Source organism: Actinomadura luzonensis (genome assembly GCF_022664455.2).
Classification (GTDB): domain Bacteria; phylum Actinomycetota; class Actinomycetes; order Streptosporangiales; family Streptosporangiaceae; genus Nonomuraea; species Nonomuraea luzonensis.
Genome location: NZ_JAKRKC020000001.1, coordinates 2,342,094 through 2,396,206 on the forward strand (window position 1 = coordinate 2,342,094; position 54,113 = coordinate 2,396,206).

Sequence of the window (54,113 nt, forward strand, 5' to 3'; positions counted from 1 at the left end):
GTCCTCGGACAGCTCCAGCGTGCCGACGATCAGCCCGGCGGCCTCGAGCTTGCGCAGGTGCATGTGGAGGAGCGGGCGGCTGATGCCGATCTCGCGCGCCAGGTGGCTGACGTAGTCACGGCCCTCGACGGCCAGCCGCGCGACGATGCGCAGCCGCAGCGGGTTGGCCAGCGCCGCCAGCATCTCCAGCAGGTCGTCGCCGGTCGGCCCTGCCGCGTTCATGGCATCCCGTCACCTGTAAGAAATTATTGACAGGACGGAACGGTAGCACCGGCCAGGCGCGGACGGCAACGCCGGCTCAGCGGGTGGCCACGGGCTCCTGCCCGGCGGCGGCGTGGCGGCCGGGACGCCCCGCCCCGGCGGCGGGCCCGGCCAAGGTCAGGCCCAGCGCCAGGAAGATCAGCGGGATCGCGGGGATCACGTACCGGATGTCGTAGGCGGCGAGGAAGGGCGGCGCGACGACGAGCGCGAGCGCGGCCGTCGCCGGGAGCAGCGCGTCCCAGCGCCGCCGCCACGCCATCAGCCCGAACGCGGCCGCCAGCGCCGCCATCAGCAGCGGGAACGGCACGTACCCGAAGCGCTGGTAGGCCCGCAGCCAGCCGGCGTACGGCTCGACCACCCGGGTGGCCGCCGGCCCCGCCTCGTACGCCTCCGCGACGCCGCGCACCGACTCGCTGATCGGCCGTTCGGCGGCGGGCAGCTTGTACGGCGTCTTCTCGTCCACGGCCGTGCGCTCCCAGCGCAGGAGCTGCCTCAGGTCGGCGCCGACGGCGGCGAGGTAGTCGAGGGGCTGGGCGAGGATGGCCTGGCGGGCGAACTCCCCGGCGAGCTGGTTGCGGTTGGCCGTCCCCGGCACCTTGAGCAGCGGCGAGAAGTCCTCCCACAACCAGTGCGGCGGGTAGGGGCGCTGCTCGACGGGCATGCCGGGGCAGAGCACGGCGAGGCGCGCGGGCGGGTCGATCACCGCGCAGTCGGCGAAGCTCATGGTGCGCGACCACAGGAAGTTGCCGTCGGCCTCGGTGAGGGCGAACCTGCCCTTCTCGGCCTTGGTCCAGGTCGCGTACGCGCCGAGCGGGATCGCCCCGGCCACCACGAGCGCCAGCAGCGGGCGCCAGCCGTAGCGGCGGACCAGCAGGTACGCGGCCGTGAGCACGAGCAGCGGCAGGCCGACCGTCCTGGTGATGCCGGCCAGCCCGAGCAGCAGCCCGGCGGCCGCCGCCGTGGCCGGGGTGACCCGCCACACGACGAGTGCGACCGCCGCGGCGACGAGCACGGTGAAGACCGCGTCCGCCATGATCATGTGTTCCAGCAGGATCAGGAACTCGTCGTACAGCAGGGGCACGACCAGCAGCGTCGCCCCCCAGCCGGGCAGGCCGCGCCGCCTGAGCAGGGCGTACACGCCGATCGCGAGGGCGAGCCCGAGCAGGTGCTGCAGGACGGTCACGAGCGTGAGGCTGTGGGCCGGGCGCAGCAGCGCGAGCAGCAGCGAGTAGCCCGACGGCCGGGTGGTGCCGGGCTTCAGCTCCTCGCTGAGGAAGGCGAAGGAGTCGCCGTAGAACAGCAGCGAGGGCGGGTACCCGAGCACGGCGAGCACGCGCAGCCCGACGGCGGGCAGCAGGGCGGCGACCAGTGCGCGATGAGCCAAGGCGGTGAAGCTTCCTCGTGTTCCGGGCTTATCACCTTATCGGGGCCGGCTCGGTGGAAGCCCTTGCCGCCGTGCTTACCGAATGTGATTCTGGAATCTCCTCGGAAACCGTCCCGGAGGACGCATGACAGCCGTCATCGACAAAGAGGCCCTGCGCAGGAAGTACCGCGAGGAGCGCGACAAGCGGCTCCGGCCGGACGGCAACGACCAGTACCTCCGCCTGCCCGGCGAGTACCTGGGCGACCCCTACACCCCGCGGACCGGACGCGCGCCCAAGACCGACCACGTCACGGTCGCGGTCGTCGGCGGCGGCTTCGCCGGGCTGCTCACCGCGGCCCGGCTCAAGGAGGCCGGCGTCCACGACGTCCGCATCCTGGACAAGGCGGGCGACTTCGGCGGCACCTGGTACTGGAACCGCTATCCCGGAGCGCAGTGCGACACCGCGTCGTACGTCTACATGCCGCTCCTGGAGGAGACCGGCCACATGCCGACCGAGAAGTACGCGCACGCGCCCGAGATCCTCGAGCACTGCCGCCGCATCGGCAAGCACTACGGCCTCTACGACGACGTCCTGTTCCACACCGAGGTCGTGGGCCTGGAGTGGCAGGACGGGCGGTGGCTGGTCCGCACCGACCGCGGCGACGCCTTCACCGCCCAGTTCGTCGCCATGGGCATCGGCCCGCTGCACGTGCCGAAGCTGCCCGGCATCCCCGGCATCGGCGACTTCCGCGGCCACGCCTTCCACACCAGCCGCTGGGACTACGCCTACACCGGCGGCGACCCGTCCGGCGCGCCCATGGACCGGCTGGCGGACCAGCGCGTGGCGATCATCGGCACCGGCGCGACCGCCGTCCAGTGCGTCCCGCACCTGGCCAGGGCCTGCGCCGAGCTGTACGTCTTCCAGCGCACCCCGTCCAGCGTGGACGTGCGCGGCAACCGCCCCACCGACCCCGAATGGTTCGCCGGCATCGCCACGCCCGGCTGGCAGCGGCGCTGGCTGGAGAACTTCACCGCCATGCAGACCGGCGGCCAGGCGGCCGAGGACCTGGTCATGGACGGCTGGACGGACCTCGCCCGCCGGGTCCGCGCCAGGGTCGCCGAGCTGACCGAGATCACCCCGCAGACCCTGCTGGCCGCCTTCGAGGACTCCGACTTCGAGAAGATGGAGGAGATCCGCGCCCGGGTGGACGCCGTCGTCCGCGACCCGGAGACCGCGCACCGGCTCAAGGCCTGGTACCGCCAGCTCTGCAAGCGCCCCTGCTTCCACGACGAGTACCTCCAGGCGTTCAACGTCCCCGGCGTCCACCTGGTCGACACCGACGGCAAGGGCGTCGAGCGCATCACGCCGGCGGGCGTCGTCGCCGCCGGCCGCGAGTACGAGGTGGACTGCGTCATCTACGCCTCCGGCTTCGAGGTCGGCACCGACTGGACCCGCCGCGCCGGCTACGACCTGACCGGCCGCGACGGCCGCCGTCTGTCCGAGCACTGGGCGGACGGCATGCGCTCGCTGCACGGCATCCACGTGCACGGCTTCCCCAACGCCTTCCTCATCGGCCACACCCAGGGCGCGAACCTGCTCTCCAACATCCCCCACAACCTCACCGAGGCCGGCCGCACGGTCGCCGCCGTCGTCGCGCACGCGCTCGAACACGGCCACACCGAGGTCGAGGCCACCAAGGAGGCCGAGGACGGCTGGGTGGACCTGCTGCTGTCCGGGGCGGGCCCGCTGCTCGGCTCGCCCGACTGCACGCCCGGCTACTACAACAACGAGGGCCGCGACCTCGGCGTGCGCGGGCGGCTGAACGGCGGGTATCCCCAGGGCGCGATGGCTTTCTTCGCCTATATTGACCGGTGGCGGTCCTCCGGGGCGTTCGAAGGGCTCCGGTTCCACCCTTGAGCTGAGGGAGTCGCATGCACCGCGTCACGGCGAAAGACGGCACGTCCATCGCGTACGACCGGCTGGGGTCCGGCCCGGCGGTCGTCCTGGTCGGGGGCGCGGCGGTCGACCGCTCGCACCACGCGCCGCTCGCCGAGGAACTGGCCGCGCACTTCACGGTCCACAACTACGACCGGCGCGGGCGGGGCGACAGCGACGACACGCCGCCGTACGCGGTCGAGCGCGAGATCGAGGACCTCGCGGCGCTGATGGAGGCCGCGGGCGGGGCCGCCCACCTCTTCGGCGTCTCCTCCGGCGGCGCGCTCGCCCTGGAGGCGGCCGCGGCCGGGCTGCCGGTGGCCAGGCTCGCCGTGTACGAGGTCCCGTACGACCTGGCGGAGGACGCCGGGCAGCGCCAGAAGGAGTACGCCGAGCGCCTGCACGCGCTGCTCGCCGAGGGCCGCCGCGGCGAGGCGTTCGCCCTGTTCATGCGGCTGGCCGGCACGCCCGAGGAGATGGTCGAGCAGGCCCAGGCGTCGCCGGCGTGGGCCTCCTGCGAGGCGCTGGCCCCCACGCTCGCCTACGACGCCGCCGTCATGGGCGACGGCCGCCCGCCCCTCGACCGGCTCGCCAGGATCCCCTGCCCGACGCTGGTGGCCACGGGCGGCGCGAGCCCCGACTCCGCCGGGGCCTTCTTCGACCGGGCCGCCGACGCCGTCGCGGCGGCGTTGCCGCTGGCCGAGCGGGTGGTCGTCGAGGGCCAGACCCACCTGGCCGACCCCAAGGCCCTCGCCCCGGTCCTGGCGCGGTTCTTCAGCCCGTGACCTGACCGGGGAGTTCGATCGCGGTGTCCGGAGGGTGCGCCTTGCGTGGGCGCGGCGACGGGCCGGGGTAGGACCAGGCATGTGACTGATGGAAACGGTCTCTACGTGCGCTTCCAGGTCCGCTACTGCGGGCGTCTGGGCGTGCCGGTGGGCATCTTCGCCGCCTGTCACCACCTCCGCCGGGACGGCCGCCTGAGCGTGGCGGACGACGAGCTCTTCATGAGGGTCGACACCTGGTTCATCACTCGTCTGCCCCACCCGCCGTTCTACGCCGACGGCAACACCATCCGCGCCGTCCCCTGGTTCAAGCCGGCGGCCACGTCCTTCATGGCCGCCCTCGCGCCCCTGGAGGACCTGCTGCGCCGCTATCAGGTGCCGTACGACGTGGTGCGCTCCCCCGATCCCGGCACCCTCGTCTACGAGGACGACTTCCAGATCGGCGTGCTGCCGTACGTGCGGCCGGCCGACGCGGTCGCGGACGGGCGCGGCCGGGAAAGCTACACCCAGCACTACTGACCGGCCCGACCGGCCGTCGGTAGCGTCACCAGGGTGCTCAACAGGACCGCGCTGGAGGCGCTCACCCGCAGGCCGTTGCCGTTCCTGGGGTCCGCGTGGCCGTGGCGGTGCGTGGCGTACCTGGTGGCGAGCGTCGTGCCGGGCGCAGCGGCCGGGCTGGTCGCGGCGGCGGTGCTGCTGCTGCCCAAGCCGCAGGGCGTGCTGGCCGGGCTGGCGCTGCTGGCGGTGATCCCGCTGCCGCTCGCCAGGTTCGAGCGGTGGCGGCTGCGGCTGGTGGACGGCGTGCCCCTGCCGCCCGCGCCCGACCGGCGGCGGCGCGAGCTGGGGCTCGCGGTCATGACGTTGCTGGCCCTGTGGTGGATCGACCTGGTCATGGTGGCGGCCGTGGTGGCGGGGCCGGTGCTGCTCATGCTCACGCCCGTGGTGCAGCCGACCGTGGCGGCCGAGCCGGGCGTGGCGGCGAGCGTCGTGGGCGTGCTGCTGCTGCCGGTCGCGGCGTACACGGTGACGGCCTGGGGCGGCGGGCGGGGCGCGATGGCGCGGGCCGTGCTCGCGCCGCAGCGGTCGGAGCTGAGCGAGGTGCTGCGCTCGCGGGCCCGCCTGGTGGACGCGTTCGAGGTGGAGCGCCACAGGATCGAGCGGGACCTGCACGACGGCGCCCAGCAGCGGCTGGTCGCGCTGTCCATGACGCTCGGCATGGCCCGGCTGGACCTGCCGGAGGATTCGGAGGTGTCCCGGCTGATCGGGCTCGCCCACGACGAGGCCAAGCAGGCGCTGGCCGAGCTGCGCGAGCTGATCCGCGGCGTGCACGCGCCGATCCTCACCGACCGGGGGCTGGTGGCGGCGGTGCGCGACGTGGCCGGGCGTTCGCCGGTGCCCGTGGACGTGGCGCTGGACGTGCCGGTCCGGCTGCCCGCGCCGGTCGAGGTCACCGCGTACTACGTGGTCAGTGAGGCGCTGGCGAACATGGCCAAGCACAGCGGGGCCGCGCGGGCGGCGGTCAGCGGGCGGGTGGAGCGCGGCACGCTGGTCGTGGAGGTCCGCGACGACGGCAGAGGCGGGGCCGACCCGGCCGGGGGCACCGGGCTGACCGGCCTGGCCGACCGGTTGTCGGTGGTGGAGGGCAGACTGTCGTTGTCGAGCCCGGCGGGCGGGCCGACCCTGGTGCGAGTGGAGATCCCGTGCGCGTAGTGATCGCCGAGGATGTCGTCCTGCTCCGTGAGGGCCTGGCCGGCCTGCTCGAACGCTTCGGCCACACCGTGGCGGCCGCGGTGGGCGACGCGCCCGGCCTGCTGGCCGCCGTGGCCGAGCACCGTCCCGACGCGGTCGTGACCGACGTGCGGATGCCGCCCGGCTTCAGCGACGAGGGCCTGCGGGCGGCGCTGGAGCTGCGCGAACGCGACCCGGGGCTGGCGGTGCTGGTGCTCAGCCAGTACGTCGAGCAGACCTACGCGGCCGAGCTGCTCGACTCAGGCGCCGGGGCGGGCGTCGGCTACCTGCTGAAGGACCGCGTCGGCGACGTGCGCGAGTTCGTGGCCGCGCTCGACCGGGTGGCGGCGGGCGGCACGGTCGTGGACCCCGAGGTGGTGCGGCAGCTCCTGCGCAGGCGGCGCGACCCGCTCGACCGGCTCACCGCGCGCGAGCAGGAGGTGCTGGGGCTGATCGCGGAGGGGCGGACGAACGCCTCGATCGCGAAGGAGCTGTTCGTCACGGAGGCGGCCGTGGCCAAGCACATCGCGAACATCTTCGCCAAGCTCGACCTGCCGCCGGCCGCCGACGGGCACCGCCGGGTGCTGGCGGTGCTGGCGTACTTGCGGCAGGGCTGACAAGCGGGGCAAATGCGTAGAGTTCGGTGGCATGAACGAGAAGTGGCAGGAGATCGGCGACCGGGTGTACGTCCGCCGGCACCGGTCGTACGACCTCAACACGGGCCTGGTGGTGGGCGACGACGGGCACTGCCTGGTGCTCGACACGCGCTCCTCGCACCGGGAGGCGGCCGACCTCGTCGAGGCGGTCAGGACGATCGCCTCCGGCCCGTGGACGGTCGTCAACAGCCACGCGCACTTCGACCACTGCTTCGGCAACGCGCTGTTCCGCCCGGCCGAGATCTGGGGCCACCTCCGCTGCGCGGAGGAGATGGAACGCGACGGTGAGCGGCAGCGCGCGATCCTGGCCGAGCGCAGCCCCGAGCGGCGCGAGGAGTTCGAGGAGGTGACGATCGTGCCGCCCGACTGCACGTTCACCAGCGCCGCGAGCCTCGACATCGGCGGCCGCATGGTGCACCTGCGGTACTTCGGGCTCGGGCACAGCAGCAACGACGTCGTGGTGCAGGTGCCGGACGCCGGGGTGGTGTTCGCCGGCGACCTGGTGGAGGAGGGGGCGCCGCCGGCGTTCGGCGACTCGTACCCGCTGGACTGGCCGGGCACGCTGGCCGCGATGCTGCGCGAGATGCCCGAGCCGGTGGTGGTTCCGGGGCACGGCGCGGTGGTGGACCGGGCGTACGCGGTGGCGCAGCAGGCGGAGCTGGCGCTGGTGGCCGACCTGGCGCGGCGGGCGCACGCCGAGGGGCTGCGCGACCTCATCACCCGCTTCCCGTACCCGGAGGAGGCCAGCAGGGAGGCGATCGGGCGGGCCTTCCTCCAGCTCGACGCCTGACGGTGCTGCTCCATGCTCGACGCTCGGCGATGCGTCTGGCTATAGTGCAAAATGCACTATGGAAGGGGGCATCATGGCGCGACGCCACGACCTGGTCGGCCTGACCGTGCTGGCCTTGCTCACGCTGCGCGCCGCCCATCCGTACGAGCTGCACCGGCTCATCGTCGACTGGCACAAGGACTACGTCACCGGCCTGCCGCGCAGCCTCTACCACGCGGTCGAGCGGCTGGCCCGCGACGAGTTCATCGTGCCCGCGAAGACCGACCGCGAGGGCCGCAGGCCGGAGCGCACGGTCTACGAGATCACCGACGAGGGCCGGGAAGAGCTGGCCGCCCGGCTGCGCCTGCTCCTGGAGCGGCCCGACCCCGACCGGCGCGCGTTCGTCGCCGCGGTCTCGCTCATGGGCTGCCTGCCGCTGCCCGAGGCCCGCCGGGCACTGCGCGCCCGCGCGGCGACGATCGAGGGCGTCCTCGCCGGGATGGACGCCCACCAGCGGGCGATGGCCGACAACGGCCTGCCCGCGGTGCTCGGGCTGGAGCTGGAGTACGAGCAGGCGCTGCACCGGGCCGAGCTGGCCTGGCTCGGCGACCTGCTCGACCGGCTGGAGCGGGGCGAGCTCGACTGGAGCCCGCCCACCTGAGAAGAAACGGCCGCCGGGGTGCGCCAACACCCCGGCGGCCGGCATCCGAACAAGGCGCCTGCCCTGCCCGAACTCGCCTTCACAGGATAGGCGCCGCGACCGAGGGAGCTGTGCCATGTCCGCAGAAGAGATCCACCGCCTGCTCGCCCGCCTGACCGAGACCTGGAACGCCGGGGACTCCGCCGGCTACGCCGGGCTGTTCACCGAGGACGCCGACTACGTCACGTTCTTCGGCCTGCACCTGAAGGGCCGCCAGGCCATCGAGGAGACGCACCGCGGGCTGTTCGCGAGGGCGATCAAGCTCGGCGAGAGCGACACCGCGCCGAGCATCAGGTTCCTGACCGGCGACGTCGCCCTGATCGTCGCGGGCGGCACGTCGTCCGTGGACGGCGTGCCAGACCCGGGCCGGACCTCGACCGTCACCCTCACGGCCCTCCGCACGCCCGAGGGCTGGCGCTTCGCCTCCTTCCAGAACTCGCGGGTGGCCAGGCCGTGACCCGCCGGCTGATCGCCGAGGTCGCCGGGGTGGTGACCGCGCCCGTCGAGCGGGTGTGGCCGCTGCTGCGGCGGCAGGTGCCCGCCGAGGAGGTGGGCGAGCACTTCCTGGCCTACCAGGGCGGCTGGTGGTACCGGGGCGAGTGGCGGGTCGCCCCCCATCCGGACGGCACGCGGGTGGAGCACCGCGTCTACAGCGTGGCCGGGCCGTTCTGGGCGGTCGCGCTCGCCAACCGGCTGTTCGTCGGGTACGCGGGACGCACCCGCCGCTCGTTCGCGGCGGGCCTGGCGGGGATCGCCGAGCAGTTGGGAGGCACCGCCCGGCTCACCTAGGCTCCCATGTCATGGAATGGGGACCTTTGACCCGGGAGGACGCCCGGCCCTTGGCCGAGCTGCTGCACGCGATGGAGGCCGCGGACCGCACCGGCGTCGTCCACGGCGTGGACGAGGTGGCCGGCCACCTCGACAGCCCGCTGCTCGACCTGGCCGCGGGAACGCTCGCGGCCAGGGACGGCGACCGGATCGTCGCCTTCGGCCACCTCCCGGTCATGCAGTCGGCCGCGGAGACGCACACGATGCGGTTCTGGGGCGGCGTGCACCCGGCGCACCGCCGCCGCGGCCTCGGCCGGCGCGTCGTGGACTGGAGCCTCGGGGCCGCCCCGGGGCTCAGCGCGCGGGCCTTTCCAGGGGTGCCGGCGGAGGTCCACCTCAGCGCGGACGAGAGCGACCCGGGAGCGGTGGCGCTGGCCGAGGCCGCCGGGTTCGTCCCGGTACGCACCTTCGCCCGGATGACCCGCCCGCTCGCCGGCGACCTGCCTCCGGTCCGGCCGCCGGCGGGCGTGTCGCTCGTCCCCTGGTCGCCCGAGGTGGACGACGGCGCCCGCGAGGTGCGCAACCAGTCCTTCCGCGACCATTGGGGCAGCGTGCCGCACACCCCGCAGAGCTGGCGGTCGGCCATCACCGGCTCGCCCAGCTTCCTGCCGGACGCGTCCTTCGTGGCGCTGGCCGGCGAGCAGGCCGTCGGCGCGCTCCTCACCCACCGGCGGGACACCCCGGACGGCGAGCGCGTCGCCTGGATCCAGATCGTCGGCACGCTGAAGGAGTGGCGCGGCAAGGGCGTGGCCGGGTCGCTGCTCGCGCACGCGCTCGCCGCCTTCGCCGCCCAGGGCTACGACTCGGCCGGGCTCGGCGTGGACGCCGACAACCCGACCGGCGCGGTCGCGGTCTATCAGCGGGCCGGCTTCTCGATCGCGCGGCGCAGCACGGCGTACGCCTACAAGGTCGCGTGACAGCGGGCCGCGGGGAACCGGGCGACGAACCCGCCGCCCGCGTAGACCAGCGTGCCCTCGTGCAGGGTCGCGATGTCCCGCGCGATGGGCAGGCCGAGGCCCGCGCCGCCCGCGTCCCTGGCCCGCGCCTCGTCCAGCCGGGTGAAGCGGTCGAAGACCGCCTCCCGCTGCTCGAACGGGATGCCCGGCCCGTCGTCCAGCACCTCCAGGACGGCCTCCTCGCCGTCGGCGCGCACCCGCACCCGCACGGTCGAGGCGGCGTGCCGGACCGCGTTGTCGACCAGGTTCGTGACCAGCCGGTCGAGGTGGGCGCGTGAGCCCTTCAGCACCACGTCGGGCTCGACGTCCAGCTCCACCCGCACGTCGGGCCGCCGCCCGGCGCGCAGCGCCTCCTCGGCCGCCACCTGGCCGAGGTCCAGTTCGGCGGTGCGCAGCGGCTCGCCCGCGTCCAGCTTGGCCAGCATGAGCAGGTCGGCGGCCAGCGACTGCAGGCGCTCGACGTCGGCCAGCGCCTCCCGCGTCAGCTCGCTGGGCTCGGCCAGCTCCAGGCGGGCCCGCAGGGTCGCGATGGGGCTGCGCAGCTCGTGCGCCGCGTCCGCGACGAACCGCTTGTGCCGCTCCACGGCCGTCTCCAGGCGGTCGAGGGTGCCGTTGACGGTGGTGGCGAGGGCCGCGATCTCGTCCCGCGAGCGGGGGACGGGCACCCGCTGGTGCAGGTCGCGGGCGGTGATGTGGGCGACCTTGGCGCGGATGGCGGCGACCGGGGCGAGCGCGCGGTTCACCGCGAGCCACGTCATCACCGCCACCACCAGCAGCACGGCGGGCACGCCGGGCAGCAACGTGCCGTAGAGCGTGCGGAGGGCCTGTCCGACGCCCTCCAGCGAGACGCGGGACCACACCATGCCGGGGCCCGAGGCGGTGCTCACCTTCGCTCCGGCGACGGCGTACCGGCCGGCCGCGGCCCACGGGCCCGGGTCGTCCCTGGCGGCGGTCAGCACGACGTCGGGGTCCACGGCGGTGACCGTCCGGCCGTCCTGGAGGCGTACGACGCCTTCCTTGCCCGGCCGCCCCGGCGGCCGGTCCCCGGCGCCGGGCAGCGGCTCGGCGGCTTTCTTGAGCGCCTCCGCCGGCTCGGCCGGCCCTTCGCGCTGCTCGGCCGGCCCTTCGAGCTGGTCGGCGGGGGCCACGCTCAGCGTCGCCGCGTACGGGACCGCCGCCACCGCCTTGCGCGCGGCCTCGGCGCCCGCGCTGCTCTCCAGGCTGCCCCGCAGCACCAGGACCAGCACCAGGGCGACGATCCCGAGGGCGAGCGCCACGACCAGCGTCGCCGCCGCGGTCGCCCGCACCCGCACCGACGCCACCCCGGCCCCCATCCGCCGCACCCCGGCCCCCACGTGCCGCACCCCGGTCCCCGTGCGCCGCACCCCGGACAGCAGTCGCCGCGGCGGACCGCCCATCACTCCGCTCCAGCTCCTCACGCCGCCTCCAGCCGGTACCCCGCGCCGCGGACCGTCATGAGCGTCGTCCGCCCGAACGGCACGTCGATCTTCCGCCGCAGCGCGCTGATGTAGACCTCCACGATGTTGGGGTCGCCGTCGTAGGAGAAGTCCCACGCCTGCGCCAGCAGCTCGCTCTTGGACACCACCTCGCCCGCCCGCCGGGCCAGCGCGTGCAGCACCGCGAACTCCTTGGGCGTGAGCGCGACGTCCACCTCGCCGCGGCGGCAGCGCAGCCCGGCCGGGTCGATCACCAGGTCCCCCACGCTGATCGACACCGGCCGCTCCCGCCCGCCGCGCCGCACCAAGGCCCGCAGGCGGGCCAGCAGCACGACGTACGAGAAGGGCTTGGACAGGTAGTCGTCGGCGCCGTTGTCGAGCGCCTCGGCCTCGTCGTAGATGCCGTCCTTGGCGGTCAGCATCATGATCGGCGTCCAGTCGCCCGCCTCGCGCAGCCGCGAGCAGACCGCGTACCCGCTCATCCTGGGCAGCATCACGTCCAGGACGATCACGTCGTAGTCGTTCTCGGTGGCCATCCACAGGCCGTCGCGGCCGTCGTGGGCCACGTCCACGGCGAAGCCCTCGCCCGCCAGGCCGCCCTTGATGAGGCCGGCCAGCCGCTCCTCGTCCTCCACCAGCAGCACGCGCACGGCCACCAGCCTGCCTCAGGCCACCTAAAGCCAACCTGAAGATCGTTCAGGTGCTCTTCAGGCTCCTTTCAGCTTGGCCGCGCCACTGTCGGGACGTCCCGATCAAGCTCAGCGAAGAGGAGCGACCATGTTCAAGCGGCCCCTGGCCCAGTGGAGTCCGGCCAAGCGGCGTCTGGCGGTGCTCGGCGCGGTGTGCGCGCTCGCCGTCGCCGGCCTGTCCGGCTCGGCCCTCGCCGACCAGCCCGCGTCCCCCGCGCCCGGCGGCAAGGTCACCTGCACCACCGTCGACGGGGGGACGATCGAGCTGACCGCGCCGAAGCCCGGCGAGCGGGTGAAGGCGCGCGTCCACCTGGCGGACGAGCTCCCCGAGGGCGCCGAGCCGCCCGCCGGGGTCGAGCCCGGCGAGCGCATCGAAGCGCACACCACCGAAGCCGCGGAAGCGGACGCCCCCGACGCGGTGCACGCGGTTCCCGCCCTGCCCGCGGTCCCCGACGACGGGAGCGCGCCGCCCAAGGTGGCGCTGAAGGCCCCCGCCGGCAAGCCGGGCAAGGCCGTCGGCATCATCTGCAAGAAGCCCGAGTAGCCGGGAGGAGCCCTCACCCCTCCTCGAACGACGGGTGCGGGCCGAGCGCCCAGTACTCGAACAGGCCGTGCCCCACGTGCCCGTCGTACTCGAACCGGCCGACCGCGTCCACCAGGCCCCACATGCGGCCCGCGTCCTGCGGCAGCCGGTACGTCACCCCCTGCACCACCGGCTCCGGGCCCTGGTACATGCCGTGCCGCCAGTCCGGCTCCAGCCCGTAGCCGGTGCCCGCCATCAGGTGGACCGGCAGGACCGGGGTGCAGTGGACGTCGAAGGGCTTGCCCGTGGGCGGGGTGAAGGTGATCGTGGCCTCCACGACGTCCCGGGTGCCGGGGGCGTAGACGGGCCGGTAGTCGGGGCGGCCCAGGTACTCCTCGCGCCCGTCGGCCCACACCCGGACCGCCTCCTCCAGCAGGCGGCGGCCCCGCTCGTCCTCCTGGACGATGCACAGGACGGCGTGGTCGGCGAAGCTCATGGGGGCGTAGAGCCAGTAGAAGGTGCCGGCGTTCCTGGACTGGATGCCCGGCGGCTCGGCCTCGCCGACCGGGCGGATGCCCCAGGAGCGGTCCCTGGTGCCGAGCCAGCGGTCCGGGGTGACGGGGATCTCCTCCTCGCCGATCCTGACGTGCCCGGACCAGCGGCCGGTCTGGGCGAGGCGGACGGAGTCGAACATCACCCGCTCCTGCCACCGCAGGAAGTGCCGGGGCTCCAGGGTGGCCGGGATCGTGCCCTCCCAGCTCAGGTCGAACGACAGGCCGTGCTCGTTCGGCTCCAGGACCACGCGCAGCCGTTTGAGCCCTTCGAGGACCTCGACCCGGAACGGGCCGACGGCGGTGTCCATCCGGTCGGTCCCGAGCTCACGGGAGGCCCGCACGACCCGGTGCAGGCCGCCCCGGCGGGCCAGGGCGAAGGCGTCGGTGACGCCCAGGTTGGGGTACTGGCCGAGGCCGACGATCAGCATGAGCTCGTCGGTGCCGGCGTGGCAGTTGAAGTAGTAGCGGTCGTAGAAGTTGCGGTCGGACGTGGTCACGTGCCGCATGACCTGGGCCGCCTGGTGGACCGGGTAGTCGTCGAGGGGTGACAGCGCCATGCCCGGGTTGTAGCAAGCGCTTGGTATGCCGGTCAATGCGCCGGGACGGGAAAGCGCCCCCGTGCCGCAGCACGAGGGCGCTTCGCCGTACCGAATCAGGACATCTTGCGAGATGCCTCGTCGGCCTTGTCGGATGCCTGGGTCGCCATCCGGTCGGTGGACTCGGCGGTCCGATCCGCCTTCTCGTTGACCCAACGTGAGGCATCGGACGCGGAATCCTTCATGTGCTCGGTCCACTGCTGGGCATTGCGGCGGTAGGCCAGGTAGCCCATCGCGCCCACCGCGAGTCCGGTCATCAGAACGAGCATCGGCCAGCGGCGCGACCGGGTCGGAGCCGGATCGATCTTCCGGGCCGCCGCCGTCAGCATGCTGCTGACGGCCGGCGCGACCTGGTCCTCGATGCCGTGCGCCGCGGACTCCAGCCGCGGCGCCGCCCAGGAGCGGGCGCCTTCGATCCGTTGTACGGCCGCCGTCTTGGCCTGGTCGGCCATCGGCGCCATGCGTTGGCCGGTGGTCACGGCCCGGGTCTTCATGCGACCCATCCACGTGGCAGGTACTTCTATGACCACGCGGCGCTTTCTCAGTGTCAGGGACACGACAACCTCCCCTGTCGTTGGGGTCCCGAGCCTGACCTTCCCTGGGCGAGGCGGTCCATTCATCGTCGTCCGTGGGAGGATGGCTACGGCGGCCATAAGGCCATAGTCCTCAAAACACCACAAATCTAACCCTGTGCATAGAGGGGGGCAGCTGTCTCGTGGCTGAGAAGCTGATCGCAAACCTGCAGACCAACCGCGGCCTGATCAAGGTCGAGCTCTTTCCGACCAAGGCTCCGAAGACCGTACGCAACTTCGTGGAGCTGGCGGAAGGCACCCGCGAGTGGACCCATCCGGGCACCGAGAAGAAGAGCAGGGACCGGTTCTACGACGGCACCATCTTCCACCGCGTCATCTCCGGCTTCATGATCCAGGGCGGCGACCCGCTCGGCCAGGGCATCGGCGGCCCCGGCTACGAGTTCGACGACGAGATCCACCCCGACCTCTGGTTCAACCGCCCCTACCTGCTGGCCATGGCCAACGCCGGCATCCGCTTCGGCAAGGGCACCAACGGCTCGCAGTTCTTCATCACGGTCGTGCCGACGCCGCACCTCAACGGCAAGCACACCATCTTCGGCGAGGTCATCGAGGGCCAGGACGTCGTCGACGCGATCGCCAAGACCAAGACCGGCGAACGCGACCGGCCCGTCGAGGACGTCGTCCTGGAGTCGGTCACCATCGACCGCGTCCAGGGCTGACCCGGGAGCCCGTGGGGCGGGCGAAACGCGGCGGGCGTGCGCAGGCCATAGGCTTTCGGACATGACCAGCCAGCCGCCCAGCCCGCCCCCTCAGCCGGAGCAGCCGGCCGAGGCCGTGCCCACGTGCTACCGGCATCCCGACAAGGAGACCTGGGTCCGCTGCCAGCGCTGCGAGCGCCCGATCTGCCCCGACTGCATGCGCGACGCGGCGGTCGGCTTCCAGTGCCCGGAGTGCGTGGCCGAGGGCAACCGCGGCATCCGGCAGGCACGCTCCACGTTCGGCGGGAACGTCGTGCGCACGCCGATCGTGACGTACGCCATCCTGGTCATCAACGTCCTGGTCTTCGGCGCGCAGTACGTCACCGGCGACCGGATCACCGGCGAGCTCGCCATGTGGCCCGCGGGCGTGGCCCTCGGCGACCAGTACTACCGGCTCATCACCGCCGCCTTCGTGCACGGCGGCGTGATGCACATCCTGTTCAACTCCTGGGCGCTCTACGTCGTCGGCCCCTATCTGGAGCGCGCCTTCGGCCACGCCCGCTACGTCGCCCTCTATCTGATCAGCGCGCTCGGCGGCAGCGTGCTCGGGCTCTGGCTCGACCCGCTCACGCAGCCCACGGTCGGCGCGTCCGGGGCCATCTTCGGCCTGTTCGGGGCGGTGTTCGTGGTCGGGCGGCGGCTCAACCTCGACGTCCGCGGCATCGCCGTGCTGATCGTGATCAACCTGGTGCTCACGTTCGTGGTGTCGGGGATCAGCTGGACCGGGCACGTCGGCGGGCTGATCACCGGCTCGCTGCTGGCGGCGGCGCTGGCCTACGCCCCCAGCAGGAACCGGGCCCTGTGGCAGATCGCGATCATCGCCGGCGCGCTGGTCGTGCTGATCGCGCTCGTGCTGGTACGCGTGTCAGCCATCCAGGGCGTCGCGTGAGATGCCCACAGGGTGTGGAAAAAACTGTGGAAAGAACTAACGCCAGCGGGTGGAAAGCACCACACCGAAGATGATGAACACGAACCCGATCAGCAGGTTCCAGTTGTGCAGGTCGCCGATGAAGGGCGTCGACGGCGCGACGTAATAGATCGCGATCCAGAGGATGCCGATGATCCACGCGACGACCATCGTCGGCGCCAGCCACCGCGGGCTGACCTTGACCTGCTGCGACCGCTGCGGCGGGGTGTAGACCGCCTTCTTACGAGCCTTGGACTTGGGCACTGGGTAACTCCTGCTGAGGGCCTGGGGCATCCGGATCGTCCGCAGGCTGCTCGATTAGCCTAATTGAAGTGTGGCCCAGGATAGTCGCCACGCGCACGTCCTGGCGATCCCCCGCCGCCGCCGCTCCCCCGCTTACCCTGATCGGATGCGGGCTGCGCTCCGGGCCCTGGGGGAGACGAGCATCACCGCGGGCCTCATCCTCATGCTGTTCTGCGCCTATCTGCTCTGGGGCACCGGCGCCTACACGCAGAGCCAGCAGCTGCTGCTCCAGCGCGAGCTGGCGGCGGCCAAGGCGGCCCGTGACCGCGGCCGCCTCGACCGGGTGGACCTGGGCCGGGCGGTCGCCCTGCTCAGCATCCCGCGGCTCGGCCCCGACCACCGCTACGCCGTCATCGAGGGCGTCGGCGCCGAGCAGCTCAAGAAGGGCCCAGGACACTACCCGGGCAGCGCCATGCCCGGCCAGGTGGGCAACTTCGTGGTCTCGGGGCACCGCACCACGTACGCGGCCCCGTTCAACCGGCTGGACGAGCTGGAGCGCGGCGACGAGATCGTCGTGGACGCCCGCGAGGCCCGCTACACCTACCGGGTCACCTCCCAGGACGTCGTGGAGCCCGACGAGGTGGACGTGCTCGCCCCCGTGCCCGGCAAGCCGGACATCCGGCCCATCCGCGCCTTCATCACGTTGTCCACCTGCCATCCCGAGTACTCGGCCGCCCAGCGGCTCATCGTCTACGGCGTGCTCAAGGAGACGCTGCTCAGGAAGGAGTGAACGCGCGATGTACGCCTGGCTGTGGCGCAGGCTGCCCGGGCCGCTGCCCCGCCGCCTGCTGACGGCGGCCGTGCTGGTCGGCGCCGTGGTCGCCGTACTCTGGTATGTCGTCTTTCCGCTACTGGAGCCACTGGTGACGCTCGACGAGGTGACGGTGAGAGAGTGAGCGAGCCACTGGTGACGCTCGACGAGGTGACGGTGAGGGAATGAGCCGCGTGCTGGTCGTGGACAACCACGACAGCTTCGTCCACACGATCGTGCAGTACCTGCGCGTCCTCGGCGCCGACTGCGAGGTCCGGCCGCGCGACGAGGTGCGCCCGGCCGACGCCGACGGCTTCGACGCCGTCCTGGTCAGCCCGGGCCCGGGCACGCCCGAGGCGGCCGGCGTGAGCGTCCCGCTGGTACGCCACGCGGCGGCGCGGCGGCAGCCGCTGCTCGGCGTCTGCCTCGGCCACCAGGCCATCGCCGTCGCCTTCGGCGCGACCGTCGCCCGCGCGCCCGAGCTGTTCCACGGCCGAACCAGCGACATCCTGCACGACGGCAAGGGCGTGTTCGAGACGCTGCCCTCGCCGGTGCGCATGACCCGCTACCACTCGCTGGCGGTGCTGCCCGAGACCGTGCCCGAGGCGCTCGACGTGACCGCGCGGACCGCCGACGGGGTCGTCATGGGCCTGCGCCACCGGCGGGCGCCGGTCGAGGGCATCCAGTTCCACCCCGAGTCGGTGCTGTCCGAGCACGGCTACACGCTGCTCGGGAACTGGCTCAGGGAGACCGTGCGGCGGACGCCGGAAAATGGCTCAGGGGAAGCGTGTAACAAACCCCGCGCGGCCACCGACTAACAAGTGAGCGTCCCCGCCGTTGCCCCCGAGCGGCGGGGGCGTTCTCTGCGTGCGGCAGGGCCCGCCACGGCGGGCAAGAGCGAGGGCCGCCTCCCGTCCGGGAGAGGCGGCCCTCGTCGTCGCTGGGGCCCGTCAGAGCCCGTGAGGGCCCGTCAGAACCCGTCGCCGGGGTTGTCGTCGATCGGGTTGTCGTCCGAGGGCGGCTCGTCGATCGGGTTGTCGCTGGTCGGCGTGTCGGAGGGCTGCTCGGACGTCGGGTTGTCGCTCGGCTGCTCCGTCGGCTGCTGCGGCCCGGTGGACACCACGATCGTGATCGTCGTGTTGGGCGCCAGCTTGGCCCCCTCGCCGGGGTTCTGCTGGATGACGGTGCCCTGCGGCGCGTCGTTCGGCTGCTGGACGACCTTGACCCGGAAGCCGGCCGCCTTGATCTGCGACGAGGCGTCCTCCTGGGTGAGGCCGATGACGCCCGGCACCTCGCCGAGCTCCTTCGGCACGAAGAGGGTGACGGTGCCGCCCTCCTCGATCTCCTCTCCGGAGCGCGGCTTGGTGTCGATGACCGTGCCCTGCTGCTTGCTCGACACCTTGGTCTTGACCGTGCCCTGCAGCCCTTCCTTCTCCAGGGCGGCCATGGCGTCCTCCTGGCTCATGCCGATGAGGCCGTCCGGCACCTTCTTCTTGGCCGGGCCCTTCGAGACGTAGAGCTTGACCGCCGAGCCCTTGTCGACCTTGGTGTTCTCCGGCGGGTCGGTCTTGATGACGCTGCCCTTGTCGACGTCGGAGCTGTTCTCCTGGACCACCTGGACGGTCAGCCCGAGCGTCTTGAGCTGCTCCTCGGCGTACGCCCGCTCCTGCGAGACGAGCGACGGGATGGTGACCTGGGTGTCGGAGCCGGCGTTGTTGCCGTTGCCGAAGACCATGTAGCCGACCGTGACGAACGCGCCGATGATCAGCAGCGGGATGATGATCCACAATGCGGTCTTGAGCCCGTTGCCGCCGCCGCCGGAGGCCCGGCGCCGCCCGCCCCGGCCGCCGCCGCCGTCGCCCTCGCCGTAGTCGTAGGGCGGGATGGCGCTGGTGCGCTGCGTGGCCGGGCCGGTGGCCGCGTGCGTGGCGGTCATCATGCGGGTGCCCTGGCCGTAGCCGCCGGCGTTCATCGCCATCGTCTGGGCGTCGGTCGGCATGCCGGACATCGCCCGCTGGATGTCGGCCCGCATCTCGCCCGCGCTCTGGTAGCGCTGGGCCGGGTCCTTGGCCATGGCCTTGAGCACGATGGCGTCGGCCCACGCCGGGATCTCGGGATCGATCTGCGACGGCGGGATCGGCTCCTCGCGCACGTGCTGGTAGGCGATCGCGACCGGGGAGTCGCCGGTGAACGGCGGCTGGCCGGTCAGCAGCTCGTACAGCACGCAGCCGGTGGAGTAGATGTCGCTGCGCGCGTCGACCCGCTCGCCCCGCGCCTGCTCCGGCGAGAGGTACTGGGCGGTGCCGATGACCTGCGCGGTCTGCGTCATCGTGGCGGCGGAGTCGGCCATCGCGCGGGCGATGCCGAAGTCCATCACCTTGACGTCGCCGGCCCGCGTGATCATCACGTTGGCCGGCTTGATGTCGCGGTGCACGATGCCGCCGCGGTGGCTGTAGTCGAGCGCCCGCAGAATGCCGTCGACCAGCTCGATCGCGCGCTCCGGCAGCAGCCGGCGGTCCTGGCGCAGCAGGTCGCGCAGCGTGCGGCCGTCGACGTACTCCATCACGATGTACGGCACGGGCGTGCCGTCGGTGACGTCTTCGCCGGTGTCGTAGACCGCGACGACGGCAGGATGGTTCAGGGAGGCCGCCGACTGCGCCTCACGGCGGAAGCGGGCCTGGAAGGTGTGGTCTCGCGCCAGGTCGGACCGGAGGGTCTTGATCGCGACTATGCGGTCCAGCCGGATGTCTCGGGCGCGATACACCTCGGCCATGCCGCCGCGCCCGACGACACCGTCGAGCTCGTAACGACCTCCGAGTAGCCGAGGCTGAGTCATTTCCTGCACTGTCCCTTACCGTTCATCTTGGGTACCGGCCTGCTCGGGGGGCCGCCGGTGTCCATCATCGACCCCCTGGCGCGTCACGTCTCCTCCTTGGTCGGGTTTGTAACACCCGGGTCCGGCGAAGCGGTCGGTGTCGGAGTTGTCGGAGTGGTGCTGGGCTTCGGGGTGGTGGGCGTGGGCGTCGGGGTCCGCGTCGTCGGGGTCGGTCTCGGTGTCGGCTTCTTGGTTGGAGTAGCCGACTTGATTACCGTAGCCGACCGCGAGGGTATCGGCCGCGACGACCTGACCGGAACCACGGGCGGCCGGTGCGTGCGCGTCTTGGTCTTGCCCGGCCGCGGCTGCGGGGAGGCCGGCGTCGGCGGGAGCGGCGGCTCCGACGTGCCGGGCGTCGCCGACTGCAGCGGCTGGCGGGCGGCCAGCGTCATGGCGCTGAGCCCCACGGCGGCCACGCAGCCGGCCGTGGCGACCACGGCGAACGTGCGCGCCCCGCGCCGCCGGCGGGCCGGCTGCCCACCCGGTGGCCGGCCCGGCTGCTCGGGGGCGGTGGCCGGGGCGAGGTCGTCGGTCGCGCGCTCGTCCTCGGGCGACGGCTCACGCACCCGGAAGCCCCCGGGGTCGGTGAGCATGCTCAGGTCGGAGCCGTGCTCGGCGCCGGCCAGCGACTCGCGCAGCACGTACGCCCGGTCGGCCACCGTCAGCGCGGTGCGCGGCCGCTGCGCGGGGTCCTTGGCCAGCAGCCTCGCGACCAGGTCGCGCACCGGCGCGGGCACGTCGACGCCGAGCGGCGGCGGCGTCTCGTTGAGGTGCTGCAGCGCGATCGCCACATGGTTGTCACCCCGGAACGGGGTGCGCCCGGCCAGGCACTCGTAGGCGACCACGCCGAGCGAGTAGAGGTCGGTCGCCGGCGTGAGCGGGAAGCCCTGCGCCTGCTCGGGGCTGACGTACTGGGCGGTGCCGAGCACCGTGCCGGTCTGCGTGACCGGCGCGGCCTCCAGCGCCCGCGCGATGCCGAAGTCGGTGACCTTGATCACGCCCTCGGGCGTGACGAGCAGGTTGCCCGGCTTGACGTCGCGGTGGATGACGCCCGCCGCGTGGGCCACGTGCAGCGCCCTGGCGGTCTGGTGCACCACGTCGAGGGTCACCTCGGCCCCGATGGCGCCGTTGCGGGCCAGGATGGCCGACAGCGGCTCCCCGTGGACCAGCTCCATCACGAGGTAGGCCAGGTCGCTCTGTTCGCCGTAGTCGAAGACCTGGGCGATCCCGGGGTCGGCGAGCGAGGCGGTGATCCTGGCCTCGTTGCGGAAGCGTTCGCGGAAGGTGGGATCGACGTGGATGTGACTACGGAGGATCTTGACGGCCACCTCGCGGCCCAGGAGCTCGTCCCGGGCACGCCACACCTCTCCCATACCGCCCGTGGCGATGCGGGAGACCAGGAGGTAGCGGTTACGGAGCCGCATGATCCAGCAGGTTACCGTCACTCACTTGTTCAGCACCGCCTCCAGCACGGCCTTCGCGATCGGGGCGGCCGTGTGGCCGCCGGTCGCCTCCGCGCCGACGTTGGCCGCTCCGGACTCGACGATGACCGCGAGCGCGATCTTCGGGTCGTTCGCGGGCGCGAAGGAGATGAACCAGGCGTGCGGCGGCTGCCCGTCGGCGGTCTCCGCGGTGCCCGTCTTTCCCGCTACTTGGACGCCTGGAACCTGCGCGAGGTTGGCGGTGCCGTTCTGGACGACGCTGACCATCATCGTGCGCAGCTTGTCGGCGGTCTCGGAGCTGATCGCCTCCGACAGCTCCTCGGGGTCGGCCTCGTCGATCGCGTCGCCCTTGGCATCAGTGATCTTGCTCACCAGGTACGGCTTCATCACCGACCCGCCGTTGGCGATGCCGGACGCGATCATGGCCATCTGCAGCGGCGTCATCCGGTTGCTGCGCTGCCCGATGGAGGCCATGGCGAGCGCCGCCTTGTCCTCCTCCTTGCCGAAGTCGCTGCCCGCCACCGACATCGGCACGCCGAGCTGGGTGCCCATGCCGAACTTCTCGGTCTGCTCCTTCATCTTGTCGTAGCCCAGCTCCATGCCGATCTTGCCGAACGGCGTGTTGCAGGACTTCTCCAGGGCGTACTGGAGCGTGACCTGGCCGGAGCCGCAGGCCGCGCCGCCGTAGTTGGGCAGGCTGATGTTCGTGTTGGGCAGCGGCAGGTTCTGCGGCGCGTCCACCTGCGTGTCGGGGCCGCGCGAGGAGTCGTCCTCCAGGTACGCCGCCGCCGTCACGACCTTGAACGTCGAGCCCGGCGGGTAGGTCTGCGCGATCGTGCGGTTGAGCAGCGGCTGGCTCTTGTCCTTGGCCAGCTCCTCGTAGCGGGTGAACACCTTGCTCTTGTCGGTGCCCGACAGCTCCGTCGGGTCGTACGTCGGCAGCGACACCATGGCGAGGATCGCCCCGGTCTTGGGCTCCAGCGCGACCACCGCGCCCCGCTTGCCGCTCGCGCGCAGCGCGTCGTAGGCGGCCTTCTGCGCCTTGGGGTTGATCGTGACCTCGACGTTGGCGCCCTTGGTGGGCTCGCCGGTGAACAGGTCGATGCTGCGGCGCAGCAGCAGGTCGGCGCTGGAGCCGTCGAGCAGCTTGTTCTCGCTGGCCTCGACGGCGTCGGCGCTCTCCGGCGAGAAGAAGCCGGTGACGTGCGCGTACAGCTTGGCGTCGGGGTACTGCCTGATGAACCTGAACCGCTTGCTGTCGGTCTCGACGGACTGCGCGATCACCTTGCCGCCGGCCGTGATGCGGCCGCGCTCGATGGCGTAGCGCTCGTAGAAGTTGCGGGTGTTGCGCGCGTCGGAGCGGAGGTTCTCGGCGCGCACCGCCTGCAGCCAGTTCACGTTGAGCATCAGCAGCGCGATCATGGCCAGGCAGGCCACGGCCACGCGCTTCAGTGTGCCGTTCATCGCTGGAACACCTGCGTCAATCCTTCGTTCTGGATCGCCTGGGGTGGGGGGCGTCTCGCGGCGTCTGACGTTCTTACCAGGAGCGCGATAAGGATCCAGTTAGCGAGCAGGGCGGAGCCGCCCTGGGACATGAACGGGGTGACCAGACCGGTCAGCGGGATGAGGTTGGTCACGCCGCCGACGATGATGAAGACCTGCCACGCCAGCAGGAACGCCAGGCCGCCGCTGAGCAGCTTGCTGAAGGGGTCGCGGGCCGCCAGCGAGGAGCGCAGGCCGCGCTCCACCAGCAGCGCGTAGAGCATGAGCAGCGCCATCAGCCCGGTCAGGCCCAGCTCCTCGCCCGTGGCGGCGAAGATGAAGTCGGAGAACGACAGCGGGATCAGCTCGGGGTGCCCCTGGCCGAGCCCGGTGCCGAGGATGCCGCCCGCGCCGAAGCCGAACAGCCCCTGCATGATCTGGTAGCTCTTGCCGCACATCGCGTCGCCTGGCGGGTCTTCGAGGCAGACGTCGGCGTTGCCGTAGTAGACGTCGTTGCTGGGGTCGAGCCAGGCGTCGAACCGGGCCCCGACGTGGTCGAAGGCCAGCCCCGCCAGGTACGCGCCGCCGACGAAGAGCAGGATGCCGATCAGCACCCACGAGGTGCGCTGGGTGGCGATGTAGAGCATCGCGATGAACGTGCCGAACAGCAGCAGCGAGGTGCCGAGGTCCTTCTCGAAGACCAGCACGAGCAGGCTGAGCCCCCACGTCACGAGGACGGGGCCGAGGTCGCGGGCCCGGGGCAGGTCGATGAACAGCAGCCGGCGGCCCGCCAGCGCCAGCACGTCGCGCTTGGCCACCAGGTAGCCGGCGAAGAAGACCACCAGCGCCAGCTTGGCGAACTCGCCCGGCTGGATGGAGAAGCCGCCGATGCGGATCCAGATCTTGGCGCCCTGCACCTCGCTCAGCGAGCCGGGCAGGAGCGCGGGGATGGCGAGCAGCACGAGGCCGACCGCGCCCGCGGTGTAGGTGAGCCGCTGCAGCATGCGATGGTCGCGCAGCACGACGAGCGTGGCGGTGAACATCAGGACGCCGATGCCGGTCCACATGATCTGGTTGGCGGCGGACGCGCCGGCCATCTTGGCCGACTCGAGCCGGTAGATCATCACCAGCCCGAGGCCGTTGATCAGCGTCACCAGCGGCAGGATCAGGGGGTCGGCCCAGGGCGCGAACTTGGCCAGCACGAGGTAGGCGACCAGCATGATGCCGCCCAGGCCGAGGCCGTAGGCCAGCATGCCCGCGGGCACCCGGCCGTCGACGGCGAGGCCCACGTTGGCGTAGGCGCCCATGACGATCAGCACCGCGAGCGCCAGCATCACGAGCTGGGCCACCCGGCGCTTGGCCGGCATCGGTACGGGGGAAGCTGCGACTTCGCTCATCTATTGCTGTTTCGTCTTGGTCTTGGTCGCGGACGCCGAAGGCGTGGGGGACGCGGACGCCTCGGGGGTGGTGTCGTCGGTCTTGCCCGCGGGGGCCTTCAAGCTGTTGATCTTCGCCACGCCCGCGTCGGCGTTGGTCACCGGTATGCCGCTCCTGACCAGCGCCTGGTTCTCCTCCGACAGCTGCGAGAGCTGCAACCCGGTCGCCTTCGAGACTTCGAAGAGCTGGAAGGGGCCCACCTCCTTCTGGACGCCTTGGTACACGACCACTTCGTCGCCCCTAGCACCGACGAAGAACTGGTCCTGGGTCCACTGGTACCCGAAGTAGCCGCCGACGCCGACGGCCACGATGCCTATGCCGAGCACGGTGACCAGCACGGGCCACAGGCGGCGACGCCGGCGGCCGGTCGCCTGCGCGACCGGCTCGTCGAAGTCGTCGTCACTGAGGACCGGCTGGGGCGCGGTCACCGCCTCGGCTCGCCCCGGCTGGGTGTCCTGGGGGGCGCCCCGCAGCCGGGTCATGCCCGCGGCGCCGACCACGGCGGCCTCGGCGGGCACCGGCTGCCCATCGGTGATCTCCAGGACGTCGGCCAGCACGCAGGTGATGTTGTCCGGCCCGCCGCCGCGGTTCGCCAGGTCGATGAGCTGGCGGACCACCTCTTCTGGGTCGTCGATGTTGGTGAGCGTGGCGTGCAGTGTCTCCGCGCTCACCACCCCGGACAACCCGTCGGAGCACAGCAGGTAGCGGTCGCCCACCTGGGCCTCGCGCAGCGTGAGGTCGGGGTCGACCTCGCCGCTGCCGTCGAGCGCGCGCAGCAGGATCGAGCGCTGCGGGTGGGTGGCCGCCTCTTCCGGCGTGATGCGCCCGTCGTCGACGAGCTGCTGGACGAGGGTGTGGTCATGGGTGATCTGGTACAGCTCCCCGCGTCTCAGGAGATACGCGCGCGAGTCGCCCACGTGTACGAGGGCGACCTGGGTGCCGTTCCACAGCATGGCCGTGAGTGTCGTGCCCATGCCCTTGAGGCTGGGATCCCGCCCCACCATCTCGTGCAGCTTGCGGTTGGCATCGCGTACCGCTGCCTCAATGGCGTTGAGCAGGTCACCCCCCTTGGGGACCTCTTCGAGAGAGGCCATGGCGGCGATGGCGACTGAGCTCGCCACCTCGCCGTGTGCGTGCCCGCCCATGCCGTCGGCGACGGCGAGCAGGCGGCCGCTAGCGTACGCCGAGTCCTCGTTCCCTTCGCGGAGGAGGCCGACGTCCGAGCGGGCGGCGTAGCGGAGTGCGATGGTCATTTGCGCAATTCAATGACTGTTTTGCCGACGCGGATCGGAACACCGAGCGGCACCGGGGTCGGGCGGGTGACTTTCGAGCGGTCGAGGTACGTGCCGTTGGTGGACCCGAGATCCTCCACGATCCACTGGCCGTCCTGGGGGAAGAGCCGGGCGTGCCGGCTGGATGCGTAATCGTCGCTGACTACCAGCGTGGCGTCGTTCGCCCGGCCAATGGTGATGGGCGTCTCCGTGAGGTCGATGGTGGTGCCTTGCAGCGGGCCACCGGTGACGATGAGCTGGCGTGGCTCGCCCTTCTTGCTCTTGGGCTTCGCCGGGGCCTTGACGGGCCGTGCGGTCTTGCGCGGGCCCGCCGGAGCCGTGCGTGAACCGAACAAGTCAGTCCGGATCACGCCGACTGCGGCAATGACGAAGAACCACAGCACCGCCAGGAAGGCTAGCCGGATCAGCAGCAGCGTGAGCTCGGACATGGACCGTCTGTTTACCTCTAATCGCGCCGGAAAACCAGAGTCGTGCGTCCGAGCGTCACTCGCGTGCCGTTCTGGAGCTCGATCCTGCGTACCGGCTGGCCGTTGACGAAGGTGCCGTTCGTCGATCCGAGATCCACGAGGACCACGAGCTGGCCCTCGACGCGCAGCTCCGCGTGGTGCCGCGAGACGCCCGGATCGACGAGACGAAGATCGCAGTCGGTGCCCCTGCCGAGCAAGGTCACCGGGGTGGTGAGCTCGTAGGAGCGGTCGCCCTGCGGGTCGTCCTGGGTGGACACGAGCAGCCTGGGCCGCCCGTTGAACGCGTGGGGCCTGGACGGTGGCAGGTCGCTCGCCGGCTGGCGGATCTCGTCCTGCTCGACCGTCGCGCCGCGGATGACACCCGACCTGATGCGGAAAAGCCCCACGGCCAGGTCGCCGGCGGTCTCGAAACGCACCCGGACCGGTCCCACGAAGGAGTAGCCCTGTTCCTTGGCGTACTCCCTGGCGAGGTTCGCCAGCTCGTGGCTGATGCTGTCGGCGTAGACCTCAAGCCGTTCGCTGTCGGTCGTGGACAGCTCCACCACGAAGTCGTTGGGCACGAGCGTCCGACCCTGGGCCACGATCGCCGCGCGCTCGTCCATCTCCCGCTGGACCGCGCTCGCGACCTCGACCGGCTGGAGATCGGATTTGAACGCCCGTGCAAAGGCTCCCTCAACCAAGCCTTCGAGCCTTCGCTCGAAGCGCTGAAGGACTCCCACCGGGTACCTCCCTTCCTCCGTGCATATGATCGCGGCCCCCGGACGCTTGGGCGCCCGGTTTCCGCTTGTTCCACGTGGCGGCGTTCCTCGGCGCCCGTCGGCCTCCGCGCCCAGCTCCTCCGCTCCCGTGTCTTATGCGATCGTATCCGGGTTCAGTACCAGTGGCTGTTCCGTGCTAGTGTTCTTTCCGCACCCACAAGGGCGGGTGGCGGAACGGCAGACGCGCACGGTTCAGGTCCGTGTGTCCGAAAGGACGTGAGGGTTCAAATCCCTCCTCGCCCACCTCGGGTCACCGATGAAAATCGGCAGACCCACAGTGACGAAACAAGCCCCGGTTCGCAAGAGCCGGGGCTTTTTCTTTGTCCGGCCCTGGTGGTGCGCGGCTGTGCTCCGCAGGGAGGACGGTAGATGCCTCCGCTTGCAGATCGCTTTCGGGTGGCTTGCGTGATTTAGCTCACATTTGCCGGTGGTGCGGTCACGTCCCGAGGTAACGCAGCACCGCCAGCACCCGGCGGCTGTAACCGCTCGCGTGCGACAGCGCGAGCTTGTCGAACAACGCGTTGACGTGCTTCTCGACCGCGCTCTGCGACACGTGCAGGGCCTGCGCGATCGAGGCGTTGGTCAGGCCCTGGGCCATCAGCTCCAGGACCTGGCGCTCCCGGGCGGTCAGTTTGGCCAGCGGATCGGCGTGCGTGGTGCGGGCGAGAAGCTGGCGGACAACTTCCGGATCGAAGGCCGTGCCGCCCGCGCCGACCCGCTCCAGCGCGTCCAGGAAGTCGCCGACCTGGGCCACGCGGTCCTTCAGCAGGTAGCCGACGCCGTCGATGCTGCCGCTCATCAGCTCGGTCGCGTACTTCTTCTCGACGTACTGCGACAGCACCAGCACCTTGACCTCCGGCCAGCGCCGCCGGATCTCCAGCGCGGCCCGCAGGCCCTCGTCGGTGTGGGTGGGCGGCATGCGCACGTCCACCACCACCGCGTCCGGCCGCTCGCCGGCCACCGCCTCCAGCAGGGCGGCGGCGTCGCCGACGGCGGCCGTGACGTCGTGGCCCTCCTCCTTCAGCAGCCGCACCAGGCCCTCGCGCAGCAGCGCGGAGTCCTCGGCCAGCATCACCCGCACGCCCGCACCTCCGCCGCCCCATCGTTCCCGACTCGCACGACGACCATGGTGCCCTCCCGCCGCGCCGGGCGCGCCGGGAGGGGGTCGCTACGTGGCGGCCACGCCCGCGGCCCTGGTGTCCAGGAGCTGGCCCAGCAGGTCGGTCAGGCTCACCATGCCGATGACGGCGCCCGCGGCGTTCGTCACCAGGGCCAGGTGCGCCCTGGCGTCCTGGAGGGCCGTCACGGCCTCCGGCACCTGCGTGACGCACGCCAGGCGCGGCAGCGGCCGTTTCAGGCTCTCCGCGGTGGCCTCCGGGCGCAGCAGGGCGTCACGGGCGTGCAGCGCGCCCTCCACGCCGGACGGGCCCTCCACGAGGAGCCGCAGGTGCCCGCTGCCGGCCGCCGCCTTCCTGATCTCCTGCGCGGTCGCGCCGGCGCCCACCTTGACCGCCCGGTCGATCGGCACCATCAGGCGCTCGATGCCCTCGGCCTCCAGGCGGAGCGCCCGGGTGAGCAGGTCGTGCTCCTCGCGGTCGAGCAGGCCCATCCGGCCCGACTCGCCCACCAGCATGGCGAGCTGGCGCGGGGTGCGGGTGGTGGCCAGCTCGTTCCTCGGCTGCACGCCGAAGACCCGCAGGATGGCGTTGGTCAGCGCGTTGAGCGCCTTCAGCAGCGGGCTCATCGCGGTGGTGAAGGCGCGGAACGGCAGGGTCAGCAGCAGCGCCGCCCGCTCGGGGTGCGTCAGCGCCCACGACTTCGGGGCCATCTCGCCGATCACCATGTGCAGGAACGTCACCAGCGCCAGGGCGATGGTGAGCGAGATCGGCAGCCGCAGCCCCTCAGGGACGCCGAGCGCGGCGAACAGCGGCTCCATCGTGTGCTCCAGGGCCGGCTCGGTGACCTGGCCCAGGCCCAGCGTGCACAGGGTGATGCCGAGCTGGGCGCCGGCCAGCATCAGCGAGAGCTGCCTGCCGCCGCCGACCGCGGACTTCGCGGCCACCCTGACCAGCCGGTTGCCGCCCGCGGCCATCTCCTCCAGCCGGTGGCGGCGGGCCGAGACGAAGGCGAACTCCGCCGCCACGAACAGCGCGTTGAACGCGAGCAGGGCCACGCTCAGGACGAGCAGCGTCATCGGGCCGCCTCCGCGGGCGCGGGCTGCTGCTCGGGGACCAGGCGGACCCACTCGGGCACTCTTCTGTTCAGGGACATCACCGTCAGGCGGGCGGTGCGGCCGCCCTCCTCCTCCTCGAAGGGATCGTCGCTCGCCCGCGTGACGGGCACGGACACCGCGTCGCCCGGGTCGGGCAGCCGGCCCAGGCGGGCCAGCACCAGGCCGGCGAGCGTGTCGTAGTCGTCGCTCTCCGGCAGGCCGAGGCCGGTGGCGCGCTCGACCTCGTCCAGGCGCAGCCGGCCCGGCACCTCCCACACGCCGTCGGGCCGGCGCACCGCGCCCAGCGGCTCGGGGTCGTTCTCGTCCAGCAGCTCGCCGACCAGCTCCTCGGCCAGGTCCTCGACGGTGATGACGCCGGCCAGGCCGCCGTACTCGTCGATGACGCAGGCGATGTCGTCGCCCGCGGCGCGCATCCGGTCGAGCACCGCGGGCAGCGGCAGGCTGTCGGGCACCAGCAGCGCCGGGCGGGTGACCGCGCCGACGCGGCCCTCGTTCAGATCGGCGGCCAGCAGCTCGCGGACGCCGGTCACGCCCACCACGTCGCCGTCCTCGGCGATCACCGGGTAGCGGGAGTGGCCGCGCTCGCGCATGACGCCGAGCAGGTCGGAGATGGGCTGCGCCTCGCGCAGCACGACCACGCGGGGTCGCGGCACCATGATCTCCTCGGCCGTGCGGTCGCCGAACTCCAGCGCCCGCTCCAGCAGGTCGGACAGCCGCGGGGGCAGCTCGCCCGCGCGGGTCGACTCCTCGATGATGCGCGACAGCTCCTCCGGGGTCGCCCCGTGCTCCACCTCCTCCACCGGCTCGATGCCGACCAGCCGCAGCAGGCCCGTGGCGGCCGAGTCGAACAGCCGCACCACCGGGCCGACCACCGCCAGGTACGCGAGCGTCGGCCGGGCCAGGAACTTGGCCACCGGCTCGGGCCGGGCGATGCCGAGGTTCTTGGGCGCCAGCTCGCCGAGCACCATCTGCACCACGGTCGCCACGAGCACGCCCGCGGCGACGGACAGGCCGGAGATCATGGCGTCGGGCAGGCCCGCGCCCTCCAGCCAGGGGCGCACGATCACCGAGATCGCCGGCTCGGCCAGGAAGCCGACCAGCAGCGCCGTGACCGTGATGCCGAGCTGCGCGCCGGAGAGCATGAACGACAGGCGCGAGGTGACCTGGAGCGCCTTGCCGGCGGCGGTGTCACCGGCGGCGGCCTGCTCGCGCAGGACGCCCCGGTCGGCGGCGACGAAGGCGAACTCCTGGGCGACGAAGAAACCGGTCGCCGCGGTGAGGAGGAACAGGGCCAGCAGCCCGAGATAGGCGCTCACCGCGATGAGCCTTCAGAGGGACCCGTGCCGTGGCACGGGCGAAGACTCCAAGGGTCCGGAGCGGACACGATCATCCTTTCGACAGAGGTCGTCCTCTACGTAACGACACAGGTGGCGTCTATGTTTCCGCCGCCGCTCCGGTAACACCAGGCCCTGGCGCCGGGCGGGGATCGGGTGTGGAGTGGTGCGCATGGGGAAGGCCAGGGCCGGCGTGCGGGACGGGGGCGCGCGGTGAGCGGGCGGGTGGCGGGGCGGCGGTGGAAGGCCAAGGTCTGCGTGCAGGCGGCGACGGCGTACTGGGCGGAGCGGGCGGTGCGCGAGACGTTCCTCGCGCATCCGGCGGCCGGCGCGCCGGGAGCCGTGGTGGGGGTGAACACGCCCGGCGCGCTACTGCGCTTCCCCTGGCTGGAGCTGCCGCCGCCGGGCGTGGCCACCGGCGGGGAGGCCGTGGACCTCGTGTGGTCGTCGCTGCTGCGGATGTTCGCCGACGCCGGGATCCCCGCCGGCGACCTGCTCATGTGCTCGGTGCGGCGGGTGGCTGCCGATCCCGTGCCCCTGCCGGTGGAGCCGCTGCGCGTGGTGCGCCGGGACACCGTGTGGGCGGTCTCCGTCGTGGCGGACGTCCGTGGCGGAGGCCCGGGGATCTGGCCGGCGCTGCGCCGGGAATTGGTTCTTGCCGAGCGGCCGGAGGACGTGCCCGGGGTGGAGATGGAAATCGCCGAGAACACGCCCGGCCGGGCTTTCGACGCCGGTCTCGCGCGGATCCGCCGGGCGTGTTCCGGGCTTTCCGCGGAACTGGACGAGGAAAGCGTGCGGGGAGCGGTCGACGCGGTGCCCCGCGCGATCGGTTAATCGCCCCTGGCGTCCAGGAAAGGACAACTGCGGCTGCGCTTCGTCCCCCAGGTGACGCGCAGGTCGTACTTGTACCACCAGGAGGCGTTGACGCACCACAGCCCCCTGCCCGAGCGGGAGAAGAGCTCGGTCTCGCCGGCCGCGGTGCCCCGCAGCCGGGGCTTCATGTCGTCCTTCTTCTGCGCGACCCTGCAGTACCAGACGCCGGCGGGCTTGCGCACCGCGCGGGTGCTGCACAGCCAGAGATCGGCGATGAACTGCCCGTCGGTGACGTCGAGGCAGTTCCATCTCACCACCGACTCGACCTGGCGGCGCGGTTGCAGGACGAGTTTCGGCGTGCCGATGCTGAACTCGCAGCGGTCGTTCGCGGCGCGGGCGGGAGGGGCGGCGGCGAAGGGCGCCAGGAAAACGCCCGCCGCGGCGAGGCCGTGCGCGAATCTTCGATGAACTCGCATGACGGTCCCCCGTTTCTCGTGAATAGGATCCGTCCCCCGCCATGAAAGGCGGGTGAAAATGCGCGGTCAATGAAAGGGCGCCGGTTTGGTATGTCAGGTATTTCCGGTAATGGCGTCGGATTCTGGCGGTTGCGTACGGTCAGTGGCCAGATGTGGAGATCCCGGGGTGTGACCTCCCTTACGATCTCTTGGTTCCGGGTACTTTTCCGTGGAGCAACCTTGGTGACACTCCGCACAGTCGGGGGGATCGACGTACCGTCTATGGCATACCGAAGGGAAGAGGGCGAAGTGTCTGAGGACGACCGGACGCGGGCCATGCGCTCGCCGGGCGACGGGCGCCCGCTGCCGCCGAGGCCCGACGACGGCCTGCGCTCGGGCGGCGCCCCCGCGCACCAGACGCCGCCCATGAGGGGCGCGAACGCGCCCACCGCCAAGCTCCCCGCCGCCCCGCCATCGCCTGGGCCGTCGCCTGGGCCGTCGCCTGGGCCGTTGCCTGGGCAGCAGCCGCCCCAGGGGCGCTCGCGCGTGTACGGCCGGGAACGTTCCGGCAGCAGCCCGGTCCGGCCGCTGCGGGCGCCCGGCGGCGGTGGCGAACCGCCGCAGCGGGGCCAGGGCGGGCCCCCGCGCGCGCCGCGCAGGCGGCCGTCCGGCCGGCTGATCGTGAAGATCGTCGCCGCGTTGCTGGTCGCGCTGCTGGTGACGGCCGTGGGCATGCTGTTCTGGATCGACTCGCGGCTCACCGGCATCGACGGCGTGCTCGACGACTACGAGGGCCGCCCCGGCGACACCCCCGGCACCAACTGGCTGCTGGTCGGCTCCGACAGCCGCAAGGGCCTGTCGGCCGCCGAGCGCAAGAAGCTGGCCACCGGGCGGGCCGTCGGCCAGCGCACGGACTCGATGATGTTGCTGCACATCCCCGACACCGGCGACAAGCCCACGCTGGTCAGCCTGCCCCGCGACTCCGCCGTCACCATCCCCGGCAAGGGCCGCGACAAGCTCAACTCCGCCTACGCGCTCGGCGGCCCGAAGCTGCTGGTCCGCACTGTCGAGACGGTCACCGGCGTGCACATCGACAACTACATGGAGATCGGCTTCGCCGGGTTCGTGGACATCGTGGACGCCGTCGGCGGCGTCGAGATCAACGTCCGCGCCGACGTCGACGACCCCAAGGCCGGCCTCAAGCTGAAGAAGGGCACCCAGGTGCTCAACGGCGCCCAGGCCCTCGGCTACGTGCGCACCAGGAAGGGCGGCGCGCTGCCCGACTTCGAGCGCACCAAGCGGCAGCGGCAGTTCCTCGGCGCGGTCGTGAAGAAGGCGGCGAGCCCCGGCGTGCTGATCAACCCGTTCACCTCGATCCCGCTGGCCATGAGCGCCACGGACGCGGTCGCGGTCGACGGCGGCACCGGCGTGTTCGACATGCTCTCGCTCGGCCTGTCGATGGGCGACAGCCCGGTGACGACCGTGGTGCCGTTCGGCGGCAACGAGATCGTGCCGAGCGGCGGCACCGCGATCAAGTGGGACCGCACCAAGGCGACGGCCCTGTTCAACGCGCTCAAGGAGGACAAGCCGGTGCCGAAGGACGTCGCGGACGCGAGCTGAGGCCCCCGGCCGGGGTCAGCCCGAGGAGGCCGGGGTCAGCCCGAGGAGGAGGTCGTCGTCGCGGCGACGGTGGCGGCCGTGATCGCGGCCATCGCGGCGGCGTTGATGGCCGCGATGGTCTTCGCCACCGCGTCGGCCGCCCACGCGCCCTCGGCGATCTCCTTGATCCGCTCCTTGCTCGCCCCGGGGAACGCCTTGCGGTCGAGCTTGGCCGCGTGCATGATCGCGATCAGGACGGCGGTGCGGGCGTCGGGGTCGGCCCCGCCGAGCACGCTCGCCACCCGCTCCCTGACCTCGGCCTCCACCCCCGGGTCGGCCTCCGGCCAGCGCGTGACGGGGAAGAGGCCGAGCACCTTGCCGCGCTGCTCGCTCAGCACCCCGGCCTGGGCGAGCCTGGTGAGCAGCCGGTTGCGCAGCTTGGCCGACTGCAGGCGCTGCACCCACCAGGCGGGCTTGCGCTCCTTGCCGTCCTCGGCGACGCGGGCGAGCACGGCGTCCAGCTCGTCGTCGCCGAGCGGCTCGGCGCCGGACAGGACGAGCTTCTTGTCCGACAGCTCCACGCGCCCTTCGACGGCGAGCTCGGCCAGCAGCGCGCCCGCCAGCGCCGGGTCGAGCTGGACGGCGCCGACGAGCGGCTTGCCTTCGTCCTCGCTGTAGGCCAGCAGCAGGAGTTCCTCGGCGATCGTGACCTTCATGCCTCGACACTAACCTCCCAGTCATGAGCATCTCGGAAAAGTTGCACGCCCTCGGCGAACCGCTGCTGCGGGCGCAGCTCGACCACCCCACCGTGGCCGGGATCGCCCGCGGCGACCTGCCCGAGCCGGTGTTCCGGTCGTGGCTGGAGCAGGACTACCTGTTCCTGCTCGACTACGTGCGGGTCTTCTCCCGGCTGGCCTGGCAGGCGCCGGACGCGCACCTCGGCGACCTGGTGGACCTGGCGCACGCCACGTACCACGACGAGCTGAGCCTGCACCGCTCGCTGTCGGCCGGGTTCGGCGCCGACCTGGACGGGGCGGTCAAGGGGCCGGCGTGCGCGGCGTACACGTCGTTCCTGCTGGAGTCGGCGGCCGACTACGGGGAGGGGCTGGCGGCGCTGTACCCGTGCATGTGGGGCTATTCGCGCCTCGGCCGGCTCCTGGCGCAGGACCCGCCGGCCGAGCCCCGCTACCGCGCCTGGGTGGACACCTACGCCGACCCCGGTTTCGCCGCGCTGGCCGCGCGCATCGCGCAGCTCGTCGACGAGGCGGACCCGGATCCGGCGCGGGCGGAGGCGCTGTTCGTCCAGGGGATGGCCCACGAGCTGGCCTTCTGGGACGTGCCGTAGTTTCCACAGGCTGTGGACGGTCCGGCGGGCACCGTACCCTGGGAGCATGCCGGAACTTCCCGAGGTGGAGTCTCTGGCCCACTTCCTGCGCGAACGGGCGGTGGGCCGATCGATCATGGCCGTCGACGTCGTCGGCATCCAGGCGCTGAAGACGTTCGACCCGCCGGTCAGCGCGCTCGGCGGGCTGAGCGTCACCGGGGTGGCGAGGCACGGCAAGTTCCTCGACCTCGACTGCGATGGGCTGCACCTGGTCATCCATCTGGCCCGGGCCGGGTGGCTGCGCTGGCGCGACGACCTGTCGAACGCCAAGCCGGTGCGGCCGGGGAAGGGCCCGCTCGCGGTGCGGGTGCGCTTCGCGCCCGACGACGAGGGGCAGGCGCCGGGGTTCGAGCTGACGGAGGCGGGGACGCAGAAGCGGCTCGCCGTCTATGTCACGAAAAATCCGGACGAGGTGCCGGGCGTTGCCGCCCTCGGCCCCGACCCCCTCGACCCGTCCTTCACCGTCGCCGCGCTCAAGCGCATCATCGGCGGCAACCGCACCCAGATCAAGGGCCTGCTCCGCGACCAGAAGGTCATCGCCGGCATCGGCAACGCCTACTCCGACGAGGTGCTGCACGCCGCGAAGATGTCCCCGTTCAAGATCGCCGCGACCCTCACCGACGCCCAGATCGCCGACCTGCACGAGGCCATCGTCACCACGCTGGCCGAGGCGGTCGAGCGGGCGCAGGGCCTCGCGGCCAAGGACCTCAAGGCGGAGAAGAAGTCGGGCCTGCGCGTGCACAACCGGGCGGGGCAGCCCTGCGACGTGTGCGGCGACACGATCCGCGAGGTCTCCTTCGCCGACTCCTCGCTGCAGTACTGCCCCACCTGCCAGACGGGCGGCAAGCCGCTGGCCGACCGCCGCCTGTCCAAGCTGCTGAAGTAGCGCCTAGGGCACCGGCAGCGGCTGCCCGGCGCGCGGCCGGGCCGCCGCCCGCAGGCCGATCACCGCGATCACCGCGGCCACCAGCGTGGCCGTCACCGGCACGGCGAGCGCCGTGCGCAGCGCGGCCAGGCCCGCCTCCGGCGTGTCCGCGCCGCCCAGCGCGGCCACGTTCACGGCGGTGACCGCCGACAGGCCGAGCGCCGCGCCGAACTGGAACGACGTGTTGATGAGCCCGCCGGCCAGCCCCTGCTCGTGCTCGGCGATGCCGTCGGTGGCGACGATCGTCAGCGGGCCGTAGACGAAGGCGAACATCAGCCCGATCAGCAGCATCGACGGCAGCATGGCCGCGTACGCCCAGTCCAGGCCCACGCCGAGGAACAACGCGTAGGCCAGCAGCCCCGACAGCAGCCCGCCCAGCACCACCCGGGCGTTGCCGTACCGGTTGACCAGCCACGGCGTGAGCGTCGGCGCCAGCACCACGTCGGCGGCCGCCGCGAGCAGCGCGAGCCCGGTCTCGATCGCCGACCAGCCGCGCAGCTCCTGGAGGTAGAGCGTGAGGAGGAACTGGAAGCCGAAGAACGAGGCCGTGAGCAGGGCCGCCATGAGGTTCGTGCGGACCAGCGCGCCCGCGCGGAAGATCCCCATCCGGACGAGCGGGGCGGCCGAGCGCCGCTCGATCGCGGCGAACGCCGCCAGCAGGGCCAGCCCGCCGGCGAAGGCCGCGACGGTGAGCGGCAGGCCGTCGCCCGGGTGCTCCAGCCGGACGACGCCGTAGACCAGCAGCATCATCGCCCCCGTCACGGTGGCCGCGCCCGCCAGGTCGAAGCTCCGCGCAGCGGGCCGGCCGGCCGCGGGCGGCTCCTTGAGCAGGGGGATCGCGGCGAGCAGCAGCGCCGCCGACATCAGCACCGGCGCGAAGAACACCCAGCGCCACCCGACGGCGGCCAGCAGCCCGCCGATGACCAGCCCGAGCGCGAAGCCGCCGGCGGCGGTCCCCGCGTAGACCAGCAGCGCCCGGTTGCGCAGCGGGCCCTCGGGGAACGTCGTGGTGATCAGCGACAGCCCGGCCGGGGTCAGGAACGCCGCCGCGACCCCCGTCACGAACCGGGCCACGAGCAGCACCCAGCCCTCCTCGGCGAAGCCGCCCAGCCCGGAGAACAGCAGGAAGACCGTCAGCCAGAGCAGGAACATCCGGCGGCGGCCCAGCAGGTCGGCCGCGCGGCCGCCGAGCAGCATGAAGCCGCCGTAGCCGAGCACGTACGCGCTCACCACCCCGCTCAGCGCTCCGGTGGACAGGCCGAGGTCGGCCCTGATGGACGGCAGGGCGACGTTGAGCATGGCCACGTCGATGCCTTCAAGGAAGATCGCGCCGCACAACACGGCGAGCACGCCCCAGTGACGGGCAGGCATGGGAAACCCCCGGTTACTAATCGGCCTATCGGTTATCTCTGGTAACCGTCCACATCTTGGGCCAGGATGGGATGCCATGGAAGAAGGCACTTTGCCGGTACTCGGTTACTGCGAGAGCACCAAGGACGAGGACTACGACGTCCGCCAGTGGGACACCCGCGAGGACTGCGAGGTCCGCCAGATCCTCGACCGCGTCGCGGACAAGTGGTCCCTGCTGGTGATCGCCCTGCTCGACTGCAGCAGCCTGCGCTTCACCGAGCTGCGCCGCGAGATCGACGGCGTCAGCCAGCGCATGCTCAGCGTCACCCTGCGCCACCTGGAGCGCGACGGCCTGGTTACCCGCACGGTCCACCCCGTCGTGCCGCCTCGGGTGGAATACGCGCTGACGCCGCTCGGCCGTACCCTGCACGAGACCATCAAGTCCCTCGTGACCTGGACCGAGACGCACCAGCGCGAGATCGCCGCCGCGCGCGCCGCGTACGACGCGCGCCGCGCGGCGGAGACAATGGAGGCATGACCGTTCCTGAGACCGAGGCCAGCGCCGTTCCCGCAGACGCCTACCTGCTCGACGTCCGTGAGCAGGACGAATGGCTGGCGGGCCACGCGCCGGAGGCCGTGCACATCCCCATGACCCAGATCCAGGGGCGCGTCGAGGAGATCCCGGCCGACCGCACCGTCTACGTCGTCTGCCGGGTCGGCGGGCGCTCGCTGCAGGTCGCGGCCTGGCTCAACCAGCTCGGCCGCGAGGCCGTCAACGTCGGCGGCGGCATGCAGTCGTGGCAGGCCGCGCGCCGTCCCATGGTGAGCGAGACCGGCCAGGAGCCGTTTGTCGCATAACAGCCCCATATGGCGCTTCCGGCGCCGTTGAGGCATCATGAGGGCACAAACTACAGATCGTCGCGGGAGCTTGGGGCAACCAGGCTGAGAGGGCAGCTACCGCTGCTGCCGACCGCCTGAACCTGTCCGGGTAATGCCGGCGTAGGGAGTGAGCGATGACGCATGTCGCCGACGAAGTTCCGCTGACCCTCGAAGGAACCCCGCCCAAGACGCTGGGCGTCCTCGACCAGGGCGCCCTCTGGGCCAACCTCGGCGTCAGCCTGCTCGGCTTCTCCGGCGCGCTGTTCCTGCTCGACCCGCTCGGCGACGCCCCGCTCAGCCTGGCGGCCGCGCTCATGGCGGCCCTGGTCGGCAGCCTCATCGGCACGGCCATGGTGGGCCTGTCCGCCGTGCCGGGCACGCGGACCGGCAAGCCGGCCATGGTGCTGCTGCGCGGGCTGTTCGGGGCGAGGATCTCCTACGTGCCGACGGTGCTCAACATCGTGCAGATGCTCGGCTGGGGCGCGTTCGAGCTGTGGGTGATCGCCAAGGCGGCCACCGCGATCTTCGGCGGCGTGCCGTACCAGGTGTGGGTGCTCGTCGCGGGCGTCCTCACCACGGCGCTGACGATCTGGCCGCTCGGCTCGATCCGGCTGCTCCGCCGGTACGTGACCGCCGGCGTGATCGTGTCGATGGTGTGGTTCGCCTGGTTCTTCCTCAACGAGGCCCCGGCCCACGCCGGCGGCTCCTGGACCGCCTTCCCCGCCGCCGTCGACTACGTGATCGCGCTGTCGGTGTCGTGGGTGCCGATGGCCGCCGACTTCGCCCGGCACTCGCGCTCCAGCCGGGCCGCGTTCACCGGCGTCGTGGGCGGCTACACGCTGGCCCAGGTCGCCTGTCTCGGCCTCGGCGTGTACGCGGTGGCCATCGCGGGCTCGGCGGCGGTGACGGCCGACAGCACGGCGGTGTTCGCCCCGTTCGTGGCGGCGCCGCTCGGCGCGTTGTTCTTCGGCGTCCTGGTGCTGCGCGAGACCGACCAGTCGTTCGCGAACGTCTACTCGACGACGGTGTCCCTGCAGAACCTCATGCCGCGCGTGGACCGGCGGGTCTTCTCCGTCGCCATCGGCCTGCTGACCGTCGCGATCGCCCTGGTCGTGGACGTGACCTCCTACGGCGCGTTCCTCGGCGTGATCGGCGCGGTGTTCGTGCCGATGTTCGCGGTGCTGGCCGTCGACTACTTCCTCTTCGCCCGCTCCGGCCGCTGGGACACCGCCGAGGACGCCCCCTCGCGCTGGAGCATGCTGCTGCCCTGGGCGCTCGGCTTCGCCGCGTACTGGCTGACCACCTCGACGCCCACCCTGCCCGCCTGGGACGCTTTCTGGGCCGGCGCGCGCGCCGCGATCGGCTTCACCCGCGAGCCGTGGATGAACGGCGCGCTCGGCGCGGCCCTGGTGGCGGCGCTGGTGACGCTGCTGATCGGGCTGCTCAGCGGACGCCGGCCGCGGCCCGCCGTTCGACGTTGAGCAGGTGCTGCTTGGCGGCGAGGCCGCCCGCGTAGTCGCCGAGCGCGCCGTCCTCGCGCACCACCCGGTGGCACGGCACGATCACGCAGACGGGGTTGGAGGCCAGCGCGTTGCCGATCGCGCGCAGCGCGCGCGGCCGGCCGATGCTCTCGCCGATGCTCTCCAGCGTCGTGGTCGTGCCGTACGGCACCGCCATCGTCTTCTGCAGCACCGTGCGCGCGAACGGGGTGGCGAGCGACAGGTCGACCGGCGTGGCGAAGGCCCGCAGCCGCCCCGAGAAGTAGGCGTCGAGCTCGCGGCGCACCGGGTCGAGGCGGCGCGCGTCGGGGCCGATGAAGCGGCCCACGTTCCTGCTGATCAGCTCGAAGACGTCGTTCTCCGGCTCGAAGGAGCAGGCCACGATGCCCTTGGCGGTGACGGCCAGCACCTGGCGGCCCAGGGCGCCGTCGTAGGTGCCGAACGCGATGTCGGGCGTCTCTCCCCGGTAGGTGCTGGAGGTCACACGCAGCAGGGCGTCAAGGTCGCCGCTCGTCATGCCCGCACCCTCCAGGGAAATCGTCGTGACCGCAGCGTATCGGACGGATCGCCCGACGCACCCACCGCGCCACGTGCACTATGGAGGAGTGGGGGACCTATGGGCCGGTAGTGACGATGAGATCGCCCGCGCGGTGCTCGCCAGCTCGCCCAACGCCGTCGTGGCGGTCGACCGCGACCAGACCGTGCTGGTCTGGAACGAGGCGGCCGAACGGCTCTTCGGCTGGCCGGCGGCGGAGATGCTGGGGCGGCGGGCGCCGATCGTCCCGCCCGAGCTGAGCGCCGAGCACAACGCGGCGCTGGAGCGCGTGCGCACCGGCGGCCAGGTGTCGGTGCGCACCAAGCGCCTCGACAGCGGCGGCAGCCTGCTCGACGTGCGCGTGGACATCAGCGCGCTGCGCCTCGGCAGCGCCGTGGCCGGGTACGTGTGCGTCCACCACCTGGCGCGGGCCGACGAGGTCGCCAAGGAGCGCATGGCCCGCCGCGCCCGGCTGGTGCGCCGGCTGACCGACGTGGTGGGCGACCTCAACTCCGACCTGGAGCTGTCCGCCGTGCTCGACCGGATCTCGGCCAGCCTGACGGAGCTGACCGGGGCGGACGCCGGCGGGTTCGTGCTCATCGAGGGGGAGCGGCTGCGGCTGGTGAGCACGTACCAGCTGCCGGAGAGCATCCGCGGCACCACCACCGACCTGCGCACGAGCCTGGTGGACCGGCTTTTACGCACCGGCAAGACGGTGCTGCTGGAGTCGAGCGGCCTCGATGACCTGGTGTGGGCCCGGCTGGACGGCCTGCACACGATCGCGCTCGGCCTGGCCGCGGTCGGCGGGCGGCCCTACGGCGCGCTGTACGCGCTGTTCGCCCGGCGCACGCCCGGCCACCTGGAGCTGGAGCTGCTGGAGCTGCTGGCCGGGCACGCGGGCATCGCGGTCGGCAACGCCGTGGCCTACCAGGACGCGGTGCGGCAGCGGGCCCACGAGCGGGCCGTCTTCGACGCGAGCGCCGACGGCATCGCCGTGCTCGACGAGGCCGGACGGGTGGTGCGCTGGAACCCGGCCGCCGCCGAGATCACCGCGATCCCCGCGGAGAGCGTGCTCGGCGGGCCGCCGCCGTTCCCGCTGCCCGCGCCCGGCGAGAAGCTCACCTTCCAGCTGGAGACGGGCCGGTGGCTGGACGTGGTGAGCGCGCAGATCGAGGAGACCGGCGAGGTCGTGGTCGACTTCCGCGACGTGACCCGCGCCAAGGAGCTGGAGGAGGCCAAGGACCTGTTCCTCGCCACCACCAGCCACGAGCTGCGCACGCCGATCACGATCGTGCGCGGGTTCGCCTCGACGCTGGACGCGCGCTGGGACAAGCTGAGCGACCTCGAACGCCGCTCGGCCGTGCACACGATCGCCGAGCGGGCGAAGTCGCTCGGGCAGCTCATGGACCACCTGCTGCTCGGCGCGCGGGCCGGCGCGGACGAGCTCAAGGTGCGCATCGAGGAGTTCGACCTGGCCGAGCGCATCCACGCGGCGACGCTGGGGCTGCCGGTGCTGTCGGACCGGCACCGGGTGGAGGTCTCGATCGGCGACGGGCTGCCGTACGTGCTGGGTGACGCGCTCGCCACGGACATCGTGCTCGGCCAGCTCCTGGAGAACGCCTTCAAGTACTCGCCGAAGGGCGGGCTGATCAGCGTGGAGGCCTGGCCCGAGGACGACAACGTGGTCGTCGTGGTGGACGACGAGGGCGTGGGAATCGCCGCGCCTGACCGGGAAAGGATCTTCGAGCGTTTCGTCCAGGTGGACAGCGGCGACCGGAGAAGGTTTGGTGGAGTAGGGCTCGGGCTCTACATCGTCCGCAGCCTGGCGAGGGCACAAGGGGGAGACGTGAGCGCACATCCGCGGCCTGGAGGGGGCACCAGAATGCGGTTGGTCCTGAGGGGCTCGACCCCTATCGGATCCGACACACCGATGCGGTAACGAGGTGGTCACGGTTGAGCTGATCTATCTTCCAATGTGTACAAGCTGTGATCGAGATGCGGTTTCTGGGATTGAGTAACGGGGCATTTCGGTCGTACCGGGGAGTGTTCCCGCGGGGGGCACAGGGAACGGGGAGGTGGGTGTGTCAAGCGTGGTGCTGCTGCCGTACGCGCCGTCCAGCGTCGCCGTCGCCCGCCAGCGTCTGAGCACGGACCTGCAGGACAGCGGGGTCTTCTCCACCGCGATAGACGATGCCGTGCTCGTGGTGAGCGAGCTGCTGAGCAACGCGCTGCGGCACGCGCATCCCCTGCCCTCGGGCATGGTGCGGGTGGCCTGGCTGCGCAGCGACGACCACATCGAGGTGGCGGTCAGCGACGGGGGTGCGGCCACCGAGCCGCGAGCCGGCCGCCCGACCCTGTCCTCACTCGGCGGGCGCGGGCTGGGCATCGTGGAGTACGTGGCGGAGAGCTGGGGGGTGCGGCACGACGGCGACACGACGACGGTGTGGGCGATCCTGCCCGCTCCTCAGTCCACCTCGATGAACGGGCAGGTCGCTGCGGCGTTGAAGGAGGCCGGTTAGCCGGTCTCCCGTGGTGTGGCCGGCCCTGGGGAGGGCCGGCCGGGCGTCAGGCGGTCGCGCCGGCGGGCCGGCGGTAGAGCACGGCCCGCTCGGCGGTCGCCCACGCCGTCGACACCAGCAGGTAGAGCCCCGCCGCGAGAGGCAGCACCAGTACGGCGAGCACGGACCCGTACGGCGCCAGCCGCGCGAACCGCCGCAGGAGTTCCGGCTGCTCCTCGCCGATCCTCAGGTTCTTTGCGGACAGCCAGGCCACCGCCGCGACCAGCACGATCAGCAGAACAAAGACCGAAACCGGCACGCTGATCAGACCGAAATGCGCCACCGCGCCCGCGAGCTGCTCCCCGAGCGGCGCCCCGAACAACGTGTGCCCGGCCAGCGCGGTCGGATGCGTGGCCACCCGGTACATCAGCCACAGGAACGGCATCTGGGCCAGCATCGGCAGGAACCCGGCGAACGGCGAGCTGCCTTCCCGCGCGTACAGCGCCCGGGTCTCGCCGAGCAGCCGCTCGGGGTCGCGCGCGTGGCGCTTCTGCAGCTCGCGCAGCTTGGGCGCGAGGCGTTCGCGGATCCTCGCGGTACGGGCCTGACGCACGTTGAGCGGCAGCAGCAGGAGCCGTACGGCCAGCGTGAACAGCACGATCGCGAGCGCGGCGTCACCGCCGGACAGGCCGACGACGAACGTGACAAGAGAGTCGATCATGGGAGCGTGAGCCTTTCCATCCATCCTGGACGTGGTCGGGGATGGGGCCCACCGGTCGGCGAGCCCCGCTTACCTGGGGAAGCGGGGCATGCCTAAGGAGCTCGTGACCGACACCGCCCGGCGGCGTCGGGATCGCGCTGGCGCTGGAAGGCCGTGCGGCGCGCGTAGACCAGCGGGAAGCCCGCGGGCTCACCGCCGAGGACGGGCCGCAACGCGGCCGCCCACGTGGCCAGCAGCAGGATCGCCACCATCGTGATCCCGACCAGCCACGGGTCGAACAGGAACTGCGTCAAGACGATCGGCTCGATGCGATCGGGTCAATGCGACCGGGACTTGCCGACCACGGTGACCGCGACGAACACGAGCAGAGCGATCACCCCGACGATCAGGGCGAGCTTGAACAGGCCCGCCAGCAGCGGCAGGAGGAAGTTGAACACCACGAAGAGACCCAGCAAGGTCCCTATGACGAGCATCACGACTCTACTCATGAGGCCACCGTACGTCCTCCGGGCAAGATCCGCGAGGCTTACGGAGTGGTGACGTACCCGGCGCACGGGGCGTTGCCGGCCGTACCGTGAGGTGGTGAACACCCGCATCCTGGTGGTCGAGGACGACCCGACCGTCTCCGAAGTGGTCGCCCGCTACCTGGAGCGCGACGGGCACGAGGTCGAGTGCGTCGGCGACGGGGCCGAGGCGCTGCGCCGGGCGCTGGCCCGCCCGCCCGACCTCATGGTGCTCGACCTCATGCTGCCCAAGCTCGACGGACTCCAGGTGTGCAGGAAGCTCAGGGAGCGGTGGCCGGTGCCGGTGATCATGCTCACCGCGCTGGGCGAGGAGATCGACCGGGTGGTCGGCCTGGAGACGGGGGCCGACGACTACGTGGTCAAGCCGTTCAGCCCGCGCGAGCTGGCGCTCCGGGTGCAGTCCGTGCTGCGCCGGGCCAGGGGCGCCTCCGTCACCGGCGGCACCGGCGTGCTGCGCGACGACGACCTCGTGGTGGACGTCGGCGCCCACGAGGTGCGGCTGCGCGGCGCGGAGGTCATGCTGACCGCCAGGGAGTTCGACCTGCTGGCCTACCTCATGCGCAACCCGCGCCAGGCGTTCAGCCGGGCGGCGCTGCTCGACCAGGTGTGGGGGTGGTCGTTCGGCGACTCCTCCACGGTGACGGTGCACGTGCGGCGGCTGCGGGAGAAGATCGAGGCGGACCCGACCGAGCCGCGCAGGATCGTCACGGTGTGGGGCGTCGGCTACCGGTACGAGCCGCTGGAGGGCTGATGACGCGCGCGCTGCCGGCGCCCGCCGTGCCGGTCGGGGAGCTGCCGATGGTCGTGGCCGTGGCGGCCGGGCTCGGGCTGCTGGTGGCGCTGGCGGGCATCTGGGCGATGGGCCGGCTGCGCACCCGGTCCATCGGCGTGATGCTGGCCGTGGTCGTGGTGGTGGCCGTGGCCGCCACGCTGGCCGGCGTCGTGGCGATCATCGCCAAGATGATCATCGAGGGGCCGGTCAAGGACTTCGTGCTGAGCGTGGTCGCCGTCGGCGGGCTGGTGGGGCTGGGGGTGGCGTTCGTGCTGTCCAAGCGGGTCGTACGGGAGAGCAGCCGGCTCGTCGCGGCCGTCCGCGAACCGCCGTTCCGCGCGCCCCAGGGGCTGCCCGCCGAGCTGCAGGAGATCGCCAACACCCTGGAGGAGGCGTACGCGCGCGAACGGGCCCTGGAGGGCGCCCGGCGCGAGCTGGTCGCCTGGGTCAGCCACGACCTGCGCACCCCGCTGGCCGGCATGCGGGCCATGGCCGAGGCGCTGGAGGACGGTGTGGTCTCCGACCCCGCGACGGTCGCCCGCTACCACGGGCAGATCAAGCTGGAGGTGGAGCGCCTGTCGGCCATGGTGGACGACCTGTTCGAGCTGTCGCGCATCCACGCGGGGGCGCTGCGGCTCACGCGGGCCAGGATCGGCCTCGCCGACCTCGTCGCCGACACGCTGGCCGGCGCCGAGCCGCTGGCCAGGGCCAAGGGCGTGCTGCTCACCGCCGAGGCGGCGGAGACCGTGCCCGTCGAGGCCGACGCGGGCGCGCTCGGGCGGGCCCTCGGCAACCTGGTGGTCAACGCCATCAGGCACACCCCGTCGGACCGTACGGTGGTGCTGCGGGCCGGCGTCGACGCGGGCATGGCGTGCCTGTCGGTGACCGACTGCTGCGGAGGCATCCCCGAGGAGGACCTGCCCCGGCTGTTCGAGGTGGCCTTCCGGGGGGAGAGCGCGCGCACGCCCACCGCCGACGGCGGGGCCGGGCTCGGGCTGGCCATCGCCCAGGGCATCGTGGAGGCGCACGACGGGATGATCGAGGTGGTCAACGACGGGCCGGGGTGCCGGTTCGAGATCCGGCTGCCCCTGGTCAGCGGCTGACGGCCGCGCGGGCGGGCTCGTTCGCGGCCGGGCCGGGCGGTTCGTCGGGCGCCGGGTCCTTCGTGTCGCGCTGCGGGCCGAACGACTCGAGCATCGCCCGGAACGTCGGGCACGGCCAGCGCCACATGCAGCTCCGGCACCGCAGGATCGGGTGCGCGGCGTCGCTGGTGATGCCGCCCGCGTCGCGTGGCTGGTGCAGGTCGAGCAGCCGCAGCCCCAGCTCGGAGAACCTGAGCAGGTCGGTGCGCGCGCCCGCCAGGAACTCCAGGTCCTCGCGGGCCAGCCGGGTGCGGATCGGGACAAAGCCCTCATGGTTGAGCAGGCCGCGCAGCCGCGCCGCCTCGTCGTGCCAGGAGTTGGCCTTCTCGGTGCGGAGGAGAATGGACTCCAGCCGGTCGCGGAGCCCTTCGCGCTGGGGATCTTCAGGTTTCTCGGTCTTCATCGACGTGGGGCCCGTCAGCCGTGCCCTGGTCCCTCCTTCTCGGTGCCGCGGCGGGTGTTCAGGTGTCACGCTGTCAAGCTTCGCGTACTCTCCGTGCCTATGGAGCCCAAACGGAGGACAAAAACCTGTGCCTGCCCTCTCGGCGTGACAACGTGACCGAAAGCCTCCGCGCCGCTAGCCTGCCCATGTGGAGCTCAAGGTCTCGACCAGATCACATGCCGGGTTCGCGCTCGTCGCGGTCACCGGGGAAATCGACCTCTACACGGCGCCCCACCTGCAGTCCGAGTTCACTCGGCTGCTGCAGGAAGGGCCGAGCCGGGTGGTCATCGACATGTCCGCCGTGGATTTCTGCGACTCCACGGGCATGAACGTGCTGCTCTCGGCGCTCAAGAGGATGAAGGAGCAGGGAGGCACCCTGGAGGTGGCCTCACCGCGTCCCGCCGTGCGCAAGATCCTGCAGGTCACCGGGCTCGACTCGGTGTTCACCGTGCACGAAGAGGTGCCCCAGGAGTTCCTCATATCCGAGGGATCATGACGGGAGCCGCCCGCGGACGCAGGGGACACCCGTCCCCCGCGCCTCGCCCGCATGCCGTCCTGCCCGCCGCATGCCGTCCGGTCCGCCCAGCGAGGAGCCCCCACCAGTGAGCGGTGACACCGCCGTCATCATCCCGGCCGCGAACGAGGCCGAGCGCGTCGCGGCCACCGTCAAGGCGGCCTCGGCGCTGCCCGGCGTGGACCTCGTGGTGGTCGTGGACGACGGCTCGCGCGACCTGACAGGGAAGGTGGCGCGCGCCGCGGGCGCCCGGGTGGTGCGGCACAGCCGCAACCGGGGCAAGGCGGCCGCCATGGAGAGCGGGGCGGAGGCCGTACGGCTGCTGGACGGCGACGACACCCCGCGCCACCTGCTGTTCCTGGACGCCGACCTGGGCGACACGGCAGGGGCCGCGGCGCCGCTCGTGGAGCCGGTGCGCGCGGGCGAGGCCGACATGACGATCGCCGTCTTCAGCACCCGGGTGAAGCTCGGCGGGCACGGGTTAGTGGTGCGTCTGTCCAAGGAGGGCATCCGGCGGGCGACCGGGCTGGAGCTCGCCCAGCCGCTCAACGGCCAGCGCTGCCTGACCAGGGCCGCCTTCGAGGCCGCGCGGCCGCTGGCACACGGGTTCGGCGTGGAGACCGCGCTGACGATCGACCTGGTCCGCAAGGGGTACCGGGTGCGGCAGGTCGAGGTCGAGATGGCCCACCGGGCCACGGGCACCGACTGGCGGGCGCAGCTCCACCGCGCCGCCCAGCTCCGGGACGTGGCGCGGGCGCTGGCGACGCGCGACCCGGTGGTCGTCCAAAACCTGAACAAACTTCACTCCAACCGCTGACCACCTTCCCGTTTCGGGCGGCGATGCCACGAACGGGGCCGCTCCCCGCCGACCACCCTCCCCTTCTCGGGGTGGGGATGAGGTCGCTCGCCGTCGGCCACCCTCCGGCTTTCCGGCAAGAGGCGGGGCCAGGGAGTGGGGACAGCGCCGCCCGTCGCCCGCTCCCCGCCTGACGGCTCTCTGGACGAGGGGCTGCGGTCCCTGATGCCTTGCGTCCTTCGGGGCGCGAGGGCGGGCCGGCGGCTGGGCGCCTGCTCGTTCTCCCGCGAGTGTGAGGGGCCGTCGTCCCCGTTCCCGTCCTCAGGGCGGTGAGGGGAAGCGGCGAGCGGGCGGCGGCGGGTGTGCTGGAATACGCGGGTGAGTTCGGAGACGCGGCGGCGCGGCATCGCCGGGGAGCGGCGGGCGCGGGCGGCCACGGCGGCCACGGCCGCGATCGGCGTCTCGGCCCTGCTGACGATCGTCATCGGGCTGCTCGGCCCGTCGCCCATGGTGCCCGCGCTGGACGGCCCCGCCTGGCAGCCGCCGTACTCGCTGGCGGTCCACCCCGACCCGCACCTGGCGGTGGCCCTCGCGGCCGCCGCGATCGTCGTCGGCGGCCTCGGCCTCCTGGCCGCCCTGATCCTCCCGGACCAGGCCGCGGCCCCGGACGTGCGCCTGCTGGTAAAGCTCGGCTGCCTGGCCGCCGCGGTCCTCGCCTTCCTGCCGCCCTCCGGCTCCGGCGACCACCTCAACTACGCCGCCTACGGCCGCATGCTCACCCTGGGGCTGAACCCGTACACGCACGGCGCCGCCGACCTGGCCGGCGACCCGATCGCCGACGCGGTGGAGCGGCCGTGGCGGGAGGAGCCCAGCGTGTACGGGCCGGTCGCGACGGCGGTGCAGGCGTTCGCGAGCTGGGTGGGCGGCGACTCGATGCGGCTGACCGTCTTCGTCCTGGCGCTGGTCAACGCCGCCGCCTTCGTCGTGACCGGCCTGCTGCTCGACCGCGCGACCCGGCACGACGAGGCCGCCCGCCGCCGCGCCGCCCTGTTGTGGACGGCGAACCCGCTCCTCCTCTACCACCTGGTCGCCGGCCTGCACGCCGACACCCTGGCGGTGGCCTGCATGGTCGCCGCCCTCCTGGCGAGGGGCCGGCCGGCGGGCGGGGGCGTGCTGCTCGGCCTGGGCGTGGCGGTGAAGGTGAACGCCGGGCTCGTCGCCCTCGGCCCGGCCTGGGAGCTGCGCCGCCGTCCCGGCCGCCTGGCCGTCATGGCGGGCTGCGCTCTGGCGGTGGTGGCGGCCGGGTACGCCGTCGCCGGCCCGGAGGCGATCGCGCCGGTGACGCGCACCAGCAAGTCGATCTCGCACGCCACGGTCTGGAAGCTCGTCCAGGGGTGGTTGCAGGTGGTCGTGGGGCCGGGCAAAGCGTACCGGGGGGAGATCCAGGTCGGCTCGCTCCTGCTGCTGGCGTTGCTGGCCTGGCTGCTGCTCCGCTGGGCCGCTCGGGGCGGCTGGGGTGACGCGATCGGCTCGGCGCCGGTGGTGGCGGCCGGGCTGGCGGTCGCGTACGTGTTCGCCTCGCCGTACGTGCTGCCCTGGTACGACGGGCTGGCCTTCGGCATGCTGGCGCTGGTGGCGGCCTCGGCGGTGGACGGGTTCCTGGTCGTCCACCTGCTGGTCCTGTCGCTCGCCTACCTGCCGGCCCGGGTGGACGGGCAGCCCGCGGACCTCGCCTGGCTCAGCGGAGAGGTCCGGCCTCGGACGGGTTGGGTGCTGCTCGTCCTGACGATCGCCCTGGCGGTGTGGGCGTGGCGAGCTGCAGCGCGCGGACGCAGGCCGCGAGCGTCAGCGGCACCGCCACCGTCAGCGCCATAGCGGGGATCGCGATGCCGGAGTCGTTCATCAGGAAGCCGATGAACGCGCACGTCAGCGCCCCGAGCAGGCCGGCCCGCAGGGTGGGGGCCAGGGCGTAGGCCTGGCCGAGCGCCGCGGCGCCGTACCGGGAGGGCCGGGCCAGCACCAGGAACAGGAACGCCAGCGCCACCAGCGTCAGCAGGGTCAGCGACCAGTTGCCGACCGTCACCCCGATCATGGCGCTGAGCTTGCGGCCGACGACCGTCCACGCCTGGCCGTCGATGACCTGCTGCACGAATGTCCCGAGGTGGGTGCGCCGCGCCTCAGGGCGCAGCCAGTCGACCACCGACAGCGCTCCGATGACCGCCACCCCGGCGACGCCGACCAGCAGCAGCCTGAGCACCGACACCCGCCTGCCGGACAGCAGGATCAGGAAGACCGCCAGCCCGACCACGAACGCCGGCACCCCGCCGAAGTCCGCGCCCCACGACGGCCACCCGTCGGCGAACACCGCGAACATCCCGTACAGCGCGCACACCCCGACCGTGACCGCCCTGGGCAGGCCGCGGCCGAGCAGCCACTGCGCGACCCCGGCCAGGCCCAGGACGGTGCCGGTCGAGCAGACGGCGAAGGCGATGTTGCTGAAGCCGTAGAAGCGGCCGCCGGTGACGGGCTCGTAGCCGGTGACGGCGTTCACCTGGAGGGCGGAGCCGGTCATGACGTCGAGGAGCAGGGCCAGCGAGGTGATCCCGGCGACGACGGTGAGCGGGCCGAGGACGTGCGCCCGCCAGGGGCCGGCGAAGGCGAGCGCGGTGATCAGGCCCGCGATGCCGAGGATCGTCACGATGACCGAGATCATCGGCGTCGGCAGGGTCCACCAGGGCACGAGCTGCGCCAGGAAGGTGGAGACGGCGATCGCGCCGCTCAGCACCGCGACGATCTGTACCGCGCGCAGGAGCTTGGACGTGCTCGCGGCCCTGACGTCGGGCTCCGTGCCGGCGCGGCGGCGGCGCAGGGCGAGCGCGGCCCAGGCGTAGAAGAGCAGCTGGAGGGTGACCAGGACGGTGAAGAACGGGCCGCGGACCTCGCGGAGCACCTGGCTGGCGAGGTCGCCGTCGGCCAGCTCGGACACCGTCGCGGCGGGCCCGCCGGTGGTCGTGGCGGCGGGCTGCCACGGGCGGCCGACCACCTCGCGCGGCTGGGGCAGGCCGAGGAGCTGGATGACGGTGGCGGTGAGGTCGGTGACGGTGACCAGGGCGTCCTGGCGGGTGGAGGAGGCGGTGAGGCGGCCGTGCGGGTACGGCTCGCCGGACGGGGACGGGCCGGCGGCCAGGGCGAGGTGCAGGTGGGCGTTGGGGGTGACGTCGGAGAGACCGGCGACGAGGGTGGTGGTGCCGGGGGCGAGCAGGGGGAGCAGGGCGGCGATCCGGCGGTCGGCCTGCGCGGCGGCGGCCTGGCGGGCGGGGCCGGGCAGGGGGGTGGGGACGCCGTACTCGTCGAGGGGGCGGCGGGCCCAGGCGTCGGCGAGGTCGGGGGCCTCGAAGACGATCAGGCGGTACGGGGTGAGGTCGCCCAGGGCGACGGGGGTGGGGGCGTATCTGGCGATATTTCCGGACTTGTCGGCGGCGGCCAGGGCGGCGCCCGGACCGATCGCCGCCACCTTGCCCCCGGCGTCCGCCACCAGCTGGCCCAGCGTGCCGATACGGGCGTCGTAACCGGTCCCGGACTGATAGGCCGCCAGGGCGTCCCACCCGGGGACGGTCGCGCCTCCGCCGGCGGCGGGCCGCGGCTGAGGGGCGACCGGGGCCGGGCAGCCCTTGCCCGCCGTGCCCGCGCGCTGGCCCGCCGAGACCGTCAGCCAGCCCGCGGCGGGGCAGGTGATGCCGCGGTCGGGCGGCGGGACGGCGCGCGTCGAGAGGGAGGCCGAGGAGCCCTGGGCGGCGAGCTTCCACAGGGCGGGGGTGCGGGTCTCGTCGAGGTCGCTCCACTGCAACCCCGGCACCCCGACCACCACCACCCGCCCCTGCCCGGGGGCCCCTGAGGCGGAGGCGTGTGCGGGGGCGGCGAGGGCGAGGGCCAGGGCGGTGAGGACGGGCAGCAGGGAGCGGGCGATGCCGCGGAAGGGGCGTGGACGCGAACCGGCCCGGCCTCCGCGCAGGCCGGATGCGGTGTCGTGTGCCATGGACCGAACCCCCAGTGCTTGCCCCTCGAACGACAACAGCCACGGTAACGTGCCACACCGTGACGAGAGGCGAGGTGCGGGTGAACCGGCGGCAGTGGTGGATGTGGGCGATCGTGGCGCTGGCCGTCGCGGCGGCCGTCGCGCCGCTGGTGCACACGTGGCTCACGAACCCCGACGACCAGCGCCTGGTCGACCTGGACGTCTACCGCACCGGCGGCCAGATGTTGCTCGAAGGGCGGCCGGTCTACGACTACTACACCCCGGCCCCCCAGCTCCTGCCGTTCACGTACCCGCCGATCGCCGCCATGCTGGCCGTGGGCCTGGCCGTGATGTCCTGGGAGACGGCCCAGTGGGTGTGGACGGCCGGCGTCTACGTGACGCTGGCGGTGACCGTCTGGTTCTCCTTCCGGCAGGCCCTGGAGGGGGAGGCGGTCCGGAGGCACGCGCCGTGGCTGTTCGGGCTGCTCATGGTGGCCTGCGCGTACCTGATGCCGATCCGCGACCAGGTGCGCTTCGGCCAGGTGGACATCCTGCTGGTCGCCCTCTGCGTGGCCGACTGCCTGGCCAGGCGCCCCTGGTGGCCGCGGGGCTTCCTGATCGGACTGGCCACGGCGGTGAAGCTGACGCCGGGCGTGTTCCTGATCTACCTGCTGGTCACGCGGCAGTGGCGGACGTTCTGGATGGCGGCGTTCGTGACGACGGTGCTCACGCTGCTGCCGTTCGCGGTGATCCCGAGGGACGCGGCCGGCTTCTGGTTCTCGGCGCTGCTCGACCCGGAGCGCCTCGGCGCGAACGCGGGCACCACGAACCAGTCGATGCGCGGCATGCTGATCCGCCTCTACATGAACGGCGCGCTGGAGTCGGCGATCTGGGTGGTGCTGGTCGCCGTGGTCGCCTGGTTCGGCTTCCGCGGCGCGCGGGAGGCGTACCTGACGGGCGACCGGCTCGCGGCGGTGGCGCTCGTCGGGCTGATGGCGGTGCTGCTCTCGCCGGTCGCCTGGATCCACCACCTGGCCTGGATCGTCGTGGTGCTCGGCGCGCTCGCCGGCGACGGGCGCGACCCGGCGCGGCTGCGCGTGGCGGGCGGGGTGTGGCTGTTCTACGTGGTGCCGGTCCCCTGGTGGGGGGTGTCGCTGATCGCGGCCGGCATCCCGGGGGTGAGCGTGGTGCTGGGCAAGATCGTCCAGGACGGCTACGGCCTCGGCGCCCTGGCCCTGGTGTGGTTGTTGGCCGCCTGGTTGCCGAAACGGCGGCAGCTCGTCTGACCCAGCCGTTACCCTCGGTGCCGTGCTCGTTACGGTGTGGGTGATCGTCGGGGTCGTCGCCGGGGTCACCGGCGTGCTGATCGGCTATCTGGCGCTGCGGCAGGCCAGGGCCGCCGTCGAGGACTGGCAGCGGGCCCTGGCCAGGCAGAGCAGCGAGGGCCTCGGCGACCTGAGGGCCATCAGGGACGTCGCGGTCTGCCGGTACGACGCGCTGTCGGAGATGAGCGGGCGGCTATCGTTCTCGGTCGCCATGATCAACGGCCTGGGCGACGGCATCGTCCTGACCTCGATCAACGGGCAGAGCGAGACCCGCACGTACGTGCGGCCGGTGGTCGGCGGCAAGGGCGCGCAGCCGCTGTCGCCCGAGGAGGAGGAGGCGGTGCGGGCCGCCCGGCTGGGCCTCGGGCCGCTGGTGCCGTGCCGGTCGGCGGGGCCGCTCTGAGCCGTTCCCGGCGCGCTGCCGGCTCGCCTGCGGATACTCTGGACGCATGCCCAAGCTCGCCTATCTCGGGCCCGAGGGAACGTTCACCGAAGAGGCCCTGAGACTCCTCGACCCCACCGCGGAGCGGCTGCCCTGCGCCAACGTCAGCGCCGCGCTCAACGCCGCCCGCGCCGGCGAGGCCGACGGAGCCGTGGTCCCGCTGGAGAACTCCATCGAGGGCGCGATCACCACGACCCTCGACGAGTTCGCCTGGGGCGAGCCGCTGCTGATCACCGCCGAGCTGCTGCTGCCGGTGCAGTTCTCGCTGCTGGCCCGGCCCGGCACCGAGATCCCGCACATCAAGCGGGTCTACACGCACCCGGCCGCGATCACGCAGTGCCGGGGGTACATCGCGCGCGAGCTGCCGGACGCGGTCGTCGTGTCCGCGCCCTCGACCGCCGCCGCGGCGCAGGAGGTGTCGCTGCCGGGCTCGCCGTACGACGCGGCGATCGCCGCCCGCATCGCGGGCGAGCACTACGGCCTGACCGAGCTGGCCGGCGGCATCGGCGACCGGTCCGACACGGTGACCAGGTTCGTCAAGGTCGCCCGTCCGGGCGGGCCGCTGCCCGAGCCCACCGGCTCCGACCGCACCACGCTGGTCGTCTTCCTGGCCGACGACCACCCGGGCGCGCTGCTGGAGATGCTGACCGAGTTCTCGGTGCGCGGCGTCAACCTCACGCGCATCGAGTCGCGGCCGACCGGCGACGGCATCGGCCGCTACTTCTTCCACTTCGACTTCGAGGGCCACATCGGCGACGCGCGGGTCGGCGAGGCCATCGCGGGGCTCCACCGCATCTGCGGCGAGGTGCGCTTCCTCGGCAGCTATCCGCGGGCCGACGGCAGGCAGCCGCAGATCAAGCGGGGCACGTCCGACGCCGAGTTCGCCGAGGCGGGCGAGTGGCTGGCGCGGGTCCGCGCGGGCCGCGTCCAGTAGCCCCGGCTAATAGAGGGGCGAGGGGCCGTCCCGCGCCGGTAGCCTTTCCTTGTGATCGACCTGCGTACCCTTCGTGAGGACCCCGACCGGCTACGGGCTTCGCAGCGTGCCCGCGGCGAGGACGACTCCGTCGTCGACACGCTGCTCGACCTGGACGAGCGCCGGCGCTCCGCGCTGAC

59 protein-coding genes, 1 tRNA gene, 1 pseudogene and 1 riboswitch (2 of these 62 cut by a window edge) are annotated in these 54,113 nt (G+C 72.5%); of the genes and pseudogenes, 35 read left to right on the top strand and 26 right to left on the bottom strand.

Features of this window, described 5'->3' with window-relative positions:
• Positions 1-222, bottom strand: the 5' portion of a protein-coding gene (locus MF672_RS11200) for an ArsR/SmtB family transcription factor (protein ID WP_242374151.1). Its footprint begins 132 nt before the window's first position; the window shows 222 of its 354 coding nt (coding positions 1-222); its start codon is at positions 220-222; its stop codon lies beyond the left edge, outside the window.
• Positions 223-298: 76 nt separating this feature from the next.
• The gene (locus MF672_RS11205) at positions 299-1,645 is read right to left on the bottom strand and encodes a hypothetical protein (RefSeq protein ID WP_242374150.1); all 1,347 of its coding nucleotides are present in this window, start codon (positions 1,643-1,645) and stop codon (positions 299-301) included.
• 124 nt (positions 1,646-1,769) lie between these two features.
• On the opposite strand from MF672_RS11205, the gene MF672_RS11210 reads away from it, so the two are divergent.
• From MF672_RS11210 to MF672_RS11255, 10 genes are all read left to right on the top strand, one after another.
• Positions 1,770-3,542 carry a flavin-containing monooxygenase gene (locus MF672_RS11210; RefSeq protein ID WP_242374149.1) on the top strand — a complete coding sequence of 591 codons (1,773 nt, stop codon included), beginning with the start codon at positions 1,770-1,772 and terminating at the stop codon, positions 3,540-3,542.
• A gap of 14 nt (positions 3,543-3,556) precedes the next feature.
• Positions 3,557-4,345, top strand: a complete 789-nt coding sequence (locus tag MF672_RS11215) for an alpha/beta fold hydrolase (protein ID WP_242374148.1) — start codon at positions 3,557-3,559, stop codon at positions 4,343-4,345.
• Positions 4,346-4,426: 81 nt separating this feature from the next.
• On the top strand, positions 4,427-4,861 hold the full coding sequence (locus tag MF672_RS11220; protein ID WP_242374147.1) for a hypothetical protein: 435 nt from the start codon (positions 4,427-4,429) through the stop codon (positions 4,859-4,861).
• A 33-nt stretch (positions 4,862-4,894) separates the two neighbouring features.
• Entirely contained in the window at positions 4,895-6,052 is a 1,158-nt protein-coding gene (locus MF672_RS11225; protein WP_242374146.1) for a sensor histidine kinase, read from the top strand.
• Positions 6,043-6,687, top strand: a complete 645-nt coding sequence (locus MF672_RS11230; protein ID WP_242374145.1) for a response regulator — start codon at positions 6,043-6,045, stop codon at positions 6,685-6,687. Before MF672_RS11225 ends, MF672_RS11230 begins: the two co-directional genes overlap by 10 nt.
• Before the next feature lie 31 nt (positions 6,688-6,718).
• Positions 6,719-7,516 carry an MBL fold metallo-hydrolase gene (locus MF672_RS11235; protein ID WP_242374144.1) on the top strand — a complete coding sequence of 266 codons (798 nt, stop codon included), beginning with the start codon at positions 6,719-6,721 and terminating at the stop codon, positions 7,514-7,516.
• A 73-nt stretch (positions 7,517-7,589) separates the two neighbouring features.
• Positions 7,590-8,156, top strand: coding sequence for a PadR family transcriptional regulator (locus MF672_RS11240; RefSeq protein ID WP_242374143.1), 567 nt, complete (start codon positions 7,590-7,592; stop codon positions 8,154-8,156).
• A 115-nt stretch (positions 8,157-8,271) separates the two neighbouring features.
• Positions 8,272-8,652, top strand: coding sequence for an SgcJ/EcaC family oxidoreductase (locus tag MF672_RS11245; protein ID WP_242374142.1), 381 nt, complete (start codon positions 8,272-8,274; stop codon positions 8,650-8,652).
• On the top strand, positions 8,649-8,984 hold the full coding sequence (locus MF672_RS11250) for a hypothetical protein (protein WP_242374141.1): 336 nt from the start codon (positions 8,649-8,651) through the stop codon (positions 8,982-8,984). The genes MF672_RS11245 and MF672_RS11250 overlap by 4 nt, the downstream gene beginning before the upstream one ends.
• Positions 8,985-8,995: 11 nt before the next feature.
• Complete coding sequence (locus MF672_RS11255) at positions 8,996-9,940, top strand: GNAT family N-acetyltransferase (RefSeq protein ID WP_242374140.1); 945 nt, start codon at positions 8,996-8,998, stop codon at positions 9,938-9,940.
• Here the strand turns inward: MF672_RS11255 and MF672_RS11260 are convergent.
• Positions 9,925-11,397 (bottom strand): sensor histidine kinase, encoded by a 1,473-nt coding sequence (locus tag MF672_RS11260; RefSeq protein WP_242374139.1) that lies wholly within the window; start codon positions 11,395-11,397, stop codon positions 9,925-9,927. The two genes, MF672_RS11255 and MF672_RS11260, sit on opposite strands and share 16 nt — an antisense overlap.
• 17 nt (positions 11,398-11,414) lie before the next feature.
• The gene (locus MF672_RS11265) at positions 11,415-12,086 is read right to left on the bottom strand and encodes a response regulator transcription factor (RefSeq protein ID WP_242374138.1); all 672 of its coding nucleotides are present in this window, start codon (positions 12,084-12,086) and stop codon (positions 11,415-11,417) included.
• A 127-nt stretch (positions 12,087-12,213) separates the two neighbouring features.
• Here MF672_RS11265 and MF672_RS11270 point away from each other — a divergent pair, with 127 nt between their 5' ends.
• Positions 12,214-12,669 carry a hypothetical protein gene (locus MF672_RS11270; RefSeq protein ID WP_242374137.1) on the top strand — a complete coding sequence of 152 codons (456 nt, stop codon included), beginning with the start codon at positions 12,214-12,216 and terminating at the stop codon, positions 12,667-12,669.
• A gap of 13 nt (positions 12,670-12,682) precedes the next feature.
• Here the strand turns inward: MF672_RS11270 and MF672_RS11275 are convergent, their stop codons facing one another.
• Together MF672_RS11275 and MF672_RS11280 are read right to left on the bottom strand one after the other, a co-directional pair.
• Positions 12,683-13,759 carry an Rv3169 family protein gene (locus MF672_RS11275; protein WP_242374136.1) on the bottom strand — a complete coding sequence of 359 codons (1,077 nt, stop codon included), beginning with the start codon at positions 13,757-13,759 and terminating at the stop codon, positions 12,683-12,685.
• Between the two features lie 95 nt (positions 13,760-13,854).
• Entirely contained in the window at positions 13,855-14,292 is a 438-nt protein-coding gene (locus MF672_RS11280) for a hypothetical protein (protein WP_242374135.1), read from the bottom strand.
• A 221-nt stretch (positions 14,293-14,513) separates the two neighbouring features.
• Here MF672_RS11280 and MF672_RS11285 point away from each other — a divergent pair, with 221 nt between their 5' ends.
• Both MF672_RS11285 and MF672_RS11290 read left to right on the top strand, forming a co-directional pair.
• The gene (locus MF672_RS11285; protein ID WP_242374134.1) at positions 14,514-15,050 is read left to right on the top strand and encodes a peptidylprolyl isomerase; all 537 of its coding nucleotides are present in this window, start codon (positions 14,514-14,516) and stop codon (positions 15,048-15,050) included.
• Positions 15,051-15,111: 61 nt separating this feature from the next.
• Positions 15,112-15,978 (top strand): rhomboid family intramembrane serine protease, encoded by an 867-nt coding sequence (locus MF672_RS11290; RefSeq protein WP_242374133.1) that lies wholly within the window; start codon positions 15,112-15,114, stop codon positions 15,976-15,978.
• Between the two features lie 36 nt (positions 15,979-16,014).
• Here MF672_RS11290 and MF672_RS11295 read toward each other — a convergent pair whose 3' ends face one another.
• Positions 16,015-16,260 (bottom strand): cell division protein CrgA, encoded by a 246-nt coding sequence (locus MF672_RS11295; RefSeq protein WP_242374132.1) that lies wholly within the window; start codon positions 16,258-16,260, stop codon positions 16,015-16,017.
• 145 nt (positions 16,261-16,405) lie between these two features.
• Between MF672_RS11295 and MF672_RS11300 the strand changes: the two genes are divergently transcribed.
• From MF672_RS11300 to MF672_RS11310, 3 genes are read left to right on the top strand one after another with little or no spacing between them, the layout of a single operon-like run.
• Positions 16,406-17,029 carry a class E sortase gene (locus MF672_RS11300; RefSeq protein ID WP_242374131.1) on the top strand — a complete coding sequence of 208 codons (624 nt, stop codon included), beginning with the start codon at positions 16,406-16,408 and terminating at the stop codon, positions 17,027-17,029.
• Between the two features lie 7 nt (positions 17,030-17,036).
• The gene (locus MF672_RS11305; RefSeq protein WP_242374130.1) at positions 17,037-17,195 is read left to right on the top strand and encodes a hypothetical protein; all 159 of its coding nucleotides are present in this window, start codon (positions 17,037-17,039) and stop codon (positions 17,193-17,195) included.
• A gap of 40 nt (positions 17,196-17,235) precedes the next feature.
• Positions 17,236-17,868, top strand: coding sequence for an anthranilate synthase component II (locus MF672_RS11310; RefSeq protein ID WP_242374129.1), 633 nt, complete (start codon positions 17,236-17,238; stop codon positions 17,866-17,868).
• Between the two features lie 152 nt (positions 17,869-18,020).
• Here MF672_RS11310 and pknB read toward each other — a convergent pair whose 3' ends face one another.
• From pknB to MF672_RS11345, 7 genes are all read right to left on the bottom strand, one after another.
• Positions 18,021-19,886 carry a Stk1 family PASTA domain-containing Ser/Thr kinase gene (gene pknB / locus MF672_RS11315; protein WP_242374128.1) on the bottom strand — a complete coding sequence of 622 codons (1,866 nt, stop codon included), beginning with the start codon at positions 19,884-19,886 and terminating at the stop codon, positions 18,021-18,023.
• Positions 19,887-19,969: 83 nt separating this feature from the next.
• Positions 19,970-21,349: a serine/threonine-protein kinase gene (locus MF672_RS11320; RefSeq protein ID WP_242374127.1), complete on the bottom strand. Its 1,380-nt coding sequence runs from the start codon at positions 21,347-21,349 to the stop codon at positions 19,970-19,972.
• 21 nt (positions 21,350-21,370) lie between these two features.
• Complete coding sequence (locus MF672_RS11325; RefSeq protein ID WP_242374126.1) at positions 21,371-22,831, bottom strand: peptidoglycan D,D-transpeptidase FtsI family protein; 1,461 nt, start codon at positions 22,829-22,831, stop codon at positions 21,371-21,373.
• Positions 22,828-24,246 carry an FtsW/RodA/SpoVE family cell cycle protein gene (locus tag MF672_RS11330; protein WP_242374125.1) on the bottom strand — a complete coding sequence of 473 codons (1,419 nt, stop codon included), beginning with the start codon at positions 24,244-24,246 and terminating at the stop codon, positions 22,828-22,830. Before MF672_RS11330 ends, MF672_RS11325 begins: the two co-directional genes overlap by 4 nt.
• Positions 24,247-25,539 carry a Stp1/IreP family PP2C-type Ser/Thr phosphatase gene (locus tag MF672_RS51315; RefSeq protein WP_302893191.1) on the bottom strand — a complete coding sequence of 431 codons (1,293 nt, stop codon included), beginning with the start codon at positions 25,537-25,539 and terminating at the stop codon, positions 24,247-24,249.
• Complete coding sequence (locus tag MF672_RS11340) at positions 25,536-26,006, bottom strand: FHA domain-containing protein FhaB/FipA (protein ID WP_242374124.1); 471 nt, start codon at positions 26,004-26,006, stop codon at positions 25,536-25,538. The genes MF672_RS51315 and MF672_RS11340 overlap by 4 nt, the downstream gene beginning before the upstream one ends.
• A gap of 17 nt (positions 26,007-26,023) precedes the next feature.
• A complete protein-coding gene (locus tag MF672_RS11345; protein WP_043619792.1) occupies positions 26,024-26,764 on the bottom strand; it encodes an FHA domain-containing protein in 741 nt (246 codons plus the stop codon).
• Positions 26,765-26,963: 199 nt separating this feature from the next.
• On the opposite strand from MF672_RS11345, the gene MF672_RS11350 reads away from it, so the two are divergent.
• A tRNA-Leu gene (locus tag MF672_RS11350) sits at positions 26,964-27,046 on the top strand.
• Positions 27,047-27,239: 193 nt separating this feature from the next.
• On the opposite strand, the gene MF672_RS11355 is transcribed toward MF672_RS11350, so the two are convergent.
• From MF672_RS11355 to MF672_RS11365, 3 genes are all read right to left on the bottom strand, one after another.
• Positions 27,240-27,884 (bottom strand): response regulator, encoded by a 645-nt coding sequence (locus MF672_RS11355; protein WP_242374123.1) that lies wholly within the window; start codon positions 27,882-27,884, stop codon positions 27,240-27,242.
• 87 nt (positions 27,885-27,971) lie between these two features.
• Positions 27,972-28,997: a hemolysin family protein gene (locus tag MF672_RS11360; protein ID WP_242374122.1), complete on the bottom strand. Its 1,026-nt coding sequence runs from the start codon at positions 28,995-28,997 to the stop codon at positions 27,972-27,974.
• Positions 28,994-30,352 (bottom strand): hemolysin family protein, encoded by a 1,359-nt coding sequence (locus MF672_RS11365; protein WP_242374121.1) that lies wholly within the window; start codon positions 30,350-30,352, stop codon positions 28,994-28,996. Before MF672_RS11365 ends, MF672_RS11360 begins: the two co-directional genes overlap by 4 nt.
• A gap of 231 nt (positions 30,353-30,583) precedes the next feature.
• On the opposite strand from MF672_RS11365, the gene MF672_RS11370 reads away from it, so the two are divergent.
• Complete coding sequence (locus MF672_RS11370) at positions 30,584-31,204, top strand: hypothetical protein (RefSeq protein WP_242374120.1); 621 nt, start codon at positions 30,584-30,586, stop codon at positions 31,202-31,204.
• On the opposite strand, the gene MF672_RS11375 is transcribed toward MF672_RS11370, so the two are convergent.
• Positions 31,201-31,659 (bottom strand): hypothetical protein, encoded by a 459-nt coding sequence (locus MF672_RS11375; RefSeq protein WP_242374119.1) that lies wholly within the window; start codon positions 31,657-31,659, stop codon positions 31,201-31,203. The genes MF672_RS11370 and MF672_RS11375 overlap by 4 nt on opposite strands.
• Before the next feature lie 288 nt (positions 31,660-31,947).
• Between MF672_RS11375 and MF672_RS11380 the strand changes: the two genes are divergently transcribed.
• Positions 31,948-33,258, top strand: a complete 1,311-nt coding sequence (locus MF672_RS11380) for an LCP family protein (RefSeq protein ID WP_242374118.1) — start codon at positions 31,948-31,950, stop codon at positions 33,256-33,258.
• A gap of 35 nt (positions 33,259-33,293) precedes the next feature.
• On the opposite strand, the gene MF672_RS11385 is transcribed toward MF672_RS11380, so the two are convergent.
• A complete protein-coding gene (locus MF672_RS11385; protein ID WP_242374117.1) occupies positions 33,294-33,953 on the bottom strand; it encodes a GOLPH3/VPS74 family protein in 660 nt (219 codons plus the stop codon).
• 23 nt (positions 33,954-33,976) lie between these two features.
• On the opposite strand from MF672_RS11385, the gene MF672_RS11390 reads away from it, so the two are divergent.
• On the top strand, positions 33,977-34,582 hold the full coding sequence (locus MF672_RS11390; protein WP_242374116.1) for a TenA family protein: 606 nt from the start codon (positions 33,977-33,979) through the stop codon (positions 34,580-34,582).
• A 46-nt stretch (positions 34,583-34,628) separates the two neighbouring features.
• Positions 34,629-35,507: an Fpg/Nei family DNA glycosylase gene (locus MF672_RS11395; protein WP_242374115.1), complete on the top strand. Its 879-nt coding sequence runs from the start codon at positions 34,629-34,631 to the stop codon at positions 35,505-35,507.
• Between the two features lie 3 nt (positions 35,508-35,510).
• Here the strand turns inward: MF672_RS11395 and MF672_RS11400 are convergent, their stop codons facing one another.
• A complete protein-coding gene (locus MF672_RS11400) occupies positions 35,511-36,917 on the bottom strand; it encodes an MFS transporter (RefSeq protein ID WP_242374114.1) in 1,407 nt (468 codons plus the stop codon).
• Positions 36,918-37,008: 91 nt separating this feature from the next.
• Here MF672_RS11400 and MF672_RS11405 point away from each other — a divergent pair, with 91 nt between their 5' ends.
• The 3 genes from MF672_RS11405 (at position 37,009) to MF672_RS11415 (ending at position 39,256) form a co-directional block, all read left to right on the top strand.
• Positions 37,009-37,434: a winged helix-turn-helix transcriptional regulator gene (locus MF672_RS11405; protein WP_308210477.1), complete on the top strand. Its 426-nt coding sequence runs from the start codon at positions 37,009-37,011 to the stop codon at positions 37,432-37,434.
• Positions 37,431-37,754: a rhodanese-like domain-containing protein gene (locus MF672_RS11410; protein ID WP_242374112.1), complete on the top strand. Its 324-nt coding sequence runs from the start codon at positions 37,431-37,433 to the stop codon at positions 37,752-37,754. The genes MF672_RS11405 and MF672_RS11410 overlap by 4 nt, the downstream gene beginning before the upstream one ends.
• Before the next feature lie 52 nt (positions 37,755-37,806).
• Positions 37,807-37,919, top strand: a riboswitch (TPP riboswitch).
• Positions 37,910-39,256, top strand: a complete 1,347-nt coding sequence (locus MF672_RS11415) for a purine-cytosine permease family protein (protein ID WP_242374111.1) — start codon at positions 37,910-37,912, stop codon at positions 39,254-39,256. Its footprint overlaps the riboswitch before it by 10 nt.
• Here the strand turns inward: MF672_RS11415 and MF672_RS11420 are convergent.
• On the bottom strand, positions 39,219-39,791 hold the full coding sequence (locus tag MF672_RS11420) for a methylated-DNA--[protein]-cysteine S-methyltransferase (protein ID WP_242374110.1): 573 nt from the start codon (positions 39,789-39,791) through the stop codon (positions 39,219-39,221). The two genes, MF672_RS11415 and MF672_RS11420, sit on opposite strands and share 38 nt — an antisense overlap.
• Before the next feature lie 88 nt (positions 39,792-39,879).
• Here MF672_RS11420 and MF672_RS11425 point away from each other — a divergent pair, with 88 nt between their 5' ends.
• Together MF672_RS11425 and MF672_RS11430 are read left to right on the top strand one after the other, a co-directional pair.
• Complete coding sequence (locus MF672_RS11425; RefSeq protein ID WP_242374109.1) at positions 39,880-41,748, top strand: ATP-binding protein; 1,869 nt, start codon at positions 39,880-39,882, stop codon at positions 41,746-41,748.
• Between the two features lie 142 nt (positions 41,749-41,890).
• Positions 41,891-42,328 (top strand): ATP-binding protein, encoded by a 438-nt coding sequence (locus MF672_RS11430; RefSeq protein WP_308210478.1) that lies wholly within the window; start codon positions 41,891-41,893, stop codon positions 42,326-42,328.
• 46 nt (positions 42,329-42,374) lie between these two features.
• On the opposite strand, the gene MF672_RS11435 is transcribed toward MF672_RS11430, so the two are convergent.
• The 3 genes from MF672_RS11435 to MF672_RS11445 form a co-directional block, all read right to left on the bottom strand.
• Complete coding sequence (locus MF672_RS11435; protein ID WP_242374107.1) at positions 42,375-43,028, bottom strand: YidC/Oxa1 family membrane protein insertase; 654 nt, start codon at positions 43,026-43,028, stop codon at positions 42,375-42,377.
• Between the two features lie 92 nt (positions 43,029-43,120).
• Positions 43,121-43,321 carry a DUF6412 domain-containing protein gene (locus MF672_RS11440; protein ID WP_242374106.1) on the bottom strand — a complete coding sequence of 67 codons (201 nt, stop codon included), beginning with the start codon at positions 43,319-43,321 and terminating at the stop codon, positions 43,121-43,123.
• Between the two features lie 24 nt (positions 43,322-43,345).
• A complete protein-coding gene (locus MF672_RS11445) occupies positions 43,346-43,516 on the bottom strand; it encodes a hypothetical protein (RefSeq protein WP_242374105.1) in 171 nt (56 codons plus the stop codon).
• 94 nt (positions 43,517-43,610) lie between these two features.
• On the opposite strand from MF672_RS11445, the gene MF672_RS11450 reads away from it, so the two are divergent.
• Together MF672_RS11450 and MF672_RS11455 are read left to right on the top strand one after the other, a co-directional pair.
• On the top strand, positions 43,611-44,303 hold the full coding sequence (locus MF672_RS11450) for a response regulator transcription factor (RefSeq protein WP_242374104.1): 693 nt from the start codon (positions 43,611-43,613) through the stop codon (positions 44,301-44,303).
• Positions 44,303-45,427, top strand: coding sequence for a sensor histidine kinase (locus MF672_RS11455; RefSeq protein WP_242374103.1), 1,125 nt, complete (start codon positions 44,303-44,305; stop codon positions 45,425-45,427). The genes MF672_RS11450 and MF672_RS11455 overlap by 1 nt, the downstream gene beginning before the upstream one ends.
• On the opposite strand, the gene MF672_RS11460 is transcribed toward MF672_RS11455, so the two are convergent.
• Complete coding sequence (locus tag MF672_RS11460; RefSeq protein WP_242374102.1) at positions 45,417-45,869, bottom strand: hypothetical protein; 453 nt, start codon at positions 45,867-45,869, stop codon at positions 45,417-45,419. The genes MF672_RS11455 and MF672_RS11460 overlap by 11 nt on opposite strands.
• 187 nt (positions 45,870-46,056) lie before the next feature.
• On the opposite strand from MF672_RS11460, the gene MF672_RS11465 reads away from it, so the two are divergent.
• The 3 genes and pseudogenes from MF672_RS11465 to mptB all read left to right on the top strand — a co-directional run.
• Complete coding sequence (locus MF672_RS11465; protein WP_091081001.1) at positions 46,057-46,404, top strand: STAS domain-containing protein; 348 nt, start codon at positions 46,057-46,059, stop codon at positions 46,402-46,404.
• A 70-nt stretch (positions 46,405-46,474) separates the two neighbouring features.
• Entirely contained in the window at positions 46,475-47,239 is a 765-nt protein-coding gene (locus tag MF672_RS11470) for a glycosyltransferase family 2 protein (RefSeq protein ID WP_247815224.1), read from the top strand.
• Positions 47,240-47,596: 357 nt separating this feature from the next.
• A pseudogene (mptB, locus tag MF672_RS11475) lies at positions 47,597-48,715 on the top strand (polyprenol phosphomannose-dependent alpha 1,6 mannosyltransferase MptB); the annotation flags it as partial.
• Positions 48,716-48,956: 241 nt separating this feature from the next.
• On the opposite strand, the gene MF672_RS51320 reads toward mptB, so the two are convergent.
• Positions 48,957-51,254 (bottom strand): hypothetical protein, encoded by a 2,298-nt coding sequence (locus MF672_RS51320; protein ID WP_302893192.1) that lies wholly within the window; start codon positions 51,252-51,254, stop codon positions 48,957-48,959.
• Between the two features lie 59 nt (positions 51,255-51,313).
• Between MF672_RS51320 and MF672_RS11480 the strand changes: the two genes are divergently transcribed.
• The 4 genes in view from MF672_RS11480 to serS are tightly spaced (at most 51 nt apart) and all read left to right on the top strand, a layout consistent with a single transcriptional unit that may run on beyond the window.
• Positions 51,314-52,519, top strand: coding sequence for a glycosyltransferase 87 family protein (locus MF672_RS11480; protein WP_242374099.1), 1,206 nt, complete (start codon positions 51,314-51,316; stop codon positions 52,517-52,519).
• Between the two features lie 22 nt (positions 52,520-52,541).
• Positions 52,542-52,961, top strand: coding sequence for a DUF4446 family protein (locus tag MF672_RS11485; RefSeq protein ID WP_242374098.1), 420 nt, complete (start codon positions 52,542-52,544; stop codon positions 52,959-52,961).
• A gap of 46 nt (positions 52,962-53,007) precedes the next feature.
• Positions 53,008-53,934 (top strand): prephenate dehydratase, encoded by a 927-nt coding sequence (pheA, locus tag MF672_RS11490; protein ID WP_242374097.1) that lies wholly within the window; start codon positions 53,008-53,010, stop codon positions 53,932-53,934.
• 51 nt (positions 53,935-53,985) lie between these two features.
• A protein-coding gene (serS, locus tag MF672_RS11495) for a serine--tRNA ligase (RefSeq protein WP_242374096.1) crosses the window boundary here: on the top strand, positions 53,986-54,113 show its start. Its footprint extends 1,135 nt past the window's final position; the window shows 128 of its 1,263 coding nt (coding positions 1-128); its start codon is at positions 53,986-53,988; its stop codon lies beyond the right edge, outside the window.

What these genes read in the sequence shown, in the direction of transcription:
- MF672_RS11210 (WP_242374149.1), top strand. Translation starts at nt 1,770, where the DNA reads ATGACAGCCGTCATCGACAAAGAGGCCCTGCGCAGGAAGTACCGCGAG.
- MF672_RS11215 (WP_242374148.1), top strand. Translation starts at nt 3,557, where the DNA reads ATGCACCGCGTCACGGCGAAAGACGGCACGTCCATCGCGTACGACCGG.
- MF672_RS11235 (WP_242374144.1), top strand. Translation starts at nt 6,719, where the DNA reads ATGAACGAGAAGTGGCAGGAGATCGGCGACCGGGTGTACGTCCGCCGG.
- MF672_RS11240 (WP_242374143.1), top strand. Translation starts at nt 7,590, where the DNA reads ATGGCGCGACGCCACGACCTGGTCGGCCTGACCGTGCTGGCCTTGCTC.
- MF672_RS11245 (WP_242374142.1), top strand. Translation starts at nt 8,272, where the DNA reads ATGTCCGCAGAAGAGATCCACCGCCTGCTCGCCCGCCTGACCGAGACC.
- MF672_RS11255 (WP_242374140.1), top strand. Translation starts at nt 8,996, where the DNA reads ATGGAATGGGGACCTTTGACCCGGGAGGACGCCCGGCCCTTGGCCGAG.
- MF672_RS11260 (WP_242374139.1), bottom strand. Translation starts at nt 11,397, where the DNA reads ATGGGCGGTCCGCCGCGGCGACTGCTGTCCGGGGTGCGGCGCACGGGG.
- MF672_RS11270 (WP_242374137.1), top strand. Translation starts at nt 12,214, where the DNA reads ATGTTCAAGCGGCCCCTGGCCCAGTGGAGTCCGGCCAAGCGGCGTCTG.
- MF672_RS11275 (WP_242374136.1), bottom strand. Translation starts at nt 13,759, where the DNA reads ATGGCGCTGTCACCCCTCGACGACTACCCGGTCCACCAGGCGGCCCAG.
- MF672_RS11280 (WP_242374135.1), bottom strand. Translation starts at nt 14,292, where the DNA reads ATGAAGACCCGGGCCGTGACCACCGGCCAACGCATGGCGCCGATGGCC.
- MF672_RS11290 (WP_242374133.1), top strand. Translation starts at nt 15,112, where the DNA reads ATGACCAGCCAGCCGCCCAGCCCGCCCCCTCAGCCGGAGCAGCCGGCC.
- MF672_RS11300 (WP_242374131.1), top strand. Translation starts at nt 16,406, where the DNA reads ATGCGGGCTGCGCTCCGGGCCCTGGGGGAGACGAGCATCACCGCGGGC.
- MF672_RS11305 (WP_242374130.1), top strand. Translation starts at nt 17,037, where the DNA reads ATGTACGCCTGGCTGTGGCGCAGGCTGCCCGGGCCGCTGCCCCGCCGC.
- MF672_RS11310 (WP_242374129.1), top strand. Translation starts at nt 17,236, where the DNA reads ATGAGCCGCGTGCTGGTCGTGGACAACCACGACAGCTTCGTCCACACG.
- pknB (WP_242374128.1), bottom strand. Translation starts at nt 19,886, where the DNA reads ATGACTCAGCCTCGGCTACTCGGAGGTCGTTACGAGCTCGACGGTGTC.
- MF672_RS11320 (WP_242374127.1), bottom strand. Translation starts at nt 21,349, where the DNA reads ATGCGGCTCCGTAACCGCTACCTCCTGGTCTCCCGCATCGCCACGGGC.
- MF672_RS11325 (WP_242374126.1), bottom strand. Translation starts at nt 22,831, where the DNA reads ATGAACGGCACACTGAAGCGCGTGGCCGTGGCCTGCCTGGCCATGATC.
- MF672_RS11330 (WP_242374125.1), bottom strand. Translation starts at nt 24,246, where the DNA reads ATGAGCGAAGTCGCAGCTTCCCCCGTACCGATGCCGGCCAAGCGCCGG.
- MF672_RS51315 (WP_302893191.1), bottom strand. Translation starts at nt 25,539, where the DNA reads ATGACCATCGCACTCCGCTACGCCGCCCGCTCGGACGTCGGCCTCCTC.
- MF672_RS11340 (WP_242374124.1), bottom strand. Translation starts at nt 26,006, where the DNA reads ATGTCCGAGCTCACGCTGCTGCTGATCCGGCTAGCCTTCCTGGCGGTG.
- MF672_RS11360 (WP_242374122.1), bottom strand. Translation starts at nt 28,997, where the DNA reads ATGACGCTGCTCGTCCTGAGCGTGGCCCTGCTCGCGTTCAACGCGCTG.
- MF672_RS11375 (WP_242374119.1), bottom strand. Translation starts at nt 31,659, where the DNA reads ATGCGAGTTCATCGAAGATTCGCGCACGGCCTCGCCGCGGCGGGCGTT.
- MF672_RS11385 (WP_242374117.1), bottom strand. Translation starts at nt 33,953, where the DNA reads ATGAAGGTCACGATCGCCGAGGAACTCCTGCTGCTGGCCTACAGCGAG.
- MF672_RS11390 (WP_242374116.1), top strand. Translation starts at nt 33,977, where the DNA reads ATGAGCATCTCGGAAAAGTTGCACGCCCTCGGCGAACCGCTGCTGCGG.
- MF672_RS11395 (WP_242374115.1), top strand. Translation starts at nt 34,629, where the DNA reads ATGCCGGAACTTCCCGAGGTGGAGTCTCTGGCCCACTTCCTGCGCGAA.
- MF672_RS11400 (WP_242374114.1), bottom strand. Translation starts at nt 36,917, where the DNA reads ATGCCTGCCCGTCACTGGGGCGTGCTCGCCGTGTTGTGCGGCGCGATC.
- MF672_RS11410 (WP_242374112.1), top strand. Translation starts at nt 37,431, where the DNA reads ATGACCGTTCCTGAGACCGAGGCCAGCGCCGTTCCCGCAGACGCCTAC.
- MF672_RS11415 (WP_242374111.1), top strand. Translation starts at nt 37,910, where the DNA reads ATGACGCATGTCGCCGACGAAGTTCCGCTGACCCTCGAAGGAACCCCG.
- MF672_RS11420 (WP_242374110.1), bottom strand. Translation starts at nt 39,791, where the DNA reads ATGACGAGCGGCGACCTTGACGCCCTGCTGCGTGTGACCTCCAGCACC.
- MF672_RS11435 (WP_242374107.1), bottom strand. Translation starts at nt 43,028, where the DNA reads ATGATCGACTCTCTTGTCACGTTCGTCGTCGGCCTGTCCGGCGGTGAC.
- MF672_RS11445 (WP_242374105.1), bottom strand. Translation starts at nt 43,516, where the DNA reads ATGAGTAGAGTCGTGATGCTCGTCATAGGGACCTTGCTGGGTCTCTTC.
- MF672_RS11455 (WP_242374103.1), top strand. Translation starts at nt 44,303, where the DNA reads ATGACGCGCGCGCTGCCGGCGCCCGCCGTGCCGGTCGGGGAGCTGCCG.
- MF672_RS11460 (WP_242374102.1), bottom strand. Translation starts at nt 45,869, where the DNA reads ATGAAGACCGAGAAACCTGAAGATCCCCAGCGCGAAGGGCTCCGCGAC.
- MF672_RS11470 (WP_247815224.1), top strand. Translation starts at nt 46,475, where the DNA reads ATGCCGTCCGGTCCGCCCAGCGAGGAGCCCCCACCAGTGAGCGGTGAC.
- MF672_RS51320 (WP_302893192.1), bottom strand. Translation starts at nt 51,254, where the DNA reads ATGGCACACGACACCGCATCCGGCCTGCGCGGAGGCCGGGCCGGTTCG.
- pheA (WP_242374097.1), top strand. Translation starts at nt 53,008, where the DNA reads ATGCCCAAGCTCGCCTATCTCGGGCCCGAGGGAACGTTCACCGAAGAG.